Origin of the sequence: Pontibacter litorisediminis (assembly GCF_029360645.1) — a bacterium.
Taxonomy (GTDB): Bacteria; Bacteroidota; Bacteroidia; order Cytophagales; family Hymenobacteraceae; genus Pontibacter; species Pontibacter litorisediminis.
Genome location: NZ_JARDUA010000002.1, coordinates 746,872 through 804,119, shown reverse-complemented (window position 1 = coordinate 804,119; position 57,248 = coordinate 746,872). Strand labels below are relative to the sequence as shown.

General features: G+C 54.3%; 52 protein-coding genes and 3 tRNA genes (1 of these 55 running past the window's edge). 34 read left to right on the top strand and 21 right to left on the bottom strand.

All coding sequences use genetic code 11. The features are described 5' to 3' along the window. Positions 1-198: 198 nt before the first annotated feature. Both pncA and PXG97_RS09620 read right to left on the bottom strand, forming a co-directional pair. A complete protein-coding gene (pncA, locus tag PXG97_RS09625; RefSeq protein ID WP_276497544.1) occupies positions 199-807 on the bottom strand; it encodes a bifunctional nicotinamidase/pyrazinamidase in 609 nt (202 codons plus the stop codon). A gap of 9 nt (positions 808-816) precedes the next feature. Further along, positions 817-2,214, bottom strand: a complete 1,398-nt coding sequence (locus PXG97_RS09620) for a DEAD/DEAH box helicase (protein WP_276497582.1) — start codon at positions 2,212-2,214, stop codon at positions 817-819. A 703-nt stretch (positions 2,215-2,917) separates the two neighbouring features. Here PXG97_RS09620 and PXG97_RS09615 point away from each other — a divergent pair. From PXG97_RS09615 to PXG97_RS09605, 3 genes are all read left to right on the top strand, one after another. Next, positions 2,918-3,673, top strand: coding sequence for a YebC/PmpR family DNA-binding transcriptional regulator (locus tag PXG97_RS09615; protein WP_276497543.1), 756 nt, complete (start codon positions 2,918-2,920; stop codon positions 3,671-3,673). Positions 3,674-3,740: 67 nt separating this feature from the next. Continuing rightward, positions 3,741-4,868 carry a CaiB/BaiF CoA transferase family protein gene (locus PXG97_RS09610; protein WP_276497542.1) on the top strand — a complete coding sequence of 376 codons (1,128 nt, stop codon included), beginning with the start codon at positions 3,741-3,743 and terminating at the stop codon, positions 4,866-4,868. A gap of 137 nt (positions 4,869-5,005) precedes the next feature. Then, positions 5,006-5,707, top strand: coding sequence for a hypothetical protein (locus PXG97_RS09605; RefSeq protein WP_276497541.1), 702 nt, complete (start codon positions 5,006-5,008; stop codon positions 5,705-5,707). A gap of 187 nt (positions 5,708-5,894) precedes the next feature. Here PXG97_RS09605 and PXG97_RS09600 read toward each other — a convergent pair. Next, positions 5,895-5,976: transfer RNA gene (locus tag PXG97_RS09600), tRNA-Leu, on the bottom strand. Positions 5,977-6,269: 293 nt separating this feature from the next. Between PXG97_RS09600 and PXG97_RS09595 the strand changes: the two genes are divergently transcribed. The 3 genes from PXG97_RS09595 (at position 6,270) to PXG97_RS09585 (ending at position 9,605) form a co-directional block, all read left to right on the top strand. Continuing rightward, on the top strand, positions 6,270-7,028 hold the full coding sequence (locus tag PXG97_RS09595; RefSeq protein ID WP_276497540.1) for an ABC transporter ATP-binding protein: 759 nt from the start codon (positions 6,270-6,272) through the stop codon (positions 7,026-7,028). Between the two features lie 98 nt (positions 7,029-7,126). Beyond that, positions 7,127-8,488: a hypothetical protein gene (locus tag PXG97_RS09590; RefSeq protein ID WP_276497539.1), complete on the top strand. Its 1,362-nt coding sequence runs from the start codon at positions 7,127-7,129 to the stop codon at positions 8,486-8,488. A gap of 151 nt (positions 8,489-8,639) precedes the next feature. After that, positions 8,640-9,605 (top strand): TIGR03885 family FMN-dependent LLM class oxidoreductase, encoded by a 966-nt coding sequence (locus PXG97_RS09585; protein ID WP_276497538.1) that lies wholly within the window; start codon positions 8,640-8,642, stop codon positions 9,603-9,605. Between the two features lie 61 nt (positions 9,606-9,666). Here the strand turns inward: PXG97_RS09585 and PXG97_RS09580 are convergent, their stop codons facing one another. From PXG97_RS09580 to PXG97_RS09570, 3 genes are all read right to left on the bottom strand, one after another. Then, on the bottom strand, positions 9,667-10,290 hold the full coding sequence (locus PXG97_RS09580; RefSeq protein WP_276497537.1) for a DUF4403 family protein: 624 nt from the start codon (positions 10,288-10,290) through the stop codon (positions 9,667-9,669). 120 nt (positions 10,291-10,410) lie between these two features. Further along, positions 10,411-10,483, bottom strand: a tRNA-Lys gene (locus PXG97_RS09575). 145 nt (positions 10,484-10,628) lie between these two features. Further along, positions 10,629-10,701: transfer RNA gene (locus PXG97_RS09570), tRNA-Lys, on the bottom strand. Between the two features lie 184 nt (positions 10,702-10,885). On the opposite strand from PXG97_RS09570, the gene PXG97_RS09565 reads away from it, so the two are divergent. Further along, positions 10,886-11,512, top strand: coding sequence for an SH3 domain-containing protein (locus PXG97_RS09565; protein WP_276497536.1), 627 nt, complete (start codon positions 10,886-10,888; stop codon positions 11,510-11,512). Between the two features lie 191 nt (positions 11,513-11,703). On the opposite strand, the gene PXG97_RS09560 is transcribed toward PXG97_RS09565, so the two are convergent. Together PXG97_RS09560 and PXG97_RS09555 are read right to left on the bottom strand one after the other, a co-directional pair. Next, positions 11,704-12,447 (bottom strand): phenylalanine 4-monooxygenase, encoded by a 744-nt coding sequence (locus PXG97_RS09560; RefSeq protein WP_276497535.1) that lies wholly within the window; start codon positions 12,445-12,447, stop codon positions 11,704-11,706. 340 nt (positions 12,448-12,787) lie between these two features. Then, positions 12,788-12,970, bottom strand: coding sequence for a hypothetical protein (locus PXG97_RS09555; RefSeq protein WP_276497534.1), 183 nt, complete (start codon positions 12,968-12,970; stop codon positions 12,788-12,790). Between the two features lie 67 nt (positions 12,971-13,037). On the opposite strand from PXG97_RS09555, the gene PXG97_RS09550 reads away from it, so the two are divergent. Both PXG97_RS09550 and PXG97_RS09545 read left to right on the top strand, forming a co-directional pair. Next, positions 13,038-14,093 carry an alkaline phosphatase family protein gene (locus PXG97_RS09550; RefSeq protein WP_276497533.1) on the top strand — a complete coding sequence of 352 codons (1,056 nt, stop codon included), beginning with the start codon at positions 13,038-13,040 and terminating at the stop codon, positions 14,091-14,093. Between the two features lie 83 nt (positions 14,094-14,176). Beyond that, positions 14,177-15,283, top strand: a complete 1,107-nt coding sequence (locus tag PXG97_RS09545) for a hypothetical protein (protein ID WP_276497532.1) — start codon at positions 14,177-14,179, stop codon at positions 15,281-15,283. A gap of 37 nt (positions 15,284-15,320) precedes the next feature. Here the strand turns inward: PXG97_RS09545 and PXG97_RS09540 are convergent, their stop codons facing one another. The 3 genes from PXG97_RS09540 to PXG97_RS09530 form a co-directional block, all read right to left on the bottom strand. Next, entirely contained in the window at positions 15,321-17,210 is a 1,890-nt protein-coding gene (locus tag PXG97_RS09540; protein ID WP_276497531.1) for an ABC-F family ATP-binding cassette domain-containing protein, read from the bottom strand. Between the two features lie 117 nt (positions 17,211-17,327). Then, on the bottom strand, positions 17,328-17,717 hold the full coding sequence (locus PXG97_RS09535; RefSeq protein ID WP_276497530.1) for an SPW repeat protein: 390 nt from the start codon (positions 17,715-17,717) through the stop codon (positions 17,328-17,330). An 89-nt stretch (positions 17,718-17,806) separates the two neighbouring features. Beyond that, a complete protein-coding gene (locus PXG97_RS09530) occupies positions 17,807-18,307 on the bottom strand; it encodes an RDD family protein (RefSeq protein ID WP_276497529.1) in 501 nt (166 codons plus the stop codon). Positions 18,308-18,638: 331 nt separating this feature from the next. Between PXG97_RS09530 and murI the strand changes: the two genes are divergently transcribed. The 15 genes from murI (at position 18,639) to PXG97_RS09455 (ending at position 39,246) form a co-directional block, all read left to right on the top strand. Beyond that, complete coding sequence (murI, locus tag PXG97_RS09525; RefSeq protein WP_276497528.1) at positions 18,639-19,454, top strand: glutamate racemase; 816 nt, start codon at positions 18,639-18,641, stop codon at positions 19,452-19,454. Between the two features lie 712 nt (positions 19,455-20,166). Then, positions 20,167-20,715 (top strand): Cj0371 family chemotaxis-regulating polar lipoprotein, encoded by a 549-nt coding sequence (locus PXG97_RS09520; RefSeq protein WP_276497527.1) that lies wholly within the window; start codon positions 20,167-20,169, stop codon positions 20,713-20,715. Between the two features lie 15 nt (positions 20,716-20,730). Then, the gene (locus PXG97_RS09515; RefSeq protein WP_276497581.1) at positions 20,731-21,909 is read left to right on the top strand and encodes a glutathionylspermidine synthase family protein; all 1,179 of its coding nucleotides are present in this window, start codon (positions 20,731-20,733) and stop codon (positions 21,907-21,909) included. 20 nt (positions 21,910-21,929) lie between these two features. After that, the gene (gene map / locus PXG97_RS09510; protein WP_276497526.1) at positions 21,930-22,688 is read left to right on the top strand and encodes a type I methionyl aminopeptidase; all 759 of its coding nucleotides are present in this window, start codon (positions 21,930-21,932) and stop codon (positions 22,686-22,688) included. A gap of 204 nt (positions 22,689-22,892) precedes the next feature. Further along, positions 22,893-23,996 (top strand): complex I subunit 1/NuoH family protein, encoded by a 1,104-nt coding sequence (locus PXG97_RS09505; protein WP_276497525.1) that lies wholly within the window; start codon positions 22,893-22,895, stop codon positions 23,994-23,996. Between the two features lie 146 nt (positions 23,997-24,142). After that, positions 24,143-24,712, top strand: coding sequence for an NUDIX hydrolase (locus tag PXG97_RS09500; protein ID WP_276497524.1), 570 nt, complete (start codon positions 24,143-24,145; stop codon positions 24,710-24,712). Positions 24,713-24,744: 32 nt separating this feature from the next. Then, complete coding sequence (locus PXG97_RS09495) at positions 24,745-25,347, top strand: NuoI/complex I 23 kDa subunit family protein (protein WP_276497523.1); 603 nt, start codon at positions 24,745-24,747, stop codon at positions 25,345-25,347. Positions 25,348-25,463: 116 nt separating this feature from the next. Beyond that, on the top strand, positions 25,464-25,976 hold the full coding sequence (locus tag PXG97_RS09490; RefSeq protein WP_276497522.1) for an NADH-quinone oxidoreductase subunit J family protein: 513 nt from the start codon (positions 25,464-25,466) through the stop codon (positions 25,974-25,976). A gap of 2 nt (positions 25,977-25,978) precedes the next feature. Further along, positions 25,979-26,284, top strand: a complete 306-nt coding sequence (nuoK, locus tag PXG97_RS09485; RefSeq protein WP_276497521.1) for an NADH-quinone oxidoreductase subunit NuoK — start codon at positions 25,979-25,981, stop codon at positions 26,282-26,284. A 283-nt stretch (positions 26,285-26,567) separates the two neighbouring features. Continuing rightward, a complete protein-coding gene (gene nuoL, locus PXG97_RS09480) occupies positions 26,568-28,703 on the top strand; it encodes an NADH-quinone oxidoreductase subunit L (protein ID WP_276497520.1) in 2,136 nt (711 codons plus the stop codon). A gap of 137 nt (positions 28,704-28,840) precedes the next feature. Beyond that, complete coding sequence (locus tag PXG97_RS09475) at positions 28,841-30,583, top strand: complex I subunit 4 family protein (protein WP_276497580.1); 1,743 nt, start codon at positions 28,841-28,843, stop codon at positions 30,581-30,583. Then, complete coding sequence (locus tag PXG97_RS09470) at positions 30,583-32,088, top strand: NADH-quinone oxidoreductase subunit N (RefSeq protein ID WP_276497519.1); 1,506 nt, start codon at positions 30,583-30,585, stop codon at positions 32,086-32,088. Before PXG97_RS09475 ends, PXG97_RS09470 begins: the two co-directional genes overlap by 1 nt. An 8-nt stretch (positions 32,089-32,096) precedes the next feature. Next, a complete protein-coding gene (locus PXG97_RS09465; RefSeq protein ID WP_276497518.1) occupies positions 32,097-33,992 on the top strand; it encodes an amidophosphoribosyltransferase in 1,896 nt (631 codons plus the stop codon). 791 nt (positions 33,993-34,783) lie between these two features. Further along, entirely contained in the window at positions 34,784-37,810 is a 3,027-nt protein-coding gene (locus tag PXG97_RS09460) for an amidohydrolase family protein (RefSeq protein ID WP_276497517.1), read from the top strand. An 89-nt stretch (positions 37,811-37,899) separates the two neighbouring features. Further along, the gene (locus tag PXG97_RS09455) at positions 37,900-39,246 is read left to right on the top strand and encodes an amidohydrolase family protein (RefSeq protein WP_276497516.1); all 1,347 of its coding nucleotides are present in this window, start codon (positions 37,900-37,902) and stop codon (positions 39,244-39,246) included. Positions 39,247-39,306: 60 nt separating this feature from the next. Here the strand turns inward: PXG97_RS09455 and PXG97_RS09450 are convergent, their stop codons facing one another. Beyond that, on the bottom strand, positions 39,307-40,350 hold the full coding sequence (locus PXG97_RS09450; RefSeq protein ID WP_276497515.1) for an alkaline phosphatase D family protein: 1,044 nt from the start codon (positions 40,348-40,350) through the stop codon (positions 39,307-39,309). A 380-nt stretch (positions 40,351-40,730) separates the two neighbouring features. Here PXG97_RS09450 and PXG97_RS09445 point away from each other — a divergent pair, with 380 nt between their 5' ends. Next, positions 40,731-41,570 carry a hypothetical protein gene (locus PXG97_RS09445; protein WP_276497514.1) on the top strand — a complete coding sequence of 280 codons (840 nt, stop codon included), beginning with the start codon at positions 40,731-40,733 and terminating at the stop codon, positions 41,568-41,570. 132 nt (positions 41,571-41,702) lie between these two features. Beyond that, positions 41,703-42,176: an META domain-containing protein gene (locus tag PXG97_RS09440; protein ID WP_276497513.1), complete on the top strand. Its 474-nt coding sequence runs from the start codon at positions 41,703-41,705 to the stop codon at positions 42,174-42,176. Positions 42,177-42,190: 14 nt separating this feature from the next. On the opposite strand, the gene PXG97_RS09435 is transcribed toward PXG97_RS09440, so the two are convergent. Next, on the bottom strand, positions 42,191-42,598 hold the full coding sequence (locus PXG97_RS09435; protein WP_276497512.1) for a hypothetical protein: 408 nt from the start codon (positions 42,596-42,598) through the stop codon (positions 42,191-42,193). 633 nt (positions 42,599-43,231) lie between these two features. Between PXG97_RS09435 and PXG97_RS09430 the strand changes: the two genes are divergently transcribed. Continuing rightward, positions 43,232-44,752: a gluconokinase gene (locus PXG97_RS09430; RefSeq protein WP_276497511.1), complete on the top strand. Its 1,521-nt coding sequence runs from the start codon at positions 43,232-43,234 to the stop codon at positions 44,750-44,752. A gap of 258 nt (positions 44,753-45,010) precedes the next feature. Here PXG97_RS09430 and PXG97_RS09425 read toward each other — a convergent pair whose 3' ends face one another. The 3 genes from PXG97_RS09425 to PXG97_RS09415 are packed head-to-tail and all read right to left on the bottom strand — an operon-like array spanning position 45,011 to position 46,669. After that, entirely contained in the window at positions 45,011-45,688 is a 678-nt protein-coding gene (locus PXG97_RS09425; RefSeq protein ID WP_276497510.1) for an outer membrane beta-barrel protein, read from the bottom strand. A gap of 9 nt (positions 45,689-45,697) precedes the next feature. Further along, entirely contained in the window at positions 45,698-45,979 is a 282-nt protein-coding gene (locus tag PXG97_RS09420; protein WP_276497509.1) for a GNAT family N-acetyltransferase, read from the bottom strand. 3 nt (positions 45,980-45,982) lie between these two features. Beyond that, a complete protein-coding gene (locus PXG97_RS09415; RefSeq protein ID WP_276497508.1) occupies positions 45,983-46,669 on the bottom strand; it encodes a carboxypeptidase-like regulatory domain-containing protein in 687 nt (228 codons plus the stop codon). Between the two features lie 173 nt (positions 46,670-46,842). Here PXG97_RS09415 and PXG97_RS09410 point away from each other — a divergent pair, with 173 nt between their 5' ends. Beyond that, on the top strand, positions 46,843-47,433 hold the full coding sequence (locus PXG97_RS09410; protein WP_276497507.1) for a pseudouridine synthase: 591 nt from the start codon (positions 46,843-46,845) through the stop codon (positions 47,431-47,433). Position 47,434: 1 nt separating this feature from the next. Here the strand turns inward: PXG97_RS09410 and PXG97_RS09405 are convergent, their stop codons facing one another. Next, positions 47,435-47,686: a DUF3820 family protein gene (locus PXG97_RS09405; RefSeq protein WP_276497506.1), complete on the bottom strand. Its 252-nt coding sequence runs from the start codon at positions 47,684-47,686 to the stop codon at positions 47,435-47,437. Positions 47,687-47,821: 135 nt separating this feature from the next. Here PXG97_RS09405 and PXG97_RS09400 point away from each other — a divergent pair, with 135 nt between their 5' ends. Then, positions 47,822-49,072: a multidrug effflux MFS transporter gene (locus PXG97_RS09400; protein WP_276497505.1), complete on the top strand. Its 1,251-nt coding sequence runs from the start codon at positions 47,822-47,824 to the stop codon at positions 49,070-49,072. A gap of 563 nt (positions 49,073-49,635) precedes the next feature. Here the strand turns inward: PXG97_RS09400 and PXG97_RS09395 are convergent. After that, positions 49,636-50,088, bottom strand: coding sequence for a GNAT family N-acetyltransferase (locus tag PXG97_RS09395; RefSeq protein WP_276497504.1), 453 nt, complete (start codon positions 50,086-50,088; stop codon positions 49,636-49,638). Between the two features lie 118 nt (positions 50,089-50,206). After that, positions 50,207-51,178, bottom strand: a complete 972-nt coding sequence (locus PXG97_RS09390; RefSeq protein WP_276497503.1) for an aldo/keto reductase — start codon at positions 51,176-51,178, stop codon at positions 50,207-50,209. Positions 51,179-51,457: 279 nt separating this feature from the next. Between PXG97_RS09390 and PXG97_RS09385 the strand changes: the two genes are divergently transcribed. Continuing rightward, positions 51,458-51,991 carry a YceI family protein gene (locus PXG97_RS09385; RefSeq protein WP_276497502.1) on the top strand — a complete coding sequence of 178 codons (534 nt, stop codon included), beginning with the start codon at positions 51,458-51,460 and terminating at the stop codon, positions 51,989-51,991. Between the two features lie 81 nt (positions 51,992-52,072). Here PXG97_RS09385 and PXG97_RS09380 read toward each other — a convergent pair whose 3' ends face one another. Beyond that, positions 52,073-52,567: a DUF4168 domain-containing protein gene (locus tag PXG97_RS09380; RefSeq protein ID WP_276497501.1), complete on the bottom strand. Its 495-nt coding sequence runs from the start codon at positions 52,565-52,567 to the stop codon at positions 52,073-52,075. A 455-nt stretch (positions 52,568-53,022) separates the two neighbouring features. Here PXG97_RS09380 and PXG97_RS09375 point away from each other — a divergent pair, with 455 nt between their 5' ends. Together PXG97_RS09375 and PXG97_RS09370 are read left to right on the top strand one after the other, a co-directional pair. Next, positions 53,023-54,789 carry a chloride channel protein gene (locus PXG97_RS09375; RefSeq protein ID WP_276497500.1) on the top strand — a complete coding sequence of 589 codons (1,767 nt, stop codon included), beginning with the start codon at positions 53,023-53,025 and terminating at the stop codon, positions 54,787-54,789. Positions 54,790-54,976: 187 nt separating this feature from the next. After that, complete coding sequence (locus PXG97_RS09370) at positions 54,977-55,252, top strand: hypothetical protein (protein WP_276497499.1); 276 nt, start codon at positions 54,977-54,979, stop codon at positions 55,250-55,252. Between the two features lie 62 nt (positions 55,253-55,314). Here the strand turns inward: PXG97_RS09370 and PXG97_RS09365 are convergent, their stop codons facing one another. After that, entirely contained in the window at positions 55,315-56,229 is a 915-nt protein-coding gene (locus PXG97_RS09365) for a YihY/virulence factor BrkB family protein (protein WP_276497498.1), read from the bottom strand. Positions 56,230-56,427: 198 nt separating this feature from the next. Between PXG97_RS09365 and PXG97_RS09360 the strand changes: the two genes are divergently transcribed. Both PXG97_RS09360 and PXG97_RS09355 read left to right on the top strand, forming a co-directional pair. Continuing rightward, a complete protein-coding gene (locus PXG97_RS09360) occupies positions 56,428-57,108 on the top strand; it encodes a M50 family metallopeptidase (protein ID WP_276497497.1) in 681 nt (226 codons plus the stop codon). A 110-nt stretch (positions 57,109-57,218) separates the two neighbouring features. Continuing rightward, a protein-coding gene (locus PXG97_RS09355; protein WP_276497496.1) for a MarC family protein crosses the window boundary here: on the top strand, positions 57,219-57,248 show its 5' portion. It continues 582 nt past the right edge of the window; 30 of the gene's 612 nt are visible here — the first part of the coding sequence; it begins with the start codon at positions 57,219-57,221; its stop codon lies off the right edge, out of view.

The window sequence follows — 57,248 nt, the reverse complement described above, 5'->3', positions numbered from 1 at the left end:
TGTGTCTCGGAAAGATAACGCAAAATCGGGTGAACTTAATATATAAATGGTAGAATATTCATTTGATAAATTATATAACAACAAATGTAAGTGCAGTAAAACGCCGTAATACGTGCTTAAAGTTGCCTTACCAGGGCATCAGCAAACAAAAAAGCCACCTGTCGGGCAGGTGGCTTTTTTGTTTGCTGATGTGCTATGCTAGAGTAGTGCGTGGCTTTGGATGATCTGCGCCCCGCGCGCCGCAAGGTCGGCCTTAGCCTGCTCATACCCTGCAGGGCTGATGGCGCGCACCGCATCTTCCAGGTAATATACCTTAAAGCCTTCTTTCAGGGCATCCTTGGCGGAGAAATAAACGCAGTAGTCGGCTGCAAGACCGGCCAGGTATACCTCGGTCACGCCCTTGCCCCTAAGGCTGCCGGCAAGGCCGGTACTTTTACGGTAGCCGTTGTCATAAAAGCCGCTGTAGCTGTCTACCTCCGGGTCGGTGCCCTTTCTGAAGATGGCCTCCACGCGATGCTGCTCCAGCTCCGCCGAGAACTCAGCGCCTGGCGTGCCTTGCACACAATGGTCGGGCCAAAGCACTTGTTCCAGGCCATTTAGCGCTGTCACCTCAAACGCCTTCTTGCCGGAGTGCTGCGAGGCAAAGCTCTTATGCTGCGGCGGGTGCCAGTCCTGCGTCGCTATCACCAGGTCAAACTGGCCTTGCAGCCTGTTCACCACCGGGAGGATGGCATCGCCTTCCGGCACAGCCAACGCACCCCCGGGCAGAAAATCATTCTGTATATCTATCAACAGTAATGCACGCATGGTTACAGGTTAGGCTTGTGGAGTGGCAGAAGCGCTGCTGGCTTGGTTGCCACTCTGGTTTTTGTTCTTGTTTCTGTTGCGGTTCCTGTTACGGTTGCGGTTTCTGTTGCCGCCCTGCTTTTCGCCGGCTGCCTGTCCTTCAGGGCGTGGCCGCCTTTCTGTGGCCTCTCCCTGGGGCGAGGTGCCAGAAGGCGCATTGCCTTTGCCGTCCGGCTTGTTACCTCTGTGGTGCTTGCTGCGGTGCTGGCTTCTGTTGCTGCCTGCACCTGGCTTGGCCCCGCTGCGGTGGCGGTGGCTGCCTCCCATCCGGCGGCTAGGGTCAAAAGCCGGGCCAGGGCCAAAACCTTCCGGCAGCGCTAGTTTCGGCAGCTCACGCTCTATCAGGCGCTCCACTTTCTGTACCCGGAACATATCGTTCTCGTTCACAAACGTGATCGCCATACCTGTGGAGGCGGCACGTGCCGTGCGGCCTACGCGGTGTACATAGTCTTCCGCATCCTGTGGCATATCAAAGTTCACTACATGGCTCAGGCTGTCGATATCGATGCCTCTGGAGAGAATGTCGGTGGCCACTACGATCTGGTACTGCTTGTTCTTAAAGCCCTGCAGCGCCTTCTCGCGCTCCTCCTGCGTCATGTCCGAGGAAATGCCCTCAGCCGTGAAATTCATCTTCTTGAGCGAGCGCACGATCGGATTTACATTGTTCTTGCGGGAGGTAAAGATGATCATGCTCTGCACATCCAGCTCGCGCAGCAGGTGCTCGAGCAGCGGTAGCTTTTGGTTGTCGTAGGTTAGGTACAGGCGTTGGTCAATGCCCTCTGCCGGCTTGGAGATGGCCAGGTTTACCTCAGCGGGCTGCTGCAGGATTTGCTGCGCCAGCTCACGTATCTTGCGCGGCATGGTGGCCGAGAACAGGAGCGTCTGGCGCTGCTTGGGCAGCTGGCTGATGATCTTGATCAGGTCGTCCATAAAGCCCATGTCCAGCATCTTGTCAGCCTCGTCCAGCACCAGGTGGTTGAGCTGGTCCAGCTTTACGTAGCCCATGGCCATGTGCGAGAGCAGGCGGCCCGGCGTGGCAATGATAATATCGGCACCCGTGGTCAGGGCACGTTTCTGCTGTTCCCAGTCGTCGCCTTTGTTGCCGCCGTAAATGGCAATGGAGCTAACCGAGGCGAAGTAGCCGAAGCCCTCCACCTGCTCGTCAATCTGCTTGGCAAGCTCACGCGTCGGAACGAGGATGAGGGTACTGGTGTGCTCATAGCCCTCGTGCGAGATGCGGTCGATGAGCGGCAGCAGGTAGGCTGCGGTCTTGCCAGTGCCGGTCTGGGCGCAGGCGATGAGGTCTTTTTGCTCGAGGATCAGCGGGATAGCCTGCTGCTGTACGGGGGTTGGGTTGTTGTAGCCCATAGAGTTGATGCCCGTCAGCACATCCTCGTGTAGGTTAAAAGAATGGAAGTCCAATGTTTTAAATGTTTTGGTTTAGTACATGGCGGCCATCTTTTTCCATCAGCCGCTTTTCCCAGTAAAGATACCACAATTATGCCGACTAAAAATATATGCATTTTTTCAAATATTTTTTAGGATAATGTTGTGAGTGTCGAATAGTATGTATTATATTTGTAAAAAATAGGACGAGGTGGTAGAGTTGATGATGCACACAAATTGGTTTAGTCCAATTTGTGTGAATTGAGTTTTGTGCCGAATTTCCGTTTAGAGCCTGTGAAAGCAAATTATAATATCTGAATATCTTAATATTTATAAGTTTATTTATAATTGTTTGAAACATTGCCTCTAGGATGCCGTAAACATCCTCAAAGCAACGAAAATCGTAACATCACAAAAAATATATATTAACTCCAATAAAGTCATGAAAAAAGTTATACAAGAGTCTCCTAACTTCTTCCTGCTGGTAGGCCTTAACATTATAAATGCCATCTTTATGCTGCTTGTCTAACAGCGGCATCCTTAGATGTTAACATACTTAAACAAGGAGCGGCCCCGTGAAAACAGGGCCGCTCTTTTTATGCCTTTCCGGCAGGAATTTATTTATTTTGTTGAGAAGCGGCAGTTGCTTCAAGTGCAAAATAAAACCAGAACAGTACGATAGCTTATGGCAGGACATAACAAGTGGTCGCAGATAAAGCGCAAGAAGGGAGCCCTGGACGCCAAACGCTCAAAAATATTCACCAAGCTGATCAAGGAGATAACGGTGGCCGTGAAAGAAGGCGGCGCTGACCCTGACGGGAACCCGCGCCTGCGCCTGGCCATCCAGCTGAGCAAGGCCGCCAACATGCCAAAGGATAACATAGAGCGGGCGGTGAAGAAGGGGGAGGGCAGCGATGCCGGCGACTACCAGGAGGTAAACTATGAGGGCTACGGGCCTAACGGCGTGGCTGTGTTCATAGAGTGCCTCACCGACAACATCAACCGCACAGTGCAGAACCTGCGCACCATGTTCAACAAAAGCGGCGGCAGCCTGGGCACCAGCGGCTCTGTGGAGTACCTGTTCGACCGGAAGGGGGTGTTCGTGGCCAAGACAGATCCTGACCAAAGTATAGACCCGGACGGGCTGCTGCTGGAGTTGGCTGACGGAGGCGCCGAGGAGGTGGAGTTTGAGGACGGCTACATCACCATTTACAGCGCGATGGAGGACTTTGGCGCCATGCAGAAGAAGGCAGAGGAGCTGCACCTGGACCTGGAGAGCGCCGAGCTGCAGCGCCTGCCGCAGACTACGGTAAAGGTGGAGGACCCGGAGGCGGTGCGCAAGGTGCTGAAGTTGCTAGATGCACTGGAGGATGACGATGACGTGCAGAACGTGTACCATAACCTGGAGCTTAGCGAGGAAGTGCTGGCAGAGCTGGAGTAAAGAAGTTAGAAGTATAAACCGGGCCGCAGACATGAGTTTGCGGCTTTTTGCTTGTGCAAAGTATAACATGACACAACCTGTATTTAAGGATATGCTGGTGCTGGAGCTGGCAAGCGTGCTGGCCGGGCCAAGCGTGGGGCAGTTTTTTGCCGAGTTGGGCGCCCGGGTGCTGAAGGTGGAGAACGCCGCCACCCACGGCGACGTGACCCGTAGCTGGAAGCTCAAGGCAGAACCCGCCCATACCGACACCCCCGCCTACTTCTGCGCCGCCAACTGGGGCAAAAGCTCGCTGGCCCTAGACCTGACGGAGCCGGAAGAGCGGCAGGAGTTATATGCTTTGGTAAGGCAGGCCGATGTGGTGATTGCCAGCTACAAGCCCGGCGACGCGGAAAAGCTGCAGGTAAACTACGCCTCGCTGCAACGCATTAATCCTCGCTTGGTTTACGGGCACATCACCGGCTATGGCCCTGACGATGCCCGTGCCGGCTACGATGCGGTGGTGCAGGCCGAGAGCGGCTTTATGTACCTGAACGGCGAAGCAGATGGCCCGCCGGTGAAGATGCCGGTGGCCCTGATGGATATCCTGACGGCGCACCAGCTAAAGGAAGGGTTGCTGGTGGCGCTGCTGCAGCGCGAGCGTACGGGGCAGGGGCAGCTGGTGCAGGTGTCGCTGTTGCAGGCGGCAGTGTCGGCCTTGGCAAACCAGGCCACCAATTACCTGGTGGCGGGGCAGGAGCCGCAGCGCATGGGCTCCGAGCACCCCAACATCGTGCCTTATGGCACAGTTTATACTTGTAGGTGCGGCAAACAGCTGGTGCTGGCCATTGGCGACGACAGGCAGTTCAGGAGGCTGTGCGCTGTACTTGGTGCCGCAGGTATGGCCGATGATCCGAAGTATAAAACGAATTACGGGCGGGTACAGCACCGGCAGGAAGTAAACGAACGGCTGCGCCAGCTCGTGGCGGGGCAGGAACGGGGGCACTTGCTGCAGCAGCTGCACGCGCAGCACCTGCCGGCAGGGGCGGTGCATACCCTGCCAGAGGTGTTTGCCCTGCCGCAGGCCCGGCAGCTGCTCCTGCAGCACCCGGAAAGTAAGCCGGGGCTGCGGCAGGTGGCTTTTCAGCTGCCGGGGCAGCCGCAGTTGGAGCTGCAGCCGCCGCCAACGTATAATAACCATGGCACAGAGGCAAAATAAAGGAAGTATAGGTGGTCGCTAAGGCTTTATAACGCAGCGGGTTAAGTTGTATTGGATCGGTTTGAGGTAAACAAACTGGCAGCAAGAGCGGTAAAAACAAAATCTGACACACCTGAAAGGCGTACAAAAACTGAACTATGGAAGACAGAGAAGAGAAATTCGAGGATAGATTAGATGATATCATAAACGGGCTGCACCACAAGTCGAGGACCAAGCAGGCCATCTACCGCAATACCAAGCGGGCTTTTGAGCGCCTGAAGGAAATCTCGCAGGAGCTGGTGGCGGAGCTGACCGAGCGGGTGACGCGCCAGGATGCCGATGTGGTGATTGAGTACCGGAACATAGGGGAGCACGAGTTTCAGATAAAGTTCTCGGGTGATCTGCTGGTCTTTGTGATGCACACCAACATCATCACCTTTCCGGATGACTACGAGATCATGCGCAACGATTATGTGGACGAAGACTTCAGGCGGAGGTTCTTCGGGCACATCATGGCCTATAACTTTATGGCCGACACCATCAAGTATAACCGCCTGGATGACCCGGGGTACCTGATTGGGCGCATGCTCATCAACATCGAGAACCATTTCTGCATTGAGGGCGTGAAGCAGCTGGACCTGCCGCAGGAGAAGATCAGCAACATCGCCAAAAACGTGCTCAGCGACCGGGTGCTGCGGGTAATAGTGGAGAGTGCCATGGTCGCTGCCGTTAACAACGACCTGATGGGGCAGGATGTGAGTGATATTGAGCGCATCACCCTGAAGCAGAAACTGGAGAACATGCACCTGACCAAGCCGCGCAAGCTCGGCTTCCAGATCAGCCCGGAACTTACGCACTAACAGCGCTCCCCGCGCTTCACCTATAAAAAATGGCTCAGGGGTACCTGGGCCATTTTTTATAGGTGAAGCGCAAGAGCGCTTGTATTCTTGAGTTAGCAATCGGCTGGCTTTTACCTGAGGAAACGTGCACGAGCAACTGCCCTAAAAGCAAAAAGCTCCATTCAGATAGAACAGAGCTTTAGAAGAGTGCGCACGGGGAGATTCGAACTCCCACACCCGAAGGCACCACCCCCTCAAGATGGCGTGTCTACCGATTTCACCACGTGCGCTGGTAAAAGGTGGATGCAAAAGTATAAACCGGCTTTGACAATTGCAACGGCAAACAATCAAAAAAAAGCGCTGTTTATACTTTGGGCTTAAAATTTGACAGGCAAAGAACCATATTCCGTTAGAAAGGTGTTAGCACAGGAGGAGGTAAGAAGCGCCTGCTAAAGTATAAAGTTTTCGGGATAAAGCTGCTACATTTGTAGGGCAATACAGAGAATGTTTATACCTTTAGGCTTGTGCTGCAGACTGGTAGCACGCTTTTTAGTTTCGGGACTTCACGCTACGATACAAATATATGAGTATAGATATAACGGGATTGTCGAAGAAGTATGGCAAGAAGCAGGTGCTGCAGGGGCTTGACCTAACCATTGAGAGCGGCCAGATTTATTGCCTGCTGGGCAAGAACGGAGTGGGCAAAAGCACCTTCCTCAACTGTATCCTCGATTTGGTGCAACCCGATAGCGGAAGTATCACCCTATTTGGCAAAGACTACCATCAGCACCAGCTGGAGGTAAAGCAGAACCTGGGCGCCCTTTGCGAGGACAACCCGCTTATAGAAGAGTTTACGGGCGTGGAGTACCTCAGCTTTGTGGCCAAGCTGTACAAGCTGTCGGCTGCCGAGGCAGAGGAGCGCATCAAGAGCCTTGTCAGCTATTTCTTTACCGACAAGGAATCGCTGCACAAAAGCGTGGCGGGTTACTCTACCGGCATGAAGAAGAAGGTGGGGATTGCCGCTGCCATGCTGCACAAGCCGCAGGTGCTGGTACTGGACGAGCCTTTTACCGGCCTCGACCCGATCGCTGCTCAGCTGCTGGTGCAGCTTATCCGCAGCTACCGCAATGCCAACAGGGTTATCCTGATCTCCTCCCACGACTTAAATTACGTGGAGAAGATCGCCACTCACATTGGCGTGCTGAACGACGGGCAGCTGATGTACAACGGATCGGTGCAGGAATTTACCATGAACGGCTCCAACCTTATAGACCAGGCGCTGTTCCAGTTGCTGCTACCGCACCATAACACAGAAACCAACCTGGACTGGATGCTCACTTAAAGTAGTTAAAGGTTAAGAGTTCAAAGTGAAAACTGTGGCTAAGCCTACTGTACTTCCCGCAACTCTTAATTCTCAACACTAAACTCTTAACTCGCTACATGGATTTGATCGTATTCTCTTGCCGTGCCCGTATCAACAGCTTTTTCAGGCAAAAGCGCCTGCAGCGCATGCTGTTGCTCTCGCTGGGACTTGTATCGGCGGGTGTGTATAGTTGGCTGTTCTCTTTCCTGCTGCAGCAGGCTGGCGAGGGCGATACCAGGCTTAGCGTGGAACAGGTGCTGGAGTATACGAACCTGTTCATGCTGGCTATCATTATCCTGAAAGGCTTTTTCCCGGCGTACATACCCAAGGCAAACCTTATTCCGCAGCTGTACCCGGTGTCGGCGTATCAGCGGTTCCGCACCGAGGTGGTGGTGGAGCTAGTGTCGCCGCTTTACTTTGTGCTGCTTAATTTCCTGCTGCTGCTGTACATGATGTCGCCGCTGTACACCTTGCTGCACCTGCTGCAAAGTGTGCTGGTGGTGCTCACGGCGCATATCACACTGCGCTCGCTGCAGGTTTTTATTGAGCGCCGCATGCGCTGGCGAAACGCCAACTTTTACTCGGCAGTGGTAATGGCCGGGGCTTTTGTGGCGCTGCAGGTGCGGGTGCCTATGTTTTACCCGGCCTCGGAATGGATGATGCTGGTGGTGCACCTGGCTGCCTTGGGCGCTTTTGTTATCTCTAACTTCTTTCTGGAGAAGGCGGCTACGGAGCCGCGCCGCAAGACGGTGAGCTATAGCACCAACGCCCGCTGCAGCCTGGGATGGCGCTTATTTAAGAACCACAAGCAGGCCCGCCAGATGCTGCTGTTCGGCTTCGTTTTCAAGGCCTTTATACTTGGTGCCGATGCACTGGCCTTTGCCAAGAAGGGCGAGCACCTGCTGGACGAGGTGATGACGCTATGGCTGTTTGTAGGGCCGTTGGTGGTGTTTTCGTACGTGTTCAACAACATATGGGGCTTCTACCGCAACCTTTGGCTGACGGTGGAGCGCAGCAGCGGCACCACGAAAGACTTTCTGCGGGTTACCTGGATGGCGCTGCGCTTGCCGCTGCTGATAGACGCCGTGCTTACTTTTGCGTATGTGGCCGTGTTTAATCACGAGCAGGCTTTCTTCGTTGTGATGATGTATATGGCAAGTGTGCTGGTGTTGGCGCCGCTAAGTATCATCGCCTCTATCGTAAGCCCCAAAATGGTGTCGGGCGGCTTGTTCAGTTTCAGCGCCAAAGCCTCTTACCTGTTCAACTTCATTGCCATCGGCCTGCTGTGCCTACTGTTTCTGCCATTAATTCACCCGTTGCTGTACCTGGTGTACCCGTTGCTGGTAGGCGGCAGCATCTTTGCGCTGGTGGCCGTGCTGCGGGAGTACCCCCGCTACAAGTATAAGCTCTTCGAAACGCATTTTAAGGCAGAGGCCTAGCCCCTGAACGGTTGCTTTTCAAGTATAGCCCCGGTGCACACCAAGTGCCGGGGCTATACTTTTTTAGGTACCCCGGGGTGGAGGAGCCTGTTTGCCGTAACGGCCTGCGCCATCCACCCGTTAAGCAAGGACAATCGCAACCTAAGAACGGATGGTAAGAATAGGATATCACATATCGCACGAGCAGTTTCCTCCCAGCCAGCTGCTACAGTTAGCAAAGCAGGCAGAGGAGGCCGGTTTTCAGTTCTGTATTTCTTCGGATCATTTTAACCCATGGAGTGAGAAACAAAATGAGTCTGGCTTTGCCTGGTCGTGGCTGGGGGCGGCCATGGCACAAACCTCGCTGGACTACGGCATCGTGAACTGCCCTGCTTACCGCTACCATCCTGCCATCATAGCACAGGCTGCCGCCACTCTGGATGAGATGTTCCCGGGCCGGTTCTGGATCTGCCCCGGTAGCGGGCAGGCACTGAACGAGTCTATAACGGGAGGCCGCTGGCCAGCGAAGCAGGAGCGTAATGAGCGGCTGAAACAGAGCGTGGACATCATGCAGGCGCTGTGGCGCGGCGAAACGGTAACGCACCATGGCCTGATAGAGGTGGAGAACGCCAAACTGTACACTCCCCCAAAAGAGAAGATACGGGTGATGGGGGCGGCTATTACCCCGGCCACAGCGGCTTGGCTGGCAGGCTGGGCCGATGGCCTGATCACGGTGTCGCAGCCAATGGAGAAGCTTGAGAAAGTGGTGGAGGCCTGGCGCAGCAACGGCGGCGCAAACAAGCCAATGGCCCTGAAAGTGCAGGTGTCGTATGACGAGACGGAGGAAAGTGCCCTGGCCGGAGCATACGAGCAGTGGAAAACCAATGTGTTTGCCAGCGACCTGCAGGCTGAACTGCGAAGCCCGAAGCAGTTCGACCAGGCGGCCCAGTTCGTGAAGCCAGAGGAAATGGAGGGGGCTGCAAACATCTCAAGCGACCCAGAAAGGCACATTCAGTGGCTGGAGAAGTATGTGGAGATGGGGTTTTCGGAGCTGGACCTGCACAACGTCAATGTAAAGCAGGAACAGTTTATCCGGGTATTCGGGGAGAAGGTGCTGCCGCACTTCCATAACAAGTGAGGCAGAGCGCCTATACTTCTAGCAGTAGGTGAAGCGGTGCTTTCGGCTAGTTCTTGGGTACTTATACTTGTTTAGGGGGGAGTAGGTCCGCAAGATCCAGTACCTGCGCCTCTACGTTGGCTTTAAGCTCAACTGAGAGCTTTACCTGGTCGGGTAGGGGGGTAATGTCCTGCACGCGCACCTCGTTTACAGCGCCCGTCAGTCTGATGCCTTTCAGGGCCAGGCCTTCAGCCAGCATTCCGTTTGCCTTCTGTAGCTCCCCCGAAATGATCTGCTTCAGGTTTACCCTGGCTTTTTTGATGATCTGGTTGTAGGCCACCTTGTTTACCAGCATCTCCAGGCCTGTGTTAAAGAGGCCACTGTTGGTTCTGGCGGTGAGATGGAACTGCTGCACGAACAGCTGCTGCGTGGCGTTGTCGTAGCCTAGCTTAGCCAGCACGTACAGGTCTACCCCATCGCGTTTCAGCATGGTGCGCAGGATGCTCATCCTGATGCGGAGTATCACCTCGCGGGCGTCTGCATTGCTCCCGCTAATACCAACGTCCTGAATCTGCGCGTAAGGGGGCGTGTCGTCGCCTGCTTCGGGTTTGGGAATGTACTCGCCGATCAACTGGCTTTTCAGCACACCTTCCAAGGCGGGGTAGGAGACGGAGACCGGAACGTAAACTCTTACGGCATCTTCCATAGGGGCAAGGAGTTTGGGTTAGCAGCTTTAGCTATAGAGACTACAGGTATATAGCGATATTTGTTTGATGCGTAAATGAAAAAAGCCCCAAACGATTAGGTTTGAGGCTTTTGCTTTTTGTGATCCCGCTGGGATTCGAACCCAGGACCCATACATTAAAAGTGTATTGCTCTACCAGCTGAGCTACGGAATCGGTACTGTTGTAATTGTTTGGGAGTGCAAAGGTAGTAGCTTTGTTTAAAATAGCAAAATATTTTTTAGGCTACTTCTTTCGCTCCTGGCAAGTGCCAGAAAGAAAAAGCCTCTCTTTTCAGGAAAGGCTTCGGCTTTCATTTTTGTGATCCCGCTGGGATTCGAACCCAGGACCCATACATTAAAAGTGTATTGCTCTACCAGCTGAGCTACAGAATCAGTTTATTTACTAACTTGCGTTCTCAAGGCGTTTCCCTGAATTGCGATGCAAAACTAACAGCTAAGTTTTTAAATGCAAAATATCTTATCCAAAATATCTGCCTGTCTGATTATTTTTTTGGCTGTTTTGGCGGAACCGGCTTGTGCTCAGGGTAATAAATTAACACTGGCTAAAGCAGATTCTTTGTTTGAGCATCAACGTTACTCTGATGCTTTTGTTCTGTACGAGCAACTGCTGGTGCAAGAGCAGCACTACTCCCCGCAAATGCTCCTGAAGATGGCCTACATCAAAGAAGGCCTCCGCGACTACACCAGCGCCATGTATTACCTGCACCTGTTCTACACCAAAGAGCCCAGCCGCTCCACCCTAAAAAAAATGGAGGAACTAGCCCAGGCGCACCGCCTGTACGGCTATGAGTACAGCGACCTGCAGTTCTTTAAGACGCAGTTCAGCAAGCACTACATGCGCATTTTGGAGGTGCTGTTGCTAACGGCCGTCATAACGGTGACGGTGATGCTCTTCAGGTGGCGCAGGGGCTACCGGTTCAGCAGCACGTTTAAGGCAGGGTTTATACTTTACCTGCTGTTTATACTTTACTACATCAACTTCCTAAACCTCGGCGAGGCGGGCATCATCAAGAACAACCAGGTAGCCATTATGTCGGCGCCATCTGCCGGCGCTAACTGGGTTGCCACGGCCTCGCAAGGCCACAAGGTGCCCATCACCGGCGAGCAGGACATCTGGTACGAGATCAGGTGGAGAGGAGAGAAGGCCTACATCCGCAAGAGTAACCTACTGGAGCTGCCATAGGTTAGGAGCCGCCTGAGGCATTGTGGCAAGCCTTCGTAAAAAAGCTGCCATGCGGCTTCGTGCTCCCCGCGACTAACGCTTCTGCCCTCTTACTAGGAAACTGCCCGTACAGGAATTCCTTTCCTGCTTGTGGAAAGGAATTCCTGTACCGGGTGTTCCTGCAAGGGAAAGGGGCGGCCAAGCACAACGCTTTACACTGCCTCTATCGGTTCCTCGCGCAGCCTGTTTATCGCTTCCTCCACCTGCGGCAGGCTCTCCAGCAGCTGCTCAAAGCTCTCAATGCAGAAGTACTGGCTCTGGAAGGTCTCCTTGATGTAAGTCGTGTCCAGTATGTGCTGCACGTCAAAATCATACTTCACGCTCTCCTCAGACACCGACAGGTTGCTCTCGCCTACCGAGGAGAGAATGCCAGCGCCGTAGATGCGGGCCGCTGCGCCTGGCTTACGGAACAGGCCAAACTCAATGGTGTACCAGTAAATGCGCGTCAGGCGGTCTATAATGTCGGGGCGGTCTACGTGCTGCAGGGCCATGGCCGACAGCTTAGCCAGAAACTCGCAGTATACCGGAATGGTGAGCAGCGGCACGTGCCCGAAAACATCATGGAACATGTCCGGCTCCTCCAGGTAGTCGAGCTGGTCCATTCTTCTGATCCACACAGTGGCCGGAAACTTCTTCTCCGCAATCAGGCCGAAAAAGAGGGCGTCGTCCACGATGCCAGGGGCCGCCACTACCTCAAATCCCGTCAGGGGCTTCAGGCGCTTGTTTACCTCTTCGAAGTTAGGGATGCGGTCCGGCTGGAAGTTTACCAGTTTCAGCCCCTCAAAGAACTCTGGAATGGCTTTGCTCGGCAGGTTCTCGATCTGGCGCTGGAACAGGATCGCCCAAACATTGTGGTTCTCTTCGGTGTAGGTGCTGTAGTTCTGTGTCAGGTTCATGTCGTTATGATTTGATATTTTTAGAATGGGTACAAAATGAAAAAAGCAGGGGCTTAAGGCGCTGCTTTGGCAGGTTCACCGTTGGAGGGCCTTTGTGGCTTCGCTCCTGTGTCTAAATCTTGTGGTTGCTGGTGATTGCCTTAGCTGCGGGTGCGGTAATAGCGATAATAATAGCTGTAATAGCTATACACGCTCAGGCAATAAGAATAGGCAGTAGACAGCAGCGCCGTGCCAAGGGAAGTTGGCAGAGGAAGTGTGGTCGCTATGGCTGCTGGTTGGTGCATTTAAAGTATCTGTATTGCAATAATGCAATGCTTCTGGGTTAAACGCAAGAAAATTTTTAAAGTTTTTCAATATCTGGGGAGCCGAAGTTTAAGTTTTGCCTCTCCATTACTAAGCTGCTCCTGTTGTTTGCAAGCTGTTCGTGCGCTTCCGGAAACATACTTGCTTCCTTTGTTTTGTTTGAAAAACAGTGGGTTATGTATTTTTTTGCCTGGGCAAGTTGTGTGATTTCGGATGGCATATTGTTGCCGCGGCTCGTATAAAATACGGTGCCTGGAGGGAGAGATTTTTCTTTAAATGTGATTGGTATGAGAAAGGTGACATCTATAGCAAGCTTGATTGTGTTGATGCTCGCCTCTTCAATAGCCTGTACATCACCACCAGCTGACACCAGGCAGCTGCAAACGGAGCATGTTATCATTGTGGTGATAGACGGAACCCGCTACTCCGAAACATGGGGTGCCGCACCTGGCCTGATACCCAACATGTCTACTGACCTGAAAGGCAAGGGCAGTTTTTTAGGCAACTTCTACAACGATGCCTACACCTACACAAACTCCGGACACGCGGCCATCACAACCGGCGTTAACCAGCCAATCGACAATTATGGCGATGAACTGCCGGCAAACCCCTCTATTTTCCAGTACTACCTGAAGCAGACAGGCAAACCGGCTACTGCGGCCTGGATCGTGTCGAGCAAAGATAAACTGTACATACTAGCCGATACGCAGCGGCCCGACTGGAAAGGGCAGTTTCAGCCGTCCGTGAACGCGGGCAAGAGCGGCCCCGGCTCCGGATACCGTATGGACTCCCTGACGCTGGTGGAGGCTAAAAGAATCCTGACCACGTACAAGCCAAACCTAATGCTTATCAATTTTATGGAGCCGGATGGTTTTGCCCATGCCGGCAACTGGGACAACTACCTGCGGGGCATTATGCGCGACGACCGGTATGTGAAGCAGCTTTGGGATTTTCTGCAAGCAGATCCTGCCTTCCGCAAAAAAACGACGCTCCTGGTTACAAACGACCACGGCCGGCACCTGGACGGAATAGACGGCGGCTGGATGGAGCATGGGGACAACTGCGCGGGCTGCGAGCAGATCTTTTTACTGGCACTGGGGCCTGACTTCAGAAAGGGGGAGGTGGCAGCCAGGTACACGCTGGTAGATATTGCGCCGACAGTGGCCCGCCTGCTTCAGTTTAAGATGGATTCAGTGGTAGTGGTGCCGCGGCCAGACACCACCCTGGTAGAACTAGCGATGGACTCTACTGTAGTAGGAGCCAGGAAGGACTCCATGCAGGTAGAGATGAAAATGGATACAACCGTTTTGCAAGGCAGGGTGATAAAAGAGCTGTTCAGGTAAAGCGCGGTTCCTGATTCTGCTCCGATCCTTTTGCCGTACGTTCTGTGCTTGGGGCAGGTATACACCAGTAGCGCTTCGAAGCTATGAAAAGGCTTCATTTATTTTTCCTGGTCACTCTGCTTTGGCTGTGCCTGCCGCCACAGTTACGGGCCCAAACAGACTCAAGCTTACTTTCCGCTGCAGACTCATCTGCTGCCTTGGGGCTTCAGAACCCGCTCTTCATACACCAGGACGTGCTCGAGTTTAAGCTTTTGATGGATGCAAGGGCAGTGCTGAAGGACCGGGGAGAGGACCGGAAGGACCACAAGGCTGTTATTTCCTATAAAAGCGCAGAAGGAACGGTAGTGGAGGAAAAACTGAAGGTAAAAGTGCGCGGAAACCGCCGTCGTGACCCTTCTGTATGCAATTTCCCGCCCCTGCAGCTGAATTTTTCCCGCAAGACGGTGGAGAATACCATGTTCGGCAAAGTGAACAAGCTGAAAATGGTGACCCACTGCATCAACGATGAGTTTGTGCTGCGCGAGTACCTGGTGTACAAAGTATACAATGCCTTGACCGATACAAGCTATAGGGTTCGGCTGTGCCGGGTAGTATATGAGGACACAAAGGGAAAGCGTAAAACAGAAACAAGGTATGCTTTCCTGATCGAAGACGATGCCGTAATGGCGGCCCGGCACAACGCCAGGGTGATTCCCGACGAGGTGCGCATCGGCATGGATAAAACCGAGCTGTTGTCGATGGCAAAAGTGGCCTTTTTCCAGTTCATGATCGGTAACACAGACTGGTCGGTGCCTTACCGCCACAACGTCGATCTCCTGTCCTTCGACTCGCTTGCTCCGCCTGTTCCGGTGCCTTACGACTTTGATTACGCCGGCATCGTGAGCACCCCTTATGCTTCGCCTCCGCCTGAGTTGGGAATAAGCTCGGTAAGGCAGCGGCTGTTCCGGGGTTACAGTTACCCGGAGGAGGTGTATGCGGAGGTGCAGAAGCACTTTAACAGCAGAAGAGCGGCCATATATGCCGTATACCGGGACTTTGACCTGCTGGATGAGCGGTATACCCGGCAAACACTAAAGTACCTGGACCAATTTTATAGCGCGCTCAACAACAAGAGGGACTTTTACAACGCCTTTGTGCGGGTAGGGCAGCGGAACGAGCGAAGCAGGGTAGTGGTAAAAGGGCTGGATTAAAAAAGCCCTTCCGGGTTTCAGGAAGGGCTTCTTCAAGTTACATTATTTCTGCCAACTCCAGCCAGCGAAACTCTTTCTCCTCCAGCTGCTCGTTTATACTTTCCAGCTCTGATGCCAGCGCATGCAGTGCCTCATGGCCGGTCACGCTGCCGCTGTTCATGGTTTCGATGATTTCGGCCTTGCGGCTCTCCAACTGCTCAATCTCCTGCTCCAGGCGCTCGTACTCTTTCTTTTCGTTGTAGGTAGCCTTGCGCTTTCCGTTTGGCTGCTCCTGTTTCTTCTCCACAACGGGTGCCGGGGCAGCGGCCTTGGCTTCATCCTGCAGCAGCTTGTCCTGTTTTTCCTGCTCCTTCTGCCACTCGCGGTAGTCGGTGTAGTTGCCCGGAAAGTTGCGGATCTTGCCTTCGCCCTCGAACACGAACAGGTGCTCCACCAGCCGGTCCATGAAGTAGCGGTCGTGGCTCACGATGAGCAGACAGCCCCCGAAGTTCAGCAGGAAATCCTCCAGGATGTTGAGCGTGATGATGTCCAGGTCGTTGGTGGGCTCATCGAGAATCAGGAAGTTCGGGTTCTTGATGAGCACGCGCAGCAACTGCAGGCGGCGCTTCTCGCCCCCGCTCAACTTGCTCACAAAGGTATATTGCTGCGGCGGCGCAAACTGGAAGTGCTGCAAGAACTGGCTTGCCGTGATCACCTCACCGTTGGCCATTTCCACGACTTCGGCAATCTCTTTCACAATGTCGATCACGCGCTGGTCTTCCTTATACACCAGCTCATCCTGGGTGTAGTAACCAAACACGGTGGTCTGGCCAGCTTCTATGGTGCCTGCATCTGGCTGCAGCTTGCCCGTGAGCATGTTCAGGAAGGTAGACTTGCCGGCTCCGTTGGGGCCAACAATGCCGATGCGGTCCTTCTTCTTGAAAATATAACTAAAGTCGTCTACAATTCTCTTCTCCCCGAAGGATTTCGAGATGTGGTCTACTTCGATGATCTTACCCCCCTGGCGCGTGGTTTTCACCGACAGCTCCAGCTGCGGAGCGGCAGTTTTCTTGGCGGCCTTCTCCTTCAGCTCCTCAAAGGCATCCACTCTATACTTGGCCTTGGTGCCCCGGGCTTTCGGCTGGCGTCGTATCCAGTCCAGCTCTTTGCGCATCAGGTTGCGGGCTTTCTCGGTTTCGGCCGCGGCAGACATCTCCCGCTCTGCTTTCTTCTCCAGGAAATAGCTGTAGTTGCCCTTGTAAGTATAAATCTCGCCGTTGTCTAGCTCCGCAATCTCATTGGCCACTTTGTCCAGGAAGTAGCGGTCGTGGGTTACCATGAGCAGCGTGGTGTTCTGCGTGCTCAGCATTCCCTCCAACCACTCAATCGTGTCCAGGTCCAGGTGGTTGGTAGGCTCATCCAGTATAAGCAAATCCGGCTCCTCTATCAGCACACGGGCCATGGCCACCCGCTTGCGCTGGCCTCCTGAGAGGCTTTTGATTTGCACATCCAGGTTCTGGATTCCTAACTTGGAGAGGATCTGCTTTACCTTCACCTCAAAGTCCCAGGCCTGCAGCTCGTCCATGCGTACCATCAGCTGCTGCATCTTCTCTGCCCCGGTGTTCGGGTTGGAGATAGCAGCCTCATACTCCTTGATCAGCTCCAGCGTCTCGTTTTGCATCGCGAAGATGGTCTGCTGCACCGTCAGTTCCTCATCGAACTCCGGGTTTTGGCCCAGGTAGCCGATACTCACTTCTTTGCGTACGCTCACGCTGCCCTCATCTGGCGGCAGTTTGCCTGCCAGAACGTTAAGCAGGGTGGTTTTGCCGGAGCCGTTTACGCCTACCAATACCACGCGCTGCCCCTGGCTGATGCCAAAGTTCAGGTTCTTGAAAAGCCAGCGGTCGCCGAAGCTTTTGGAAATGTTTTCTGCTGATAAGTAATTCATGCTGCAAAGTTAGCGATGTGCTGACACAAAAGATAATAGCGCCGCTACAAAACAGGCAAGTATAAAAAAGGCTGACCCTGCGGGGTCAGCCTTCCTGTAGCTTTTACAGTTTGTTAACTAGCGGATAGTTTCCTGGGAAGCGTGCGTCCTGGTATACGACTCACTCGGCCTGCGGTGCGTGGTAAGCGATGCAAGTATAGCGAACACACCCCCAATCAGGTGCGGCAGGTATACCTGCTCGGCAAAGTTAAACATCCAAGGCGATAGCGCCAGAATCACCCCTAGTCCAAAGTCCACCATCAGGTGCGTCTGCATCGGAATCTTATGCACCAGGCCCACCTCAAAATCGGTGAAGACAGTCTGCAACAGCGCCAGAATACCCGCGGCTACTATGACCCAGGTGGCGGCAGTGTTATCAGAGAAACCGAACAGCCAGGGGGCTGCTATAAAAATCAGCCCTACCACATAGTCTAGTATCCCGTGGAATCGGGTTGGAATAAATCTCATATTAATCCTCCTTTCGTAGTTAGTTTACAGGCTATTATACGAGAGCAGGAAGCTGGGTATGGAAAATAGTGCAATTTTTAAGTGAACGACTACTCATTCACGACTAAAGCGCGCGCGAAGTAATCGTGCAGCATCTGATGCCTACGGGAGTTCACCATTAGCACAAAGCCCAGGCCAAAGGGGAGCAAGGACAAGATTTTAGAAAAATAACGCAGGTTTGCCTGTGCAAAACTGATGCGCCTGCCCCGCAGGTCGGTCACCCGCAAGCCGAGGGTAAACTTACCAATGGTAGCCTGCTTCTGCGACGACTCCAGCACGGTATAGTAGGCCCAGTGGATAATAGGAAAGAAGGGGTTGAGAAACACCATTTTGGCAACCGACACCAGCTCTGCCAACTCAATACTGTCTGAGAACATTTTATCCCAGGTGTAAACATGAGTAGCACCCACAAAGCCATACATCACAAAGGTGTAGAAGAAGACCAACAGCGTCGTATCCACTAGAAACGAAACGAAACGGGCAGAGAGCGTACCATATAAGGCAGAGCGTTTTACCGTTGGAGCAGGCGATAGCGTAATAGTGCTTTGCATGGGCAGTAGGGCGTGTGTTTAACGGTTGCGAATTGATCGTTGCGGTAATCTTCCATCAATCCAGTGGTTGGACGGGCACCTTTGGCAAGGTTAGCGGCCTATGCAGGCAGCTAAGTGTGGCGTATGAACAGTTTAAAAATAAGCTTTTATTATTAAACTGCAAATGGTTTGAATATTTTTAATTTGAGATAAAAGATGATATGAAAAATCTTTCTGCTAATATAACTTTTTGTCGTAAGGCGGAATTCAAAAAGGTTACAAAATATTGTGAACGTATTAATTTTAAGGGTGAAAGGCAGACAGGAACTGCTTTTCGCTAACTTCGCTTGTTATGAACCAGGAAAAGAGAGAGAAGCCGATCGGCATTTTTGACAGTGGGATAGGCGGCCTTACTGTGGCTCAGGCGATTACAAACGTGCTGCCGAACGAGCGCCTCGTGTACTTTGGCGACACCGCCCACCTGCCTTACGGCGATAAGTCTACGGCGGCCATACAGGCTTACGCAGTCAAGATCTGCGATCTGCTGATACGGCAGCAGTGTAAGGTAATACTCATTGCCTGCAACTCGGCCTCTGCGGCGGCTTACGAGTTGGTGAAAGAGTATGTGGGCAGCAAAGCCAAAGTGCTCAACGTTATAGACCCGATCGTGCAATACATTGGCCGGACATACCCAAATAAAAGCATTGGCCTGATCGGCACCAAGCAAACCGTGAACTCTAACGTGTACCGTAAGAAGGTGGACGAGCTGGACCGCAACATTGAGTTAAAGTCGCTGGCCACGCCGCTGCTGGCTGCCATGATAGAGGAGGGGTTTTTCAACGATTCTATCTCCGAAAGCGTGATCCATGCTTACCTGTCGGACCCGCACCTGCAGGATATTGAGGCGCTTATACTTGGCTGCACCCATTACCCGCTCATCAAAAAGCAGATAGAGAATTACTATAAAGGCGGGGTGGACGTGCTGGATGCCAGCCAGATTGTCGCGCAGCAGGTAAAGGACTACCTGGAGCAGCACGACTTGGCCGCTGAGAAGCTAAAAGGAGATCACCATTTCTACGTCTCCGACTTTACCCGCTCTTTTGAGGAAAGCACTCGCATCTTCTTTAAGCGCAAAGTGCACTTGGAGCATTACCCGCTGTGGGAGTAGTTTGAGAGTTAAAGGGTTTGGGAGTTAGAGAGTATATAAATCTCACATTCCTTACAGGATTCCAGTACAGTGTCGTGGGGATGAGGCCATATCGGTGACTCGTCTGGCATGACCATACTTATACTTGAGCCATACCTTATACTTCTCTGGCGCAAGCGTCTGCTTGTGCCTCTCTTAGCCGTTGCTTTCTGCAGCTTGAAACAAGCTATCTTTACTAGCCACTGTTCATCCACGGCTTTACAACCAACTTGTTTCATAGTATACTTTCTGCTCTCAAGCCCGAGAGGGCTCGTCTTTGGGCATCGCGCTGTCTACATTTCCTTTGCTCCTTGCGTCGCAATGCCTTCGGCACCGGAAATCTAGAAGGCGCTCAACCCAAGGACTGGGAACTGAATCAATAGCCACGGCTTTGCAACTTGAACCAAGTCCCCCTTGGAAGGGGGCAGGGGGATAATGATCTTCTGATGATGCTATTATTTGCTATGAAACTGATACTATAGCCAAAGTAACAACAGAGCTCCCCTCCTTAGTCAAGGAGGAGCTGGGGTGGTTGGATTCAGTGTCGCTACCAAAATCTCGAAGAACCTGCTTTCATAAGCAATAAATTGAAATCTGTAACCGTCGAGTTGCTGTGAGCAAGTATAAATCAGCCAAATGGGGGCGCTTCCGCGTAGAAAAGCTTATCTTTATATGCCAATCAAGACTAATCCTGATGAAGAAGAAATACCTGACCATAGGCGACCTGAAGCGCAATGCTTTTATCGTGGCGGCCGCCACCTGTATGGGGCTGACGGGCTGCGGGCCCAATAACCAGAGCGAGGAGTGGAACACAGGCGAGGAAGTAGTCGTTCCGGACGGCATCATTACGGAGCTGACTGAGGAGGCGCCCGACCAATGGAAAATAACGGATGAGCGCACCACAGCGCCCGGCCAAAGTATGGCCATCCTGAAGTATAACGACGGCCGTGTGGACACGCTGCAGGGCCTGGAACTACAGAACCAGATGAAGGCCCTGGCTGATAACCAGCAGGTGTACCAGCAGGGTGGCTTTGGCATGGGTAGTGTACTGTGGTGGAGTGCCCTTGGGTTTATGGCGGGCCGCACCACTGGGCCACGCGCAGGGTATTATGCCAACCCTGGCCTGATGAACAACACCGCCGCCTGGCGCCAGAACGTGCAGACGTATCGTCAGCAAAGCACTGCGCCTCGTTCAGGCAGAAGTGGTTTTTTTAGAGGCCGTAGCGGTGGGGCAGGAGCCTAATTTCGAATTAATTTGATGCAGAAGAATACGACGATCCGTGTGGAGACGCACTCCGGCGACGTGGAAACGGCCGTGCGTGGCCTGGGTTGGGAGTGGTGCGTGGAAGACGGCTGTGCCAACTATGTGCCCGGCGAGGCGGTGGTGCTGCCCGAGCAGGAGGCCAATGCCTTGCTGGAGGCTGCCGATACGCTATATGAGATGATGACAAACGTCATTCCCGATGACTTGCCAGCTGACTTTCTGCGCGTGCTGGGGATACCGGAGAACCTGTGGGAGCTGGTGCGCCAGTCGTGGAACGACGACAGGCACTGGCACCTGTATGGCCGCTTCGACCTGGTGCAGACGCCGGAGGGGCCAAAGCTGCTGGAGTTTAACGCCGATACCGCCACTTCCATACCTGAGACCGCTGTGGTGCAGTGGGCGAGCCTGGCTGCTGCCGGTAAACACGATGCCAAGCAATACTCGGGCCTCTACGAGGCGCTGGTGGAGCAACTGAAGACCTGGCGCATGCTCAACGACGACCTGGCACCCGCGCTGCTGCTCACCTACATGGGGGGCAGCGCCGAGGACGAAGCCAACTGCGCCGTGATAGCCCAGGCTGCTACCGAGGCTGGTTTCGACCCGCACCTTTGCGCGGCAGAGGAGATGAGTGTGTCTACAGAGGGTGCTGAGCGAGGCGTTTGGGCGCAGGTGGAGGCGGAGCAGTGGCGCCAGTTCCCGTTCCTGTTCAAGCTGCTGCCCTGGGAGCAGATTGCCTGGGACGAGCCAGAGCTCTGCGACAGCCTGACGCAATTGGCGGCTACCCGTACCGTAGTTATCGCCAACCCGGCTTATACATTGTTGTTCCAAAGCAAAGGCATGCTGGCCTGGCTCTGGAAAGCGTACCCCTACCACCCGCTCCTCCTCGAAACCGACCTTTCGCCTATCAGCGGCAAGTATATCCGCAAGCCCTACTTCGGCCGCGAGGGGCAAAGTGTAGAAGTAGTGGACCGTGTGCCGGTAACCAAAATAGCAGGCGAGTACGACGAACAGCAGCAGGTATACCAGCGTTGGGTTGATTTGCCCGAGGATAGCAAAGGTTACCAGTACCAGGCCGGCGTGTTCTGGGCTGGCGAAGGTTGCGCTATCGGGTTTCGAAGGGAAAAAGGTATCATCACCAACCTCTCGCAGTTTGTGCCGCATTTGGTAGAATAATTTATACGTTAATATACAGGATGTCTATAGAATCAGAAGAAGATCTGGCTGGTATGCAGCAGGTGAGTGAGGCAGTTGCCGTTACGCTAAAGAAAATGCGCGAGTATACCAGGCCAGGCATCACAACCAAAGAGCTGGATGCGTATGGCTATGAGGTGCTGCAATCGTTTGGGGCGAAGTCCGCACCAAAAATCACCTACGACTTTCCCGGCTATACCTGCATCAGCGTAAACAACGAGGCCGCGCACGGTATCCCTTCCGAAAACACGGTGCTGAAAGAGGGGGATCTGGTGAACATTGACGTGTCGGCGGAATTGAATGGCTTCTATGCCGATAACGGCGGCTCTTTTATACTTGGCAAGGATGTGCACGGCCTGAACAAGCTGGTGGAAACTTCTGTGAGTGCGCTGCATAAGGCGCTGAAGGAAATTAAAGGCGGGAAAAGAATCTCCGAGATAGGGCGGATTATTGAGACAGAAGCCAAAAAGAACGGCTTTAAAGTAATCAAGAACCTGGTGGGCCACGGCGTAGGGAGAAGCCTGCATGAGGCACCGGAGGAGATACCTTGCTTTTACGACAGGTATAACACGCAGCGCTTCCGAAAGAATACGGTGGTAGCCGTAGAGACCTTCATCTCTACCAAGGGCAGTTATACCCACGAAAAGGGAGACGGCTGGACGCTGCTGGCCGAACGAGGCGGTTTTGTGGCGCAGCACGAACATACCATCCTAATCACCGACGGGGAGCCGATCATCCTCACCAAAGCGAACGGGATATAGACCTTCATCGCTAATGCTGGTGCGAGCTTGTAGCTTGTACTTACCCGAAAAGTAGATCTAACTATAATTACTGTTTATCTGTGCTACTAATGCGTTGTATGGTTGCACTGTCACCAACGACCTACTGTCAAGCTCAGTAACCAGACCCCGCATCTTCAATTCTCCAAATTTAACCCTACCTTTGCGGGGATAAAGATAAACGCTATGTTCGCTTTTCTGCTGACCTTAGGAGCCTTGCTGGGAGTGGTGATTGCGCTGGCCTACGCCGAGCGCAAGGTGGCCGCTTTTATGCAGGACCGCATGGGGCCTACCGAGGCGGGGCCGCAGGGCTCGCTGCAGGCCGTGGCTGACGTGCTGAAGCTGCTGCAGAAGGAAGACATCGTGCCTGCCGCAGCTGATAAGAAGCTGTTCAAATTGGCCCCTATCCTCATTTTTGCCGCTGTATTTGCAGGCTTTGCCGTAATCCCATTCACGCCAGACCTGGTGCCGGCAGGCATTAGCATCGGCGTGTTTTACCTGCTGGCCATTGTGTCGCTGGATGTGGTGGGGCTGCTGATGGCTGGTTGGGGCTCCAATAACAAGTATGCCATGCTAGGCGCGATGCGCTCGGTGGCGCAGATTGTGTCGTATGAGATTCCGGCGGGGCTGGCCATACTTTCGGCGGTGATGATTTGCCAGTCGCTGGATTTCCAGGAGATCAGTTACCAGCAGGGGGCGCTGATGAACCAGTTCCCGGGGCTGGAGTATGAAATGAACTGGCTGTTTGGCATTGAGGCGTTGGGCATCAACACCACCACCATTGGCGGCATCACGACCTGGAACATTTTTCGGGCTCCCATACTGCTGGTGGCCTTTGTGATCTATTTCATCGCCTCCCTGGCTGAGAGCAACCGCGCCCCCTTCGATATTCCGGAAGCGGAGTCGGAGTTGGTGGCGGGTTTCCATGTAGAGTACTCGGGCTTCCGTTTTGCGGTGCTGTTTTTGGCCGAGTATAGTATGATGGTGCTGGTGTGCCTGGTGGCGGTGGTGCTGTTTTTGGGTAGTTGGAACACGCCGTTGCCAAACATTGGCCCGGTGGCGCTGGCTTACTGGACCTCCGGCACACCGGGCGGGTTATCCGGCATACTATGGGGTGTTTTCTGGCTGCTGAGCAAAACGTTTGTGCTGTTGTTTTTACAGCTGCAGCTCCGCTGGACTTATCCGCGCCTGCGCGTAGACCAGCTCATGCACCTGTGCTGGAAAGTGCTCACGCCGGTAGCGCTGGCCGTGGTTTTGATAGCAGGTATCTGGCGGTTATTCATGATTTAGATCAGGACCAACTGCGTTGCGGAGCAGCTTGCATCAGTAGAGAGGGGGAATCAGATACATTTGGTAACAGATTGATGCACAAATTTATTGAGGCACTTAGGGAGAGATTGCAGGAGCCATTGCCTGGTGAAGCAGCTCATAACCTGATGGCAAGTACAACAAGGAGTACTATCAGATTCAGAACGAAGCCTGACAGCCAGACGAGGGAGAGTGCTGTACTGATATTGTTTTACCGGGATGAAGACAAAATAAAGCTGCCACTTATCCTGAGGCCCGTTTATGCGGGCGTACATAGCGGCCAGATAGGGCTGCCCGGAGGCAGAAAGGAAAAAGCAGATGCAGATTTCTACGAAACAGCCTTAAGAGAGGCGAAGGAAGAAATAGGTATCGACCCGGCAGATGTTACAGTGATTGGCCACCTGAGCGATCTCTTTGTGTTTGCCAGCAACCATATGGTGCATCCGGTGGTTGGTTATATAAGCCAAAAGCCAGTATTTTTAACTGACCCGAGGGAGGTAGACCAACTGATAGAAGTACCGCTCTCCACGCTGCTCGATAAAAGCATCAGGGGCATCACGAATATCGTGGTGTCCGGCAGTATGGAAATTTCTGCGCCTTATTTTGGTGTTGACGGCCATACGGTCTGGGGCGCCACAGCTATGATGCTGAGTGAGTTGCTAAGTATAATAAATGAGCTGGAGGAGGATGTGCTCTAAGTGTCTTACCCTCTAGGTCTAAACTTTAAAGGATGAAAGAAGCGCTTCGAAATAAAACCGGTTTTGGGTACGTGGTGAAGTCGCTGCTGAGTGGGCTTGGCCTGACCTGGAAGCACTTTAAGAATGCCCGTAACCGCCGTACTCCTGAGTATGTGTCGGACGAGAACTACTTTAAGCAGCCCGATGGCATGGCTACGCTGAAGTACCCGTACGAGGCTATTCCGGTGCCCGACAACGGTCGCTACCGCTTGCACAACGAGATCGACGACTGCATTGTCTGCGACCTTTGCGCCAAAGTGTGCCCGGTAAACTGCATCACGATAGAGTCAGTGAAGGCTACGGAGGATATTGGTATGACCTCTGATGGAACGAAAAAGCGCCTCTACGCGCCGGTGTTCGACATCGACATGGCCAAGTGCTGCTACTGCGGCCTCTGCACCACCGTTTGCCCCACCGACTGCCTCACCATGACGCCGGTGTACGACTTCTCGGAAGTAGACATCAAGAACATGGTCTACCACTTCACCGACCTCACGCCCGATCAGGCTGAGGAGAAGAAGCAGCTGCTGGCCAAGCAGCAGGAGGAAATGGCCGCCGCCAAAGCGGCCGCGCTGGCGGCACGGAACAAAGGCTAATTGTTACATTGCTGTATTGTTGAAATAAAAATAATGCCTGGCGCAAGCGTCCGCTTGTGCCAGAAGACCAACAACGAGCAACCAATAACTAATAACGATCAACTAACAACGAAACCGTGCTTTTCTACCTCTTTGCCATACTTGCCATACTTTCGGCAGCCTACATGGTGCTGACGCGCAACCTGCTGTACGCGGGCTTCTCGCTGCTGATCACGCTGCTTAGCATTGCGGGCATTTACGTGCTGCTGTTCGCTGATTTTATCGCCGTTACGCAGCTGATGGTGTACGTGGGCGGGGTGCTGGTGCTCATTCTTTTTGGCATCATGCTCAGCAGCCGCGTGCATGATAAATCGGTGCTGTCGGAGAGCGTGAACAAAGTATGGGGTACGCTGGTGGCCGGGCTTATACTTGTCGGGCTGAGCTATACTATCCTGAAAGCAAATGTTAGCGCACTCCCATGGCTGCAGACTTCTGAGGTGGATGTGCTGGGCGACCAGAAAAGCACGGTACAAAGTATAGGCATCAAGCTGATGACCGACGTGGTAGTGCCTTTTGAGCTGGCCTCGCTGCTGCTGCTTATCGCCCTGATGGGCGCCGCCTACATTGCCACCGACAAACCCAAAGTATAGGTATGGATATTCCGTTAGAGCATATTTTACTCCTGAGTGCCGTGCTGTTCAGCATCGGGGTACTGGCCGTTATCTCCAAACGCCACGCCGTGGTGGTGCTGATGGGCATTGAGCTCATCTTTAATGCCGCCAACCTCAACCTGGTCGCCTTCAGCCGCCACGATCCTGCTTTGCTGCAAGGGCAGCTGTTTTCGCTTTTCGTGATTGTGGTAGCCGCCGCCGAGGCAGCCGTAGCGCTGGCCATTGTGCTGCGGGTGTACCAGTACTTTAAAACAGCCAACCTGAACGAGGTGGCAACGAAGGGGTAACTTTTCCTGCCGCAAGTTTTCAACTTGTGACCTTGCATGATGTTGAGTTTGTAACTCAACTGAGCCGGAGGGCCAGGATATTACTAAAAAGTATCCCGATGTAAGAACTCATTTATGCTTTTCTGCTCCGCAGCTGGCTTAACTATCCCTAAAATCTCCCTCAAACTATACTTATTAGTTTACACCAATATATGTAACTTTGCCCGCTCTTAGCTGGCCCGGCCACGCATATCAGAAACCAAACCAGAAGTATACGTTGGAGCTATCCGAACTCTTAAAGCCTTTGGCAGCCACCCCCCAGACCACAGCCGCACTGGTTGTGCTGTTGCTGCCGCTGCTAGGTTTTCTGGTGCTGTTTATACTTGGTAAGCGCCTGCCGCGCCACGGCGACTGGCTGGGCATCGGGCTAACGGCGGTTGCCTTTATACTTTCCGGGTGGCTGTTTCTGCAGACCTGGAACACGGCCACCTTCCACAGCCGCACTACCTGGTTTGCCTTGCCGGACAACTCCCTTACCGATTTCACGGCCGGAATCCTGCTCGACAACCTCACGGTGCTGATGCTGGTAATCGTTACGTTCATTTCATTGCTGGTGCAGCTCTTTTCGGTCGGCTACATGCACGGCGATAGGGGCTATAGCCGCTACTTTGCCTTCCTGGGCCTGTTTACCTTTAGCATGCTGGGGATTGTGCTGGTGGATAACCTGCTGCTCCTGTTTATGTTCTGGGAACTGGTCGGGCTCTCTTCGTACCTGCTCATTGGCTTCTGGTTTCACAAACCGGCGGCGGTGGCGGCCAATAAAAAGGCTTTCCTGGTGAACCGCATCGGCGATATCGGGCTGCTGCTCGGGCTGTTCGCCTTCTATACTTACTTCCGCACCTTCGACCTGGAGGCGCTGCGCATGCTCATCGGCAACGGGGTCTGGGAGAGCGGCAGCTTTATCGCCACGTATACGCTGGACGGGCAGGACTGGCGGGTAGAACTGGGACCGGTGTTCCTGACGATGGCGGGGCTGGGGCTGTTTATGGGCTGCGTGGGCAAATCGGCGCAGTTTCCGCTGCAGGTCTGGTTGCCTGACGCCATGCAGGGCCCGACGCCGGTGTCGGCGCTCATACACGCGGCTACTATGGTGGCGGCGGGTGTGTACCTGGTAGCCCGCTGCTACGCCTTCTTCACCCCGGAAGCACTTACGGTTATTGCCATAGTAGGAGCCATTACAGCCTTGGTTGGTGCTCTGGTGGCACTTACGCAATATGATATTAAAGCCGTGCTGGCCTTCTCCACCATTTCGCAGCTGGGCTATATGGTGATGGGCATGGGCACGGGCGCACACGATGCGGCGCTGTTCCACCTGTCTACCCACGCATTCTTTAAAGCCGCCCTTTTCCTGAACTCCGGCATCATTATCCATGCCATGCACCGGGGCCTGCACCACCATCACCTGCACCTCGATGCGCAGGACATCCGCCACATGGGAGGCCTGCGCAAAGCCATGCCGCTCACGTTTTATACCTACCTCATGGCCGCTGCCGCACTGGTGGGGCTGCCGCTCTTCTCGGGTTTCCTTTCCAAGGATGCTATCCTGTCTGGCAGCTGGGCCTGGGCGCAGACCAAGGGGGGCGGTGTATACTTTGTCATACCAGGGATAGGCTTTACGGTGGTGCTACTCACAGCTTTTTACATGGCGCGGCACATGTGGTTCATCTTCTTCGGCGAGTTTCGGGCTTCTTTTAATGTGCAGGATGTGCGGCTGCGGCTAGGGCAGGAGGTGGAGCGCGTGATGGCTTGGCCGGTAGTGTTGCTGGCGATACTTTCGCTTGGCGTATTTTTCTCGCTCAACCCCTTAAGCTTCGGCAGCAGCTGGCTGATGCAGGGCATTAGGCTGGAGAGACTGTCTACCTCCTACATACTCGCCGATGAGTTGGTGCAAACGGTTATGGCACGCGATGCGGCCAATCATACTTTGCATCTGGTGTTCGGGGTGCTTTCTACTTTACTGGGAGCGGCAGGCATTGGCTGGGCGGTGCTCAAGTATAAAAGCAAAACTTCCGAGCAGCTGCAGCACAAGCAGCCACAAGGCAGGCTGGCGCGGCTCTCGCACCAGCACTTCCACCTGAACGAAATTTACGACAGGGCCTTTGTGCAGCCAACCCTGGCGCTGGGCCACCAGCTGTACCGCATCGACAAGCGCATCATCGACTATATCCTGAACAACGGCAGTAAAGCACTGGTGATCCTGGCCAAAATCCTGGCCTGGATAGACCGCTGGGTAGTAGACGGGTTGGTGTGGTTAACAGGCGCTCTGTCGAAGGTGCTGGGACGCATGGGGCGCGGGCTGCAGAACGGAAAGGTGCAGAGTTACTATGCCTACTCCCTGTTCGGATTTATTTTACTGATGCTATATATCATCCTGTTTTGATTTACCTTTGGGATCAGGATTTTCAGGATGAGCGGAATGGCAGGATGTGGAGATATAGCAATTTGAAGACTTGGAAATAGTAAATGTACACGCAAAGTCGTGCTACATGATACGTGATACTTGTGTCGAATACATCAATGGATTTTATACTTAGTAGCCTCATTTTTACTCCTTTAGTAGCGGCGGTAGTTATACTGCTCCTGCCGGTGCACCTCCAGAAGCCGATCAAGGCGGTGACCTTGCTGGCGGCGCTGGTGCAGATGGGGCTTGCTATCCTTTTATACTTCCAGTTCGACGGCGGTGTGGCGGCCAACGGGCAGCAGGGCTACCAGTTCGTACAGAAACTCAACTGGATCGGCTTCTCGTTGGGCAACCTCGGCCGCTTTCAGATCGACTATTTTGTAGGCGTGGATGGCATCAGCATCAGCATGGTGCTGCTCACGGGTTTGGTGGGCGTGATCGGGGTGATCTCCTCCTGGAACATCACCAAAAACGTGAAGGGATATTTCCTGCTCTACCTGCTGCTGCTCACCAGCGTGATGGGCTGCTTCCTGGCGCTCGACTTTTTCCTGTTTTACCTCTTCTTCGAGTTCATGCTCCTGCCGATGTACTTTTTGATCGGTATCTGGGGCGGTCCAAAGCGCGAGTATGCGGCGATCAAGTTCTTCATTTATACCTTAGTCGGCTCCCTTTTCATCCTGATCGTGATGATCGGGCTCTATACTTCCGTGATCGACCCGCAGGCTACGGCGGTGCGGATGGGGCTGCTGGAACAAGGCGAGGCGGCCAGTGCCGAGGTGCTGACGCAGGTACAGCAGATGCTGCAGCGCAACCAGATCAGCAACTACAACCTGGTGCGCACCTTCAGCATCCCGGCCATGATGGAGCCGGCCAACTTTATTCCGGACAGCCTGCTGCACGTGCTCTCCGGGAGCGTGCTCTGGGACCTGCCGCTGCGCTTTATCGCGTTCCTGCTGCTTTTTGCCGGCTTTGCCATCAAGGTGCCGTCGGTGCCGGTGCATACCTGGCTGCCCGATGCGCACGTGGAGGCGCCCACGCCTATCTCTGTCTTGCTGGCGGCTATACTGCTGAAGGTAGGCGGCTATGGCCTGATCCGCATCGTGTACCCCATCTTCCCGGATGCCGGTACCTACTTCTCTATACTTGTCGGTGGTTTGGGCGTGCTGTCGATCATCTATGGCGCGATGAACGCGCTGGCCATGAAGGACCTGAAAAAGCTGATCGCCTACTCCTCGGTGTCGCACATGGGCTTTGTGCTGCTGGGGTTGGCCTCGCTCACCAATGAGGGGGTGAACGGCGCCATTTACATGATGTTCAGCCACGGCATCATTTCGGCCTTGCTCTTTTTGGTAGTCGGCGTTATCTATGACCGCGCCCACGACCGCATGATCCATAACTTCAGAGGCCTGGCCAATACCATGCCGGCTTATACCTGCTTTGTAGTGATCGCCTTCTTTGCCTCGCTGGGAATGCCTGGCTTCTCTGGCTTCATCTCGGAGCTGCTGGTGCTGGTAGGCGGTTTCGGCGCGCCGGAGGCCACGGGGCTGCTGCCGCGCTGGCTTACTGTTGTGGCGGTGTTTGGCCTGCTGCTGAGCGCGGCCTACTACCTGTGGGCGCTGCAGCGTATGTTCTTCGGCAAGTTCTGGATCTTTCCGGAGCTGCGCGAGAAGGCTCTAATCTCCGACATTGACACAAGGGAGTACCTGATGCTGGTGCCGCTGGCGGTGCTGGCGCTGCTCTTCGGCATCTTCCCGCACCTGCTGCTGGATAAGATCAGCCTGACAGTAAACGGCTTTACCGAAATGGTGCTGCTGCGCGGGCAGGAGCAGCTGGGGTTAATTTTTTCAACGCTTAAGTAGTGAACGAACAGGCCGCATACTTATCAGAAAAGCTGAATGCCATACTTGCCGGGGCGGGTTCGCTGCTGCCCGAGTTTGTGCTGGCCTTTTTCTTCCTGCTGCTCGTTACCCTCGACCTGTTCAAGGCTAAAAGTATAAAAAAGCTGCTGCCCTGGCTGGCGCTCACCGGTTTGTTCTGGGTGCTGGTGCTGCAGGTGCTGGGCGGTTATACTTCCGGCGATGAGCCTTTCCTGAACCTGCTGCTCTCCGACGGGCTGGCGCGGTTCGGCGGCATACTTTTCAGCGCGGCGGGTGTTTTCACTATCCTCCTGTCGCTGCAGTTAAAGCGGCTGGAAAAGCTGAAAGAGGGCAGGGGCGAGTTCTACGCGCTGGTGCTCATACTGGTGCTTGGCCTTAACCTGATGGCCAAATCGGTGAACCTGCTGATGGTGTTCCTGGCCATAGAGGTCGTTTCGATCGCCTCCTACATCCTCACCCTTACCTTTAAAACAGAGAAACGCGCCGTAGAGGCTGGCCTGAAGTACGTGCTGTACGGCACCCTGTCGGCGGGTGTGATGCTGTACGGCATGTCGTTTTTCTATGGACTTACAGGCACGCTCCACTATACTTCGGAGGCTTTTGCGCTGGGCCTGCTGCAGGCGGATGCGCTGTTGGTAACCGTGGCGGCTATACTTATTCTCGCAGGTTTCTTCTTTAAGATCTCGGCCGCGCCTTTCCATTTCTGGGCACCGGATGTGTACCAGGGGGCACCGATGCCGGTGGTGGCGCTGTTTTCCACGGGCCCGAAGATGGCGGGCATCCTCGTTATACTTCGCTTCGTCACCAACTTTACCGATGCCACTGCCTTCGCCGATGTACAGCTGCTGCTGGGGATTGCGGCCTTGGCCACCCTGGCAGTGGGTAACTTCACGGCACTGTGGCAACGCACGCCGCGCCGGCTGCTGGCTTACTCCTCTGTGTCGCATGCCGGGTTCTTGCTGGCGGCGCTGCTGGCTTTCGGCACCGGCTATACTTCCAGCATCCTTTTTTACCTCACGGTGCTGCTGTTCATGAACTTCGGCATCTTTCTGCTGCTGCAGATAGGGGAGGAGAAGTATGGGGTGCAAACGCTGGAGGATTTTTCCGGGCTGGGCCGCCTGCAGCCATACCTGGGGGTGATGGCCGTGCTCTACCTGCTCTCGCTTACGGGGTTGCCGCCACTGGGCGGTTTTATGGGCAAAGTATTGATATTTAGCAATGTGTGGGAGGCGTATACGCTTTCCGGAAACACGATGCTGCTCGTGCTGCTGGTAGCCGGAATCCTGCTGACCGGGGTGGCGCTGTTTTATTATATCAAGATACCGTACTACCTTTTCTTCAAAAGGAATCAATCTCACGAAAATTTAGTTATTTCACCGTCAGATAAACTGTTGCTGGCGCTGTTCGCCCTGCCGCTGCTGGTCCTGTTCTTTAAACCCGACCTGCTGCTCCGCTGGATAGAGCAACTGCTGGTGCAGACACTATAAAAGCACTCATGAGCGACGCAATTAAGCACGAATGTGGTATCGCCTTAATCAGGCTCCGTAAACCGATTAGCTATTACGCCGAAAAGTACGGCACTCCGTTATATGGTGTTAACAAGCTGTACCTGCTCATGCAGAAGCAGCACAACCGCGGTCAGGACGGGGCCGGGGTAGCCAGTATCAAGATCAACGCCCTGCCCGGCATCGATTACATCAGCCGTTTCCGCTCTGTAAAGACCCGCGCCATCGACAGCATCTTTGGCAAGGTTGGGAAGGAGTATAAGAAGCTGAAGGAGGAGTACCCGGAAAGGGCCGAGGATGTGGAGTGGGTGTGGGAGAACATGCCTTTCCTGGGCGATGTATACCTGGGCCACCTGCGCTACGGCACCCACGGCGTTAACAGCGTGGATAATTGCCACCCCATGGTGCGGGAGAACAACTGGCGCAGCCGCTCCCTGGCCGTGGCCGGTAACTTCAACATGACCAATGTGGACGAGCAGTTTAACAAGCTGCTGGACCTGGGGCAGCACCCCAAGCATAAGTCTGACACGATTACGGTGCTGGAGAAGATCGGCCACTTCCTGGACGAGGAGAACCAGCGTCTTTTCGACTACTACAAGAAAGGCGACTATACCAACAAAGAAATCACGCTGCTGATCGAGCAGAACCTGGACATGCAGCGCGTGCTGAAGCGTGCTGCCCGGGATTTTGACGGTGGCTATGCCATGGCCGGTCTGACTGGCTTCGGTGCGTCTTTCGTGATGCGTGACCCGAACGGCATCCGTCCTGCTTACTACTACATGGATGATGAGGTAGTGGTGGTAGCCTCCGAGAAGCCCGCCATCAAAACAGCCTTCGGCATAGACTATAGCGAGATCAAGGAGATTACGCCCGGCCATGCCCTGATCGTGGACAAGGCCGGCAACCCGGAGCTGAAGGAGGTGGTGGAGCCGCGCGAGAAACTGTCGTGCAGCTTCGAACGCATTTATTTCTCCCGCGGCAACGACCCGGAAATATACGAGGAGCGCAAGAACATGGGCAAGCTGCTGTGCCCGCAGATTCTGGAGGCCATTAACTATGACCTGAAGAACACCGTGTTCTCTTATATCCCCAACACCGCCGAGACCTCTTGGCTGGGTATGATGAAAGGGCTGGAGAACCACCTGCGCGACTACCGCAAGCAAGCCATCCTGAACCAGCAGTTAACGGAGGAGCAACTGGACGAGATTCTGCAGTTTAAGCCGCGCGCCGAGAAGCTGGTGATCAAAGACGCCAAGCTGCGTACTTTCATTACCGACAACGACAGCCGCGACGACCTGGTAACGCACGTATACGACACGACCTATGAGGTGGTGAAGAAAGGCGTAGATACGCTGGTGGTGCTGGATGACTCCATCGTGCGTGGTACTACATTGGAGAAGAGCATCATCAAAATGCTGGACAAACTGGAGCCGAAGAAGATCATCATCGTTTCCTGCGCACCACAAATCCGTTACCCGGACTGCTACGGCATCGACATGTCGCGCATGAAGGAGTTTGTGGCCTTTAGAGCGCTGCTTGCCCTCCTTAAGGACACTGGCCAAGCCGACAAGGTGCAGGAAACCTATAACAAGTGTCTAGCTGCTGCCGGTACGCCTGCTTTCAAGGAGACAAACTTTGTGCAGGAGCTGTACGATCTGTTCACGCACTATGAGTTATCGGACAAAGTAGCTGAAATTGTTAAGGCCCCTGATGTGAAGGCGGAGGTGCAAGTGATCTACCAGACGATAGAAGACCTGCACGAAGCCTGCCCGAACCACAAAGGCGACTGGTACTTCACAGGCAATTACCCAACCCCGGGTGGTACCGGCGTGGTAAACCGTGCCTTCATGAACTTCGTGGAGAACAAGTCCGGAAGAGCTTATTAAGAACTATAAAGTATAAACACATACCTGAACCGGCCGCTGCATCATGTGCAGCGGCCGGTTTTGTTTTTAACATGCTCCGGCAAGCATCTGTGTTCGCGTTTTGTTTTGCCTGTTAACCCACCTCTGGCCTCCGAGGAGGTGAGTTCACCCCACCCCATCCCTCCCTAAGTACAGGGGAGGGGGCCTGGTTCCAGCTCCGTCAGCGGTGCTATCGAACCTAATCCCAGTCCTTGGGTTGAGCGCCTTGTGCATGTTGCGGTGCCGAACGCAGTGAGGCAGCCGGAGCAGAGCGGAGGCAGCTTCAGGCACACAGCGCGATGCCCGAGGACGAGGCCTCCCGGCCTGGAGGGAGCCAAGGCCAGAGGTGAAACGATAGGTTTGTAAGTCTGAAGGATGAACGGCAGCTAGTAAGGATAGCTTGGTTCAAATTGCGGGAAGCAGGGGCTATGAATGTGTAGCAAAAGCATTAGGTATGGCTCTTAGAGCCAGTTGGGTTGCAAACCCAACATCATAGTGAGGCACGAGTTGAAAACTCGCGCCAGCGCAATGGGAAGTAGAGGCAGATAGAGGCACAAACAACCCTTTGCGCCAGCAATGGGAAGATTATGAAAGTATAAATCAGCCCGAAGAGCGATACTTCTCAAAACCTTCCACAACCTATTAAACCTTGGGCAGCAGCAGCAGTCAAAGCTTGCAATATAGCATAGGCAAAGTATAGCATTTTATCTTCCTGATGCTTAACTTGATAACCGAACTTGTCTGAACTTTAAACTATAACTCCAACCTTACGAATGAAGAAAATCTTAACCATTGCAGCCTGCCTCGCCTTAAGTGCAGGTGGTGTAATGGCGCAGGAGACTTTTCCGCGCAACGGCGTGTACGACGAACGCGCCGGACTCGTGGCCTTCACCAACGCCACCGTCCATACTGATTACAAAACCACCATTCCCAATGCGACCCTCCTGATCCGAAACGGCAAGGTAGAAGCCGTGGGCACTAACGTAAAAGTGCCTGCCGGTGCCGTGGTGATGGATGCCAAAGGCAAGCACATCTACCCTGGTTTGGTGGATATGTTCAGCGACTACGGGTTGCCGGAGGTAAAAGCAGAGCGCCGCAACTGGCGTGCCGCCCCGCAGATGGAGTCTACCAAAGAGGGTGCCTACAACTGGAACGAGGCCATTCGACCGGAGACAGACGCGGTAGCGTTGTTTAAAGTAGATGCCAAAAAAGCCGAGGAGCTGCGCAAGCAGGGTTTTGGTACGGTGCTGGCGGTGCACCGCGACGGCATTGCCCGCGGCACGGCCGCACTGGTAACACTGGCTGAGAAGCGGGAGAACGAAGTGGTGCTGAAAGACAAAGCCGCCGCTGCGCTATCATTCGACAAAGGTACTTCGAAGCAGGACTACCCGAACTCATTGATGGGCTCTGTTGCCCTGCTGCGCCAGACGTACCTGGATGCCCAGTGGAATGCGCAGAATCCGCAGAAAGAGCAGAATATCTCTCTGGCCGCTTTTACACAGGCTAACGCTTTCCCGCAGATATTTGAGGTTGATAACAAACTGAATGTGCTGCGTGCGGATAAAGTGGGTGACGAGTTTGGCAAGCAGTACATCATGAAAGGTGCCGGCGACGAGTACCAGATGCTGCCGCAGATCAAGGCGACCAACGCACCCATCATCCTGTCGCTGGATTTCCCGGCCGCTTATAACGTGGAGGACCCGTTTGATGCACGCCGTGTGGCCCTGAACGACATGAAGCACTGGGAAATGGCGCCTGCCAACGCGGGCCTGCTGCAGAAAGCCGGTGTCACTATCGCCTTCACGGCACACGACCTGAAAGACAAAAAAGACTTCCTGCCAAACCTGCGCAAAGCCGTGAAGTATGGCCTGAGCGAAGAGGAGGCGCTGAAAGCCCTGACAGCGACACCAGCCAAGCTGCTGAAAGCAGAAAACCTGGTGGGTAGCCTGAACAAGGGCATGCTGGCCAACTTCATCATCACCACGGATAATCTTTTCTCGGAGGAGGGGATGATCCTGGAGAACTGGGTGCAGGGCGAGCAATATAAAATCTCTGATGTGCCCGCCGATTACCGCGGCGTTTATACTTTAAAGCTGGGCAACGACACCGGCCGTAAGCTGCTGGTTTCAGGTACCGCCGAGAAGCCGGAGCTGCAGGTGATTGCCAAAGATACCGTAAAAGGCAACATCAGCATTAAGGGAAACCTGGTAACGATCTCTTTTGCTGAAAGCAAAGACAGCAAGCAGAGCATCCGCCTGAGCGGTTGGGTGGCTGATAAGAACCTGCAGGGCGAAGGCCAACTGCCAAACGCCTCTTCTGTGAAATGGGTAGCTGCCTACTCTGAGGCCATGACCCAGCAGGAGAAGAAAGACCGTGCCAAGAAGGAAGAGGAAAATGCCGCTATCGGTGGCATGGTATACCCGTTTCAGGCTTTCGGCCAGCCGGAGCTGCCTAAGCAGGAAACCGTGCTGATCAAGAACGCCACGGTTTGGACTAACGAGAAAGAAGGCAAACTGGAAAATGCCGATGTGCTGATCAAGAACGGCAAGATCGCGAAAGTAGGGAAGAACCTGAGCGAGTCGGGTGCCCGGGTGATCGACGGTACCGGCAAGCACGTAACACCAGGTATCATTGATGAACACTCGCACATTGCTCTGGATGGCGTGAACGAGGGAACCCAGTCTGTTACCTCTGAAGTACGCATGGCCGATGTGGTGAACCCGGAGGATATCAACATTTACCGCCAGCTGGCTGGTGGCGTTACCACCTCACAGTTGCTGCACGGTTCTGCCAACCCAATCGGTGGCCAGTCGGCCATTGTGAAGCTGCGCTGGGGCAAGAGCGCCGAGGAGATGCTGGTGGAGAATGCCGACGGCTACATCAAGTTTGCGCTGGGTGAGAACGTGAAGCAGTCGAACTGGGGCAGCACCCAGACAATCCGTTTCCCACAGTCCAGAATGGGGGTGGAGCAGGTATTTGTAGATGCCTTTACACGAGCCAAAGAGTATGAGCAGGCCCATAAGAACTATAACAAGCTGAGCAAGCGCGAGAAGGCCAAAATGCCGGCCCCACGCCGCGACTTGGAGCTGGAGGCGCTGGTGGAGATCCTGAACGAGAAGCGCTTCATCACCTGCCACTCTTACGTGCAGTCCGAGATTAACATGCTGATGAAAGTGGCTGACGAAATGGGCTTTAAGGTGAACACCTTCACGCACATCCTGGAAGGCTATAAAGTAGCTGACAAAATGAAAGAGCACGGTGTGGGTGGATCTACCTTCGCCGACTGGTGGGCTTACAAGATGGAGGTGAAAGATGCGATCCCGCAGAACGCCGGCCTTATGAACCAGTTGGGTATTGTAACCGCCATTAACTCTGATGATGCGGAAATGGCCCGCCGCCTGAACCAGGAGGCTGCCAAGAGCGTGAAGTATACCGGCATGAGCGAAGAGGACGCCCTGAAAATGGTGACCCTGAACCCTGCCAAGCTCCTGCACCTCGACGACAGAATGGGTAGCCTGAAAGCGGGCAAGGACGCAGACATCGTGCTGTGGAACGAGCACCCGCTATCCATTTATGCGAAGCCGTTGAAGACCTTCGTGGATGGCGTTGCCTACTACGACTTGGAGCGCGACGAGCAGCTGCGCGAGGAACTGGACAAAGAGCGCATGCGCCTGGTGCAGAAGATGCTGAGCGAGAAGAGCGGCGGTGCTAAAACACAGGCTCCGAGAAGCAAAAAAGCACACGTGGTACACTGCGAAGACGTGGAGCACAACGAGGAGGAGTCGTACTTCGCATACTAGTTTTTGATGGCTAAGTGGTTTAATTGTTAAGTGGTTGTTCTTAGTACCTGATCAACCATATAACGATCCAACAATTCAACAATTGAAAGATGAAAATCCATAAAAGATATATTTCGGCTTTGGTGGCGCTGCTTTTTGCAGTACCGGTAATGGCGCAGGTGCCTGCCCCGGCACCTAAGCAAAGCAAGCCGCTGTTGCTAAAGGGCGCTACCCTGCACATAGGCAACGGGCAGGTGGTGGAGAACGCCGCCGTAGGGTTCGATAACGGGAAAATCACGTATGCGGGTCCGCAGAGTGGGGCTAATGTGAATGGCTATGAGGTGGTGGATGTAACAGGCCAGCACATTTACCCCGGCCTCATCCAGCCGAACGCTACGCTTGGCCTGAACGAGGTGGAGAGCGTACGCGCCACGATTGACTGGCGCGAGGTAGGCGATATGAACCCGAACGTGCGCTCGGTGATCGCTTATAACACCGATTCTGACATCATCCCGACGGTGCGTGCTAACGGGGTGCTGATGACGCAGCTGACCCCAATCGGTGGCACGATTTCCGGTACTTCGTCTATCGTGCAGCTGGATGCCTGGAACTGGGAAGACGCCATTGTGAAAGCTGATGAGGGCATGCACCTGAACTGGCCTTACATGCTGATCGAGACCGGCAACAGCCAGGCCGATGAGCGCCTGAAGCGCATGGCCGGAGAGCGTGAGAAAACGATACTGGAGCTGGAGAAGCTGTTCCGCGATGCGGCCGTGTACAAATCGGGCAAGCATGATAACCAGAACCTGAAGCTGGCCTCGATGACTGGCTTGTTCGATGGCTCCAGCAAGCTCTACATCCACGCCAACTACGGCAAAGAGATTATTGAGGGGGTTAATTTTGCGAAGAAGCACGGTGTGAAAGAGATTGTAGTGGTGGGAGCCCGCGATGCCGTGGCCGTGGCCGACTTCCTGAAGGCAAACAACATCCCGGTGATTTACTCTGGTGTGCATGCCCTGCCGTCGCGTGCGGAGGAGGATGTGGACATGCCCTACAAAACGCCTTACCTGCTGCATAAGGCGGGTATTCCGTTCGCGCTGGACTATGACCTGAGCATCCACGGCACGCGCAACCTGCCGTTTATTGCCGGCACTGCCGCCGCCTATGGCCTGGACAAAGAGCAGGCGCTGGCCTCTGTTACGTTAAACACCGCCAAAATCCTGGGCATTGAGAAGCAGGCTGGTTCTGTGGAAGTGGGCAAGGATGCCACGCTGGTGGTATCCTCCGGCGATTTGCTGGACATGCGCACCAACAACGTGACGTACGCCTTTATCCAGGGTCGCCAGGTAGACCTAAACAACAAGCACAAGCAGCTGTACGAGAAGTTTGACAACAAGTACAAGCACCAGCAGCAGCAGGTGCCGGCCGGTGCTACCTCATCCTCCGCAGGTAAGTAATTATACTTGCGGATAAAAAAAAGCGGGCTGCCTATGTATGGCAGCCCGCTTTTTTTCTGGCTATCTGCTGGAAACAGGCACCGGTTCTTTCTCAAAAGTTAGCTTTTGCTCCAGCAGCACCTTGTTCTCCAGGCCTCGTATCTGCATCGTCACCTTGGTTTCCTTTTCTCCCCAATCGATGGTAAGCAGGCCAAAGTTCAGGGCGCCGACCTGCTCACCCACCCGGTAACGGTTGCCGCGCTTGCTTGGCTTACGGTGGTGCGTCATGCCGCTGGAGGTGATCTCGTACACCGGCTGCTGGTAACCTGCTATGTCAATCTTGGCCAACTCGCCTACGTGCCGGTCGCCGGAGAGCAGGATAGGGTTAGCCGGGTGTACAGTTTCCAGGAGCCGCAGCAGGCGCTTGCGGGCATTCGGGTAAGCCGACCAGTTGGTGTAGGCAAGGCCGTTTGGGAGAATCTGCATGCCGCTGGCGATGATGTGGATCTGAGCATCGGAGTCGGTTAGCTCGCGCTCCAGCCACTGCCACTGTGCCTCCCCCAGAAGCTCGCCTCCGAAGTTGGGCAGGTACATGCCGAACAGTTCCTTGAACGGGTCGCGGTGGTAGCGGCCATCGAGTAAGAGCACTTTCACTTTCTGCTCACCCTCCCCGTAGGTGTAGCTGCGGTAAACCCCTTCCTGCTCTCGCACAGGGGCATCGGCAGGCACGCCCATAAAGTCTAGAAACAGTTGCTGGCTATGGGCCTTGTAGGGATAGGTGCCGTCTGCGTCGTTGTAACCATAGTCATGGTCGTCCCAGGTACCGGTAACGGCGGCAGTCTTGAGCAGTGCCTGGTAGCCGGGGTGCTGCAACTGGCGGTTATACTTGCTGGCCAGCGTGTCCATGCTTTCGGTGTCGGCATAAATGTTGTCGCCTAGCCAGATCCACAAGTCGGGGTCTGCAGCCACAATGGAGGGCCAAAGCGGCTGCGGTTCATCCTGGCTGTTACAGGAACCGAACGCAATGGTAGTTTTTTGCTGGGCCATCAGGCCATAAGCCGGGAGCAGGAACAGGACCAGCGTGAACAGTGCCAGGTGCCTGAGGGAGAAATCTTTTCTACACATACCTACCCATTACATCGGCTGCCGCGCATATGTTCCGGGGAGGGCAAAAGAAAACCCCTGGACCAGTGGCGCAGGGGTATTCTTTAAGTATAACAAACAACAAACTTCTTTTGCTTATGGGCTAAGCAGAGGCGCAATCCTCTGTATATGCCCTGGTCAGCTTTATAAAGGTAGACTTTAATTCCGCTACAAACGAATGTATTAGATAAACAGACCAATTGCCTCGACCAATGGTAACCGGGTACTATGCAGGCTGTTTTAAGTTCTAAGACTCAACATGATAAAGCAGGGCGTTTAGGGGGCGAGACGACAAAAGCCCAACGTATGCGCCGCTGGTGCGTTTATAGGGGAAGTAACATTAAAACCAAATTGACATAACTATGGAAAGGAACGAGAGAAACTACCGAGGAGACTTCGAAGATAGAAACAACCGCGATGATGGCTTCCAGAACTACAGAGAGCGCTACAGCAACCGCCACGGAAATTATTACGGCATGCGCGATGATGATGCAGAGTACCGCAACGTGCGGGGCCATAACCCGGATCCAAACTTTGGCTACCGCAGTGGCGGGCCCGTGGCAGGCTACGGTGCCAGCAGCTACCGCGGCTTGACCGACAGCAGTAACCGGGATAGCTACCACTACGGCGACCCGAACCCGTACATGGGGAACAGCCGAAACGACGGCGGCGGCTACGAGCGCAGCAGAGGCACCGGTTGGGGAACAGAGGATAAATACGGCACGTACGGGACCTCGCGCGGCACGAACTACAGCGAAGGCAGCGGTAGGTACAACCGCCAGGACAACAGCTACCAACACGGGGGCCAGGGCCGCCGCTACGAAGACTTTAACCAGGACGAGAAGATGTACCGTGGCCGCTCTGAGCGTGGCTACAACATGCTCGGCATAGATGCCTACTACGACCGCGGGGAGCATCGGGAAAGACGCTCCGACAACGACTATCGTGGCGGCGACCAACGCAACTACTACGACCGGGATTACCGTGGCGATGACGAGCGCTACCGTGGCGAGATCCGCAACTCAAACCGAGGCGATAACTATGCCACAGGCCTTTACGCCAGCAACCGCTCCTATGTGAGCGACAACGACGACTACAGCCAGCGCAGCAGCCGTTACCGTCGCCCCGGCGAAACATCCGGCCCTGACTACAGCGCACACCACGGCGCCAGTAACTATGGCATGGAGTCTCCGAGAGGGTAATTAACCCGCTTGTAAACTACAAAGCCCGCAGCTAAGCTGCGGGCTTTTTTTACAGTACTTTTACATAACTGCTGCGCAGTCTAAAACACATTGCCCGGCAGGCCGTTTATATTTTAGCTAAAAAACAAGACGATGAAAAAACTGCTATACATACTTCCTGCGCTGCTTTTGCTGCTAGCCGGCGCCTGCACCGTGCAAAACAAAAACCAGGCAGCCGAGACCGACAGCGTACTGGATGCCTATTGGGCACTTTATTCGCTGGAGGGGCAGGATGTGCAGCGGCCGCAGAACACACAAACCGCTTTTATCCGCTTTGAGGAAGGCAAAACACGGGTGCACGGCTTTACGGGCTGCAACAGGTTCTTCGGGAGGTATGAGCTGGACGGGCAAAACCTGAAACTCTCCAACCTCGGCTCCACCCGCATGGCCTGCCCCGATATGGACCAGGAAAACAAACTGCTCGACGTGCTCAGTCGCGTGGATAGCTACCGGATTGCCGGCGATTTGCTGACGCTGTATGCTGGTGGCACAGCCGTGGCTACCTTTATGTCAGGCACGGAGGAAAGTGTGACCACCCCACCTGCCGGCGGCATTATTATAGACTAAAAGAGCGCCCTTGGCTAAGCCTGCGTCTTCAGCAGCAGCTCGTTAAACTTCTCCAGCAGGTTAATGTACTTGCGCTGCAGGTTCACCAGCTCCTGCTCACAGTCGCGGAGGTTGTTGGGCTTGTACACTTCCTGAGGCTCGCTGTCGAAAGGCAGGAGCAGGTTGGTGCTCATCTGCGGCTGCGGCTTCGGGGCTTCCTTTTTCACAGTTTTACTCAGGTGTGGGAAATCCTGTGAAAAGTCGTGGTGAATCACCTCGCCCAGCTTCAGGATAAAGCTGTACGGTATGCTTGATTCCTTGAACTTATTGTAAAGCGTTTTGCGGCTGATGCTCATCTTCTCGGCCACTACGCCAATTGCCACGCCGCTAGCCTTTATGGCATCGCGTATCACCTCGCCTCTGTGTGTGTTTGTCTTTATCATCGCTACTGTCCGTTACCTGTTTGTGTAACCTTTATTTCCTTTACAAAAATAGGTAATCACTATGTACGAAATGTGAATGTGGACAAATTTTACACGGCTGTATAAGGGGGCATCCTTTGTTTTCGCAAAAGCGCCTGAGCCACAGAAGGTTGCTGTGGTAAGGCTTTTTCCCTGCCCACAGTTTATCTACATTTCCATACTTTATCCACAGGGAGGAGGAGCCAAACAGAAGCAAAGCCGTTAGGAAAACAACTGTTACCGTTGCTTCTGTGGTTTTTTGCGTTCTCTGTAGCGGAAGCAGGCCGTGAGCAGACTGAGCATGCCCAGGAAGGCGAAAAGTGAAAGATACCCCATAACGGTAAAAACTTTTGATCAGACGTTAGCTAAACCAGTGCCTGCAGCGGTACCTGCATCTCAGGCTGTAAGCGGGCCTACGGCAAGTACAGGAAAGCTCTCTTTTGTGTAAAACCTGTATCCGTTACCCCGCAGGGCGTGCGGTGTGTGTAGCAGGCGCATGGCAGGAGCCGCCGTGGCAGCGTCTGTTATACGTAATTTGGCGGCAATGGCACCTGATTTTGGGGAGAAGTATAAACCTGTGCCTGCGGCTACGTATGCTTACATAAAAGTAGAATTATGCAGCACTCCATGATTGGTGTAGATATCGGCACCACGAGCACTAAAACCGTAGCCTTCAACCTGGAGGGGGAGGTGCTGTTCCAACGTTCCGAAGAGTACCCGATCATCAGCCAGGAGCCGGGGCAGGCAGAGCAGGACCCGGCAATGGTGCTGCAGGCGGTGCTGAACACGCTGAGCGCGGTGGCGACTTGGTTAGATGGGCAGGGGTACAAGGTGGAGGGCGTGAGTTTTAGCAGTGCCATGCACAGCCTGCTGCTGATAGATGCAGCCGGAAACCCCCTCAGCAACAGCTACACCTGGGCCGACTCCCGCAGTTACAAGTATGCCGATGAGATCAGAAACAGCTCCATGGGGCACAAGATTTACCTGCAAACCGGTACGCCGGTGCACCCCATGTCGCCGCTCGTGAAGCTGTGCTGGCTCCGGCAGGAGCAGCCGGAGCTGTTCGGGCAGGCCGAAAGGTTCATCGGTATCAAAGAGTTCGTGCTGCACCGCCTGTTCGGCGCGTATAAAGTGGACTACTCGGTAGCCTCCGCTACGGGGCTGTTCCATATCTTTGACTTTATCTGGCACGAGGATGCCCTGCAGGTGGCGGGCGTAAGGCCGGAGCAACTGCCGGAGCCGGTATCGCCCACGTATACCTTCAGGGGCCTGCAGGCTGCGGATGCGGCCTTGTTGCACCTTCCGCCTGATGTGCCGTTCGTGATCGGCGCCAGCGATGGCTGCTTGGCAAACCTGGCCTCGCATGCCGTGCGTCCAGGCGAGGCAGTGGTAACCATTGGCACCAGCGGCGCGGTGCGCATGATGGCCAGCGGGCCAGCCACCGACCTGCAGGAGCGGGTGTTCAGCTATATCCTGAACGAAGACCACTTTGTGCTGGGCGGGGCCGTGAACAACGGAGGCGTGGCCCTGCGCTGGTTCCGCGATACCTTTTACCCCTCCGAAACTGCCGAGGCCAGGCTGAAGGACCAGGACATCTACGAGTTGCTGAATGAGGTGGCCGAAAGTATAAAACCAGGTGCGGATGGACTGCTGTTCCTGCCTTACCTGCTAGGTGAGCGCGCCCCTATTTGGGATGGTGCTGCCCGTGCCTGCTTCATCGGGGCAGGGTATAACCATAAGCGGGCGCACTTTTTAAGAGCCGTGATGGAGGGCGTGATCTTCAGTGTGAACAGTGTGGTGCAGGCACTGGAGCAGACCGTCGGGCCCGTTTCCTCGATTTACGCCAACGGGGGCTTTTGCTTCTCGGAGCTGTGGGTGCAAATGCTGGCGGATGTTACCGGCAAAAAAGTGCAGCTGACGGAAACGCGCGAAGGCTCTGCCTTTGGGGCGGCCATCATGGGCATGTATGCGCTTGGCTTGCTGCCATCCTTGGAAGCTGCCGAAAGTATGATTCGGGTGCGCCGGACGCTCGAACCCATTCCAAGGAACTACGAAACATACGCGAAAAGCTATGCCGTCTTCGAGTCGCTGTACCCGAAGCTGAAGGATAGCTTTGAGCAGCTGGGGAAAGTGTAAAGCAGGTATAAAACAAAGAAGCCGGAAATTCTATAGATAGAATCTCCGGCTTCTTTGTAATCTATTTTCAACTTTTAGCCATACTCTTTAACGGTACCAGGCATGTAAGGTTACGAGGTGCCGAAATATTTGCGAAATTTTTCTGCATTCATCCGCTGCAGAACCTCAGAAATTGCCCTTATGCTGGATAAACGAAGGTATTAGCCATTATTGAGGCATGAACAATGGAGTACAAATTTTTTCAAGCAGCAGCTGGGGCTATAGTGTAAACTGCACCCCCAGGCTTACGTGGAAGGTGTTCAGGGCTTGGCGGTGCCGGATAGGTCGGCCCTGGGAGTTGGGTACGGTAAATGCAGGCCTGGTATAAAGCATGCCCGCCTCCATCGTCACCAGAAAGGGGCGCACGTTGTAGCCAATGCCGCTACCCCAGCCGAGTGCCAGCGCCGTGGCTTTGTCGGTTGGCATCACAATGTCACCGTAAACCGTTTGCACCTGCCAGGAGGCGGTGCGGTTAAAGGATGCCCCCATAGAGCCCCTCAGGTATACTTCCAGCAACTCTTCCACCGGAAAGCGAGCGTAAACATCGGCCATGGTAAATACTGAGCGCCAGGCCTCGGAGCTTTTACCTGTCACCAACTCATCATCCGGGTCGGCGAAGGCATCGAGGTCGTAGCGGTTGTGGCGTAAACTCCCTGAGGCGCCCACGCCCAGGTACCTGCCCAGGTTGTAGCGGTAACTGCCTGTCAGGAGCAGCCCGTCGCGGGCAAAGGCCGGATACGCATCCGAAAAGTCAGCTTTGCCAAAGTTGCCGCTCACAAAGGCACTGCCCAACTGCAGGCCCAGCACATGCTGCTGCCCCGGTTCTGTTGCCTCTGTCTGGGCTGCGGCAGGCAAGGTGCATGACAGGAGGAAAGCAAAAAGTAGCAGTTTTTTCATCGTACAAGGTTACTGCAGCAGGTCCTGTTGCTCGGGGTGCTGCGCGATGTATTTCTGAACGGCTTCGCAGGTGGCAATCACTTTCAGGTTGTGCCGGCGCGCATAGTCCAGTGCTGTGGTTATCAGTTCCTGCGCCAGCCCGGTGCCGCGGTAAGCTTCTGGCACAAATGTGTGCGTCAGGTCCAGCACGCCATCTGCTGGCTTAGCATAGGCTAGCTCGGCCTCCTCGTCCTGCTCCAGTTTGGCGGTAAACTGCTGGTACTTCTCTTCGTGGATGATTTCGTATTCCATATCCTAAAATTCAAGCGTATAGCCACGGACCTCGTTTGGCTGCAGCGTCAGCACCTCTTTTCGAGTAATCCCTGCTTCCATGTTATCGGTGTATACTACGATAGGGACATTGGCCGGTACATACACCTGGTCCTCGAAGTACCCCGGGCTGCCGTCGTAGGCAAACGTGCAGCTGTCGGGATCAGCTGGGTGGAGTTTATACTTGACAACTGCTCGAAACTGCGGCTGCTCTGGGGTGTGGGTGACGTGCAGCTTGAGCATGGCCGAAGGCGTGATCGTGTAGTTCTGGATAACCGTAGTGTCGCGCGAGATTTCGCCTCCGTACCACCTGTTGGAGACACTGCAGCTCAGGTAAGCGTTCAGTTCCGCCTCCGACTCCAGGCTGATATAACCCTCCACCAGCTCCTGGTCGCGCAGCAGGAAGCGCAGCTCATAGTTGCCGTTAACATCAGTGGTGGCAACAGCTTTATGTCGGGTAAACCCGCCCAAGGGGTAATTTGGCTTGTGCCAGCTTGCCCGAAGCTGCACACCTGCCACAGGCGCCCCGTTTTGGTCAGATATGCGCCCCTTGATGGTGGTGCAGGAGCCGGGGCAGTACTTGCTAATGTAATCGTACTTGATCGGCTCGCAGGCGGCGAGGCTGCAGACCAAAAGCAACAGCACAAAGTATAAAGGGGCGCGTGTTTTCATGGGGGATGGCATCAAGTAAGAGACTACTTGTAATATACTAATAAAAGGATATAGGTTCATATCCCTATGCGTTTAAAAATGAAGCAGATACTAAAGCCCAGCTGCCTCTACTGGACGACCTCGCCGGCGGATGTTTGGTTGCAGGTGGCAAGTGTAACAACATACCCGTACCTTTGCACCCGAATAATACGCTTGTCATGCACCGCCACTTTGTACTTTTCAAGCCATACGGCTACATCAGCCAGTTTATCAGCGAAACCAGCAAAAAGAAAGTCCTGGGCGAACTGTATGATTTCCCGGATGGCACGATGGCCATAGGCCGCCTGGATGAGGACAGCGAAGGGCTGCTGCCATTGACCACCGACGGCAAGACAAGTGAGCTGGTGCGCAGCAGCAAGGTGGAGAAGGAGTATTACGCACAGGTAGACGGGCTGATAACCGAAGAGGCGCTGCAGCAGCTGGCCCAGGGCATCACGATCCGCACCGAAAAGGAGTGGCACCAAACCAAGCCTTGCAAAGTATACAGACTAGAGGCTGCCCCTGAGCTGCCGGAACGTGCCAAACGTATCCGCGATGAGCGCCATGGCCCCACCAGCTGGGTTTCTATCACCCTCACCGAGGGAAAGTTCCGGCAGGTGCGCAAGATGACGGCCGCCGTTGGCTTCCCAACGCTGCGCCTGGTGCGGGTGCGTATCGGGAACATCCGTGCCAGTGGAATGGAGGCAGGAGAGGTGCAGGAGGTCAGCAGCTTCGATTTAGCCTGAGCTACACCTTACGGCCTGCTGCCTTACGCCTGAGCGGGGCGAGGAGGTAATCCAGCCCGTTTATTTTGATCTCATACATAGTGGCCAGCTGCATGCCCAGTTTACCCGGGGGAAACCCTTTGCTGCTAAACCACTCCAGGTACGACACGGGCAAATCGCAGAGCAAGGTGTCTTTGTACTTGCCGAAGGGCATGCGGTGCAGTACAAGTTCCTGCAGGATGTTGGAGTTGGGCTGCGTGTCGTGGGTATTCATGCAGGCAAGGTAAACAATCCGCAACATTGCGCCAAGTTAAAGGTTATATACCTCTGTGCGGCTGCAATAGCAGCAGGAGCAGCAGCTGCAGATGTTAATATATGTTATAACTTTGAGTCGGTTTAGAGACGATCCATGACGCGTAAACAATACTTCGTAATTATACTTATACTGGGCTCACTGGCTACTATCAGTCCCTTCTCGATTGATATGTACCTGCCAGGTTTCCCGGCCATTGCGGCAGACCTGAACACGACCATTGCACAGGTGCAGTTGTCGTTGACGGCTTACCTGGTGGGCATTTCGGTAGGGCAGCTCCTTTACGGACCTTTGCTGGACCGCTACGGCCGCAAACTGCCGTTGTACGCCGGCCTGTTCATCTACATCCTCACATCGCTGGGGTGTGCCTACACCGAATCTATCGACTCTTTTGTGCTGATGCGGTTTTTGCAGGCCATAGGGGGCTGTGTGGGCATGGTGGCGGCGCAGGCGCTGGTGCGCGACATCTTCCCCGTGAACAAGACGGCGCAGGCTTTCTCGCTCCTGACGCTGGTTATTGCCGTGTCGCCCATGGTGGCGCCAACCGTAGGCGGATACCTTACCTCTGCGTTTGGCTGGCACTCGGTGTTTGTGATTCTTGCCGTGATAACCGCCCTGATCATGCTGGGCATTTACTTTTTCCTGCCTGAGGGCCGGCCAGCTGACCCCTCTATCTCCCTGAAGCCCAAACCGGTGCTGAACAGCTTTATCACGGTGCTGCGGCAGGAGCAGTTTCTGCTGTACACACTGGCCGGCGGCATTGCCACGGCGGCCCCCTTTGCCTACATTGCCGGCTCTGCGGATGTGTTCATGAACATCTACCAGGTAAGTGAGCAGCAGTACGGCTGGATCTTTGCTTTCCTGGCCTTTGCCATGATCGGGTCCACGCAGCTCAACCACGTGATTCTGAACAGGTTCAAAAGCGAGCAGGTGATTAACTTTACGCTGGTTTACCAGACGGCTGTGGGTATTCTGCTGGTGGTGGGCACGTACTATGGCTGGTTCAGCATGATCACTATGATTGTGTTGCTGTTCGTCTTCCTGACCGGCCAGGGGCTGCTGAACCCAAATGCCACAGCGCTCTCTTTAGCGCCCTTCAGCAAAAACACGGGGAGTGCGGCAGCGTTGCTGGGCAGCTTTCGGATGGCCATGGGCGGCCTGATGTCGGCGGCAGTGAGCGTGCTGCATTCAGGGTCCGCATTGCCGATGGTGAGTGTGATGGCGGCTTGCTCGGTTACAGGGCTGATACTGCTGCTGCTGGGCCAACGCACAATCCGCTACCGAGCCAACCGCCGTGCCGTGGAAGAGGATACCTCCGTGCTGATTTCGACCGGGCAGGAGCAATAAGGAGGATGGTGGTAGCCAAAGGCAAAGGTTACTCTGCTGTTATTATACTTCTTAGCCTAAGCTGGCGCAAGCGTCTGCTTGTGTCTTGTCTTGGTCGTGGCTTCCTTCAGCTTGAACCAAGCTATCCTTGCTAGCTGCCGTTCATCCATGGCCTTACAACCAACTTGTTTCATAGCTGGCTTTGGCTCCCTCCAGCCCGGGAGGGCTCGTCCTTGGGTATCGCGCTGTCTACATTTCCTTTGCTGTCGCAATGCCCTTGCGGGCACCGGAAATCTAGAAGGCGCTCAACCCAAAGACTGGGTTCTGGTTAGATAGCCACTGCTTTCCGTATAGTCCCCCTTGGAAGGGAGCAGAGGGATGATAATCTCCTGCGGACAATTCCCCTCTTGGGAGGGGCTAGGGGTGGGTTTATACTTTGTAGGAACAGGTCGCGACCTATCTACGCAACGGCAGCAGCTATAGAATGCATACTTCTGAAATAGCAGTAACAGGCTCCCCTCCTGGGGGTAGGGGCCCTCGAACAAGCCAAGGAGGGGCAGGGGTGGTTGGACCCGGTGCTGTGGCTACTTCTCCTTCGTCATCTCAATATGGTCAATTCCGTCCTCATCGTACACCGGGCCGGACTGCACGAAGCCGAAACTCTCGTAGAAGCCTTTGGCATATACTTGTGCACCAATTTTAATTGGGCCGTGGCCATAGAGGCGGTAACATTCCTCAATGGAGTAATCCACCAGAACCCTGCCCAAGCCGGTGCCACGCACCTGCATGCTTGTCACGATGCGGCCAATGGACATGGCATCGGGATAGGAGAGGCCAGGTGGCACCAGGCGGGAAGTGGCTACCAGTTCGCCATCCTTGTAAAGGAGCAGGTGCTGGCACTTCTGGTCTTTGTTGTCCATGTCCAGGAAAACGCAGGTTTGCTCCACCACAAACACTTCGCTGCGGAGGCGCAGCATCTCGTACATTTCCTGCGGGGTAAGCTCGTGAAAGGCTTTACTTATTTTGGTAAGGCTCATGCGGGGTCGTCTACATCTGAATGATAAATTGCAAAGATAGCACACATCCGGCACCTGTGGGCACAAAAAAGCCGCTGCGGTTCCGGCAGCGGCTCTGTTTAAACTTCTACACGGTCTTCTACTGCGACCAAGATGTTGGCTGGCGGTCCCAGCGGTGGTTCTTGAGCTCCTGCAGCAGCTCCTTTGGCAAGCCATCGCCATCGCTGGTGGCCAGGTTCGCCTCCACATGGTTAGCCTTGCGCATGCCTGGTATGGTGGTGCCGATCTGTGGGTTGCTCAGGATAAAGCGCAGCGCCATCTCCGCCATGGTCATACCCTGTGGTACCAGCGGCCTGAGCGCTTCGGCATGGTCTACGCTGCTGTTCAGGTTCTCTGGCACGAAATACGTGTTGCGCCAATCTCCCTCCGGGAAGGTCGTGTCTTTCGTGAGGGTGCCGGTGAGGGTGCCCTCGTCAAACGGTACGCGGGCAATAATGCCGATATCCAGCTTCTCGCAGAGCGGGAACAGCTCATCCTCGGGTGCCTGGTCAAAGATATTGTAGATTACCTGCACGGCGCTAATGTGGCCGGTGCGCAGCGTGTTCAACACATTCTCAGGCTCCCAGCGGTTTACACTGACGCCCATATGCTGAATCTTTCCGTCGGCCTTTAGCTGCTCCACGGCGCGCTGCCACTCCTCATGCTCCGCCCAGCTGTCTTCCCACACATGAAACTGCTGCAGGTCAATCGTCTCCACGCCCAGGTTCTTCAGGCTTTTCTCGGTATACTCAATAATGTGGCTTGCCGGAAACACCTCCTCCAGTTTAAACTCCGGCCGGGAGGGCCAGGTGAAGTTCTTGGGCGGGATCTTGGTGGCCACATAAAGGCGCTTATCAGAGTGGCGCTTCAGCAACTGGCCAAGTAGCTCTTCGCTGTGCCCTTTTCCGTAGCCCCAGGCAGTGTCGAAGAAGTTGCAGCCGCGCTCCACGGCCAGGTCCAAAGACTGCTCCGATTGCCGGTCGTCCGACTCTGTCCAGCCTGCCATGCCCCACATGCCGTAGCCTACTTCGCTGATGTTCCAGCCTGTGCGGCCAAATCGTCTGTATTGCATAAGTATGTTTTTTAGGTAGAAGTCTAAAGTACGAAAAAGCTGTGGAAGAAGGATAGCGTTACGGCTATGCAGTGGCCATTTACCCCTACTATTTTAAAGATAAGGCAAACATTTTAACGAATTAAATGTACATACATGTAATTACTGCCTGAGAAGTCTCTGGTTGCTGCCTATGCCGGTAGGCTGGGGGCACGAACGATAGAGGTTCGGTTACGTTAACCGTATTCAGCCTTGGTAATTAGTATCTTATATCAGAAACAACAACTAAAACGGAGAATTATGGCAAAGACGAAATGGGTATCCGACCCAACGCACAGCGAAGTACAGTTTAAGGTAAAGCACCTGATGATCACCACCGTGACAGGTTATTTCGGCAAGTTTAACGTTGAGGTGGAGACAGAGGAGGAGGACTTCACCAAAGCCTCACACATCCTGTTCACTGCTGATGTTGACTCGATCAGCACCAACAACGAACAGCGGGATACGCACCTGAAGTCAGCCGACTTCTTCGACGCCGCAAACCACGAACAGGTGAAGTATGTCGGCAAAGACTTTGAGAAAGTAGGGGAGGATGAGTATAAACTGCACGGCGACCTGACCATACGGGGCACGACCAAGCCTGTTACTGTGAACGTGGAGTTCGGGGGTGTGGTGGTTGACCCTTACGGGCAGACGAAGGCAGGCTTTACCATCACCGGCAAAATAAACCGCAAGGAGTATGGCCTGAGCTGGAACGCCGTGACCGAGGCCGGAAGCGTGGTGGTGAGCGACGAGATAAAGCTAAACTGCGAGATTCAGCTCGTGAAGCAGTAAGAAAAACGCCCGGCATAAAGTATAAAAGCTCCGAACCTTAACGGCCGGAGCTTTTATACTTTACAGGCAGTAGCAGAGAGGTTATTTTTTCTCCGCCACTATTTTCCTTATCTGGTTCTGCACCTCCGGGTCTTCCTTATAGGCCTTCATCATGGCTTCATACTGCTCCATGGTCAGCCCCTGTTCCTCTACCGCCTGCTCCACTTTTTCTTTGGTCTCAGGCTGGATTTTCACCACCTCGCGGGCGGCGTTGCTAAAGGCACTGATCTCCTCCGGGTTCTCAGCCACCTCGTCTAGCTTCTTAGCGCGGTGCGCCTTGGCCAGCTCGTTAAAGCGCTCCAGCGTCAGGCTGTTTTCTTCGATCACGGCCACCATCGTGTCGCGGCCTGCTTTCTGAATTTCGACAACGGCAGAGTTTGCCTCCACAAAGTTCTGAAGGTCTTCTTCAGAGTACTGCTGTTGTGCCTGCTCCTGGGCAGCGCCGTCTGGGGCAGCGGCTGCATCCTGGGCATAAGCCGCGCTGCCAAGGCACACACTGGCTGCTACCAGCGCGGCTGCAAATGTCCCTTTCTTCATGAATACCATATACTGGATTTTTGGATTGGGTGAAAAGATTTATTTAAGCCGGGGATCGCCTCCTTGCCCACCGAAAGAGAGCAAAAAGGAGCGCCACACACTTGCTGGAAGGGTGGCAACAAAATCCCCTTCAGCTCAATTTAAGGCTTTTTTATGGCAAAGTCAAAATATATGGCCCGTTGCATAAGTCTTTCCTTTCTGGGGCGGCACGTGGCAGTGCGCCTATTTGGTGAGTGGTTTTCCTGGGTAACTTGCTGGTGTACAAATAAATAGTTTCTTTGCAGGGAGAAAGGGGAGTTGGCATGCAGCCAAATTGCATAACTTTCGTTGTCGGGGAAGGATGGCCTGGGGCGTAAGGGCGTTAACAGCCGGATGAGGGCATTTATAGTATAAATTTTATACTTTGGCAGACGTATCGTGCCAAAGACGTATAGAAGGCATACGACCCAACGTACATGAGCAGACTAAACCGATACCAGCTGGCTTTTTTGAAGTGGCGCAGGAGGCAGAGCAATAACCGCATCATGCCTTTTGTGTTGAGCGTGGTGGTCGGTTCTATTGTTGGGCTGTCGGCTATCCTTATCAAGACGATTATCTTTTACATTGAGCAGTACGCCGTATACTTTGCCCCCAGGCTGCTGTACTTTCTGTTGCCGCTTATCGGCTTCCTGATCGTTACGTTCATCAACCGCAACATTTTCAGCAAGACGGCCTACTTCGGCGGCACACGCCAGGTGATTGAGGCCATCGAGAACCATTCGTCCATTATCCGGCTGCGGCTGGTTTACTCCAAGTTCATCACCACGGGGCTGACCATCGGCTTTGGCGGCAGCTCCGGTGTGGAGGCGGCCATTATTTCGAGCGGGGCGGCAGTGGGCTCCAACGTGGGGCGTTTTCTGGGGCTGGGCTACCGGCTGCGCACCCTGCTGATCGGCTGTGGCGTGGCGGCAGGCATCTCGGCGGTGTATAACGCGCCCATGGGGGGCTTTATCTTTGCCCTCGAAACCATCCTGCCAGAGTTCACCCCCACGTTGCTGATTCCGCTGCTGGTGGCGGCGGCGGCGGGTAAGATCCTGTTCGAGTTCATCATGGGAGAGCATCTGCGCTTTCAGGTGCCGCTCACCGACTTTGCCTACGAGCAGATCCCGCTGGTGGTGTTGCTGGGGGTGCTGGGCTACCTGATGTCGAACTACCTGCTCCGCACCTACAGCTACTGCGCCCTGGCCTTAAGCCGCATAAACAACGCTTACCTGCGGGCGCTGGTGGGGGGGCTGGCGCTGGGCTGCCTCATTTTCCTGCTGCCGCCCATGTACGGCGAGGGGTACGTAAGTATAAACGCCCTGCTCAACAATGAGGAGCGCTCCCTGCTGGTGAACTCACCGCTTGCCGCGCTACCCAATACGGTGTGGTTCAACCTCTTTTTCTTTTTCCTGATCACCATGGTGAAGCCCATCAGCACGGGCATCTGTGTGAACTCAGGCGGGGAGGGAGGTTACTTTGCGCCATCCATCATCACAGGCGGGTTGCTGGGCTTCCTGTTCTACAAGCTGGCGGCCCTGGTTTTTCCTTTCTACGAGCTGAATGCGGCCACCTTCATCTTCCTGGGCATGGGCAGTGTGTTTGCCTGCATCATGAACGCGCCGGTTACCGCCATCTTCCTTGTGGCTGAGATCACCCAGAGTTACCAATTGTTTGTGCCCCTGATGCTGGTGTGCGCCGTGTCCTACTTCCTGAAGTACTACGTGGAAAACCTGCGCCGCAGCGTGGTGCAGCCGGCGGGCCAGAGCAAGGCCCTGCGTGTAGACCGCATCCTGCTGAACCAGCTCAACATCAAGCAGCTGGTGGAGGAGGACGAGACGGCCGTGAGAGAGAACGCAACGTTCCGGAATGTGGTGGAGTGCTTTGCCAAGTCGAACAAGGATATGCAGCAGGTGCTGGATGAGCAGGGCAACCTGAAGGGCATCATTACGCTGAACGACCTGCGCCAACGCCTCGGCGATACCTCCAACTACGATACCATACTTGCCCGCGACCTGATGCACCCACCGGAGGCGGTGGTAGAGATAAACGAGCCTGCGGCCGTGGTGCTGGACAAGTTTGACGCCAACAAGCTGTGGACGCTGCCCGTGGTGCGGAAAGGCAAGTTCAAGGGGTACATCTCTAAAAGCCGCCTGCTGACCCAGTACCGCAAGGAGCTGACGAAGGTAAACAGGTTCTTTTAAGGAGTTGCCGGAGAGGGTAGCGATCCTCTGTTTGGACTCACGAACTCACAAATCTTGAACTTAAAAACCCTTCTGTAGGCAATACACGGCTTTTTTCGATAGCTAGGACCCTGTAAGTATAACTATCGTCCGGCTTACTCCGTTTGTAGTGGAATAACATCAACCACTATAAACGAGAATATAAACTATGGATGCAAACGATCTAAAAAGAAAAGCAGACACAATGAACCCGCAGAAAGAAGAAGGACCAGTAGCCGCAGCAATTGAGGAGTATACCGCCCGTATACCTTCCGACATGTACCTGTGGGCCGCATTGGGTTCTATGGCTGTATCAGCCACGCTTAAGGTAATGAGAAAAGACGAGGAAGCGTTGTTCGTAGGCCAATGGGCCCCGTCTTTCCTGCTGCTGGGGGTTTACAACAAACTTGTAAAGCAACTTGGCAAAGACAAATACAGATCCTAAGAATCTGTACCCATAAACAAAAAGAGGAAGCAGGCTGCTTCCTCTTTTTGTTTATGGGCGCTTCAGGCCTCGTCCGGCTCCTGCCGGTTTACGCGCTCATACTTAACGGCAATCGCTGAGGGGGTGATCGTCTGGTTGTGGTAGTCTGCGTACGCTTTGGTTACCTCCGCGCCGAGCATCAGGATAACGGCAGAGTAGAAGACCCACAGTAACAGCACCACCAACGAGCCGGCGGTGGCATAAATGCCCGTCACCTTCACGTTCTCCAGTATCAAACTGATCACTTCTTTGCCTACCAGGAAAAGCACAGAGGTGATGACGCCTCCGGACACAGCATTTTTCCAGCCTACCCGGGCGTCCGGAAGCACCTTGTGGAGAGCCGTAAAAAACACCAGCATCATCAGGATATTAAAGGCCGTGTTGATGGCACGTATGGCCGGGCTCAGGTACTCCTCGAACAGGTCCTGCAGTTGCCCGCTGTAAATGCTGATCACCGTGTCCAGCAGGATACTGGTGATGAACAGGAAGCCCAGGCTGGCGACCACCAGCAGCGTGGGTATCCGGTGCCTGAGCAAGGTCAGGTACTTTACATCGTGCTTTACCCGTACCTGCCACACGGCGTTCAGCGCTTTCTGGATGATGAAAAAGATGATCGTGGCGCTTTTGATGATCACGGCCAGCCCGACTACGATGCCCCAGAAGCTTACCGGAATAGTTGTCAGGTTCCTGAGAACCTCGCTTACCTGGTGGGCAGCCTCCTGGCTGATGAGTGCCTCTATGTGCTGCACAAGCTTTTTCTGCACGTCAGCTTCGGAGAAGAAAAGCGACCCCAGGAAAGACACGATGATCAGTATGGACGGCAAGGAGAAAATGGTGAAAAAGGCGATGGCCGCGCTGTACACAATAGGCTCGCCGCGCTGAAAGTTCTTCTTGGAGTCCTTCAATATCTCCCAGCTTGTTTTCAGGAATGTCTTCAATCGTTTCGTAGTATGGTAGGCTAATAGAACGTGCCAGTGCGGGAGAGGTTCCTGCCTTTTGTACCCAGGGAGAAGTATAGAACTGGTTTGAGCGCCGCCTTTACTCCAATTCGAATGCCTTGGCCGGAGTTGCGCCCCTGCCCGCGCTCGGGGCTACGGAGGGGAACAATTCTCACAGAAATCGTAACAGTTAGGGTTATGTTTACTATAAGCGATATTCCTAAATTCTTTCTGGCCTTCTTCCTGGTGCTGCCGGTTATTTCCTTTTTACACGAGGCGGGCCATGTGTTTTTTGCCTGGCTGATGGGGGGCAAGAACATTAAAGTAACCGTAGGCAGCGGGGATGTGCTTTTTCGCCTCGGGCTGCTGGAGGTTCGGAAGTATTATTTCTGGTACGGCCTGTGTTCTTTCGATAACCTGAAGCGCAACAAGCGCCTTTCGAACATCCTTATCTTTCTGGGGGGGACACTGTTCAACGCCATATCTGCCTTGGTCGTGATGTATCTGGTGGAGGAGGGGACGGTAGAGGCCGGCCTGTTGACCTACCAGTTTACCTACTTCTCGATGTACTATATCTTTTTTGCGCTGCTGCCCATGCCTTACCCGGACGGCAGCTACAGCGACGGTAAAGTTATACTTGACCTGCTCCGGGACAGGCCCCAGGTCAGGGAGAACATCTACCGAATTGCATGGGACAAGGAAAAAGAGCAGTGGCAGGTGTTGGACCACAATAAAAAGGTTGTGCAAACTGCCGAGAACGAGGAGGAGGCGCTTGCCTCGGCACATGAGCTGGCGCAGAGCCACAGGCCGAGCCGCCTGCTCCAGGCAAAGGACGACGAGGAATTTGAAGTGTGCAACTACCCGCGGGTGCCACTTTAAGTTTTTGTTAACCAGCCGGTAGCGAGAAAGGCGCGGCCCCAACCTTCATCTTTATACATCTCCCTACCCTGTGCTGCGTAGTTAAAGGCACGCAAAACCCTATCAACTTTATGATTACAGCCATTGTTAGCTTTCTGGTT

Coding starts and splice junctions, on each gene's coding strand:
- PXG97_RS09440 (WP_276497513.1), top strand. CDS start 41,703: ATGAAAAAACTGCTATACATACTTCCTGCGCTGCTTTTGCTGCTAGCC.
- PXG97_RS09400 (WP_276497505.1), top strand. CDS start 47,822: ATGACGCGTAAACAATACTTCGTAATTATACTTATACTGGGCTCACTG.
- PXG97_RS09560 (WP_276497535.1), bottom strand. CDS start 12,447: ATGAACCTGACACAGAACTACAGCACCTACACCGAAGAGAACCACAAT.
- PXG97_RS09500 (WP_276497524.1), top strand. CDS start 24,143: ATGGCAAGTACAACAAGGAGTACTATCAGATTCAGAACGAAGCCTGAC.
- murI (WP_276497528.1), top strand. CDS start 18,639: ATGAACCAGGAAAAGAGAGAGAAGCCGATCGGCATTTTTGACAGTGGG.
- PXG97_RS09450 (WP_276497515.1), bottom strand. CDS start 40,350: ATGTGTAGAAAAGATTTCTCCCTCAGGCACCTGGCACTGTTCACGCTG.
- PXG97_RS09550 (WP_276497533.1), top strand. CDS start 13,038: ATGAGAAAGGTGACATCTATAGCAAGCTTGATTGTGTTGATGCTCGCC.
- pncA (WP_276497544.1), bottom strand. CDS start 807: ATGCGTGCATTACTGTTGATAGATATACAGAATGATTTTCTGCCCGGG.
- PXG97_RS09445 (WP_276497514.1), top strand. CDS start 40,731: ATGGAAAGGAACGAGAGAAACTACCGAGGAGACTTCGAAGATAGAAAC.
- PXG97_RS09465 (WP_276497518.1), top strand. CDS start 32,097: ATGAGCGACGCAATTAAGCACGAATGTGGTATCGCCTTAATCAGGCTC.
- PXG97_RS09460 (WP_276497517.1), top strand. CDS start 34,784: ATGAAGAAAATCTTAACCATTGCAGCCTGCCTCGCCTTAAGTGCAGGT.
- PXG97_RS09425 (WP_276497510.1), bottom strand. CDS start 45,688: ATGAAAAAACTGCTACTTTTTGCTTTCCTCCTGTCATGCACCTTGCCT.
- PXG97_RS09610 (WP_276497542.1), top strand. CDS start 3,741: ATGACACAACCTGTATTTAAGGATATGCTGGTGCTGGAGCTGGCAAGC.
- PXG97_RS09430 (WP_276497511.1), top strand. CDS start 43,232: ATGCAGCACTCCATGATTGGTGTAGATATCGGCACCACGAGCACTAAA.
- PXG97_RS09455 (WP_276497516.1), top strand. CDS start 37,900: ATGAAAATCCATAAAAGATATATTTCGGCTTTGGTGGCGCTGCTTTTT.
- PXG97_RS09590 (WP_276497539.1), top strand. CDS start 7,127: ATGGATTTGATCGTATTCTCTTGCCGTGCCCGTATCAACAGCTTTTTC.
- PXG97_RS09385 (WP_276497502.1), top strand. CDS start 51,458: ATGGCAAAGACGAAATGGGTATCCGACCCAACGCACAGCGAAGTACAG.
- nuoK (WP_276497521.1), top strand. CDS start 25,979: ATGGATATTCCGTTAGAGCATATTTTACTCCTGAGTGCCGTGCTGTTC.
- PXG97_RS09505 (WP_276497525.1), top strand. CDS start 22,893: ATGTTCGCTTTTCTGCTGACCTTAGGAGCCTTGCTGGGAGTGGTGATT.
- PXG97_RS09375 (WP_276497500.1), top strand. CDS start 53,023: ATGAGCAGACTAAACCGATACCAGCTGGCTTTTTTGAAGTGGCGCAGG.
- PXG97_RS09380 (WP_276497501.1), bottom strand. CDS start 52,567: ATGAAGAAAGGGACATTTGCAGCCGCGCTGGTAGCAGCCAGTGTGTGC.
- PXG97_RS09615 (WP_276497543.1), top strand. CDS start 2,918: ATGGCAGGACATAACAAGTGGTCGCAGATAAAGCGCAAGAAGGGAGCC.
- PXG97_RS09620 (WP_276497582.1), bottom strand. CDS start 2,214: ATGGGCTACAACAACCCAACCCCCGTACAGCAGCAGGCTATCCCGCTG.
- PXG97_RS09530 (WP_276497529.1), bottom strand. CDS start 18,307: ATGCAAAGCACTATTACGCTATCGCCTGCTCCAACGGTAAAACGCTCT.
- PXG97_RS09540 (WP_276497531.1), bottom strand. CDS start 17,210: ATGAATTACTTATCAGCAGAAAACATTTCCAAAAGCTTCGGCGACCGC.
- PXG97_RS09580 (WP_276497537.1), bottom strand. CDS start 10,290: ATGGAAGATGCCGTAAGAGTTTACGTTCCGGTCTCCGTCTCCTACCCC.
- PXG97_RS09595 (WP_276497540.1), top strand. CDS start 6,270: ATGAGTATAGATATAACGGGATTGTCGAAGAAGTATGGCAAGAAGCAG.
- PXG97_RS09390 (WP_276497503.1), bottom strand. CDS start 51,178: ATGCAATACAGACGATTTGGCCGCACAGGCTGGAACATCAGCGAAGTA.
- PXG97_RS09475 (WP_276497580.1), top strand. CDS start 28,841: ATGGATTTTATACTTAGTAGCCTCATTTTTACTCCTTTAGTAGCGGCG.
- PXG97_RS09495 (WP_276497523.1), top strand. CDS start 24,745: ATGAAAGAAGCGCTTCGAAATAAAACCGGTTTTGGGTACGTGGTGAAG.
- PXG97_RS09370 (WP_276497499.1), top strand. CDS start 54,977: ATGGATGCAAACGATCTAAAAAGAAAAGCAGACACAATGAACCCGCAG.
- map (WP_276497526.1), top strand. CDS start 21,930: ATGTCTATAGAATCAGAAGAAGATCTGGCTGGTATGCAGCAGGTGAGT.
- PXG97_RS09420 (WP_276497509.1), bottom strand. CDS start 45,979: ATGGAATACGAAATCATCCACGAAGAGAAGTACCAGCAGTTTACCGCC.
- PXG97_RS09585 (WP_276497538.1), top strand. CDS start 8,640: ATGGTAAGAATAGGATATCACATATCGCACGAGCAGTTTCCTCCCAGC.
- PXG97_RS09395 (WP_276497504.1), bottom strand. CDS start 50,088: ATGAGCCTTACCAAAATAAGTAAAGCCTTTCACGAGCTTACCCCGCAG.
- PXG97_RS09555 (WP_276497534.1), bottom strand. CDS start 12,970: ATGCCATCCGAAATCACACAACTTGCCCAGGCAAAAAAATACATAACC.
- PXG97_RS09415 (WP_276497508.1), bottom strand. CDS start 46,669: ATGAAAACACGCGCCCCTTTATACTTTGTGCTGTTGCTTTTGGTCTGC.
- PXG97_RS09535 (WP_276497530.1), bottom strand. CDS start 17,717: ATGAGATTTATTCCAACCCGATTCCACGGGATACTAGACTATGTGGTA.
- PXG97_RS09360 (WP_276497497.1), top strand. CDS start 56,428: ATGTTTACTATAAGCGATATTCCTAAATTCTTTCTGGCCTTCTTCCTG.
- PXG97_RS09545 (WP_276497532.1), top strand. CDS start 14,177: ATGAAAAGGCTTCATTTATTTTTCCTGGTCACTCTGCTTTGGCTGTGC.
- PXG97_RS09605 (WP_276497541.1), top strand. CDS start 5,006: ATGGAAGACAGAGAAGAGAAATTCGAGGATAGATTAGATGATATCATA.
- PXG97_RS09405 (WP_276497506.1), bottom strand. CDS start 47,686: ATGAATACCCACGACACGCAGCCCAACTCCAACATCCTGCAGGAACTT.
- PXG97_RS09435 (WP_276497512.1), bottom strand. CDS start 42,598: ATGATAAAGACAAACACACACAGAGGCGAGGTGATACGCGATGCCATA.
- PXG97_RS09515 (WP_276497581.1), top strand. CDS start 20,731: ATGCAGAAGAATACGACGATCCGTGTGGAGACGCACTCCGGCGACGTG.
- PXG97_RS09520 (WP_276497527.1), top strand. CDS start 20,167: ATGAAGAAGAAATACCTGACCATAGGCGACCTGAAGCGCAATGCTTTT.